We start from the raw sequence: 57,671 nt of genomic DNA, 5'->3' as shown, positions 1-57,671 counted from the left end.
GTTGGTGCCTCAGGAGTATTGATTACTTTAATGCCCTTGGCTTCAGCTACTTTAACGTCAATGTTGTCTAGTCCTACGCCTGCCCTCGCTATTATCTTTAGCTTCTCAGCTTTACTTATTACTTCAGCAGTAACTAATGGCTTACTCCTGACTAATAAGATGTCTATGTCTGTCACTAACTCACTAAGCTCTTTTTCTGAGGGATACTCTCTATACACTACTTGAATACCAGCGTCCTCAAGCAATTTTACAGCGTCTTTATGGATTGGAGCAGCAATTAGTGCCTTCATTTTCTACTCACCCACCCGAGCTCTACCAACACTTCTTTGATCACGTCTAGTACCTCTTCTATGTATTCTCTAGGCATGTAGCCCATGTGACCTATCCTGAAAGAAGTCTTCTTAAATTTCCCGTAACCAGCTGCTATCTCATAACCCCTTTCGCGAACCCTGCTGTAAACCTCGTAGCCGTCAATACCTTCAGGAGACTTGACGGAGGTTATGGTCGGCGACTCATAACCCCTCCTAGCAAAGAGCTCTAGACCCAGCCCCTTAACCCCTTCTCTAACCATCTTAGCTCTCTCAGAATACATGGAGAGCCAGACACTCTTACCGCCCATCTCATCAACTACTCTCAACATGACGTTGAGTCCTATTATCTGAGGTATTGGCGGCGTTGAAGGAGTTGACCACTCTTTCTCCTGGTAGTGCAGATACTTCAGTACGTCGAAGTACCAACCTCTATTAGGTATAGTCTCAGCCTTCTTTAAGGCTTCCTTACTGAATATCCCGATAGCAAGACCTGGAGGAACGCCGAAAGCTTTCTGACTACTCGTGAACACCACGTCGAGATCCCATGCGTCAAACTTTATCTCAGCAGCCCCCATAGCTGAGACAGCGTCTACGAAGACTAGCTTACCATGTTTCTTAGCGACTTCAGCTAATTCCTTAAGCGGGTTCAAGACACCTGTGCTAGTCTCATTATACGTTATGGTCACAGCCTCTACTTCAGGGTGTTTTCTTAAAGCTTCATCCAGCTCTTCCGGGAAGACGGGCTCACCAGCATCCTTCTCTAAAGTAATAGCCCTCCTACCATTACTCTCGACTACTTCTCTATACCTAGAACCAAACTCACCTATTATTGTAGTGAGAACACTGCCACCTAACGAAACAAAATTTCTCACACTAGCTTCCATTACTCCAGTACCACTACTAGGGAACAAGATAACAACGCCTTCATCAGCCTCAACAAACTTAGCTAACCTCTCAACAGTATCTTTGTGTAGCTCCCTATACTCTTTAGACCTGTGACTAAACATCTGAAGTTTCATGACCTCAAGAACTTCTGGAAAGCATGCGACAGGACCTGCGGTAAAAAGCTTGAGAGGTCTTGGCCAGACAATCTTCTGGACCTCGTCAATCACCTTACGGTTTAGTCTTTCTTGATTCAAAGCATACACCAATAAATTATTTTCATATATTAAGTTAATAATTATTGTTTCTACTGAACAAGTCAAAAACAGAAGACTTCATTCACTGGAAGCGAACGTAATATTTAAAGGCAGTTAGGTAAGTACTCAATTTCTATTTTTGAAGCTACACCCTTACTGAGACTTATTTCGGCTCCCTTAACTTCTAAGATGATGAAGCCTCTGTTATTATGTTTAACTAGCACTTCCTCGCCAGGCACTATCCCCATCTGATAAAGTCTTGTTGAGAGACCCCTACCCGCACATACTCTACGCACGCGCACTCTACAGCCTTCTGGCACCCCAGAAAGAAGAGATACGGACTCACTCACTACAAGACACCTCCTTAACGTATATAGTCTCTCCCTCTTGATAGGTAAACACTATCTCAGTATTAGGAGTGCTTACTGAAACCCCCTTAGAACCCAGACCCTTAACACGTATCACGCAAGGGTACCCACAATTAGATTTAGAAAGCTTATCTAAGACAGTGCTTAATTCGACGTATAAGTGTGTTATCTCGTAACACTTGTTTGCGGCAGTTTTAGTAAGTGGTATTACTTGGTTGTAATCGTCTATACTTAATTCTCTCACGAATGATATGAAGTAGCGTAGACTTGGCTTACCTAATTTGAGGTATATTGCTTCAACAACTTCATCAGGTAAGTGTTCCATCTTGTGCGCGAGGTAGTGCGCTTTAAGCTTATCAAAACCTAGGAAGTCAGTGAGGAATACTTCTATAACTGCATGCTTCCTCAATATCTTCTCAGCTACTTTCCTGCCTAACTCACTTAACTTAACCCCTCTATACCTATTCAGAACTACAAACTCGCTTTCTCGTAATTTCTTCAAAACTTTACTTACAGTACCTTCTTTCAGTCCTAATTCTCTAGCAATCTGAGAAGTCTTAGCCTTCCCATAAAGCACTTCTAGACGGTACACCGTGAGTATGTAGTCTTCTACAGACTCGCTCAAGTCTTTTGTCCTCACCCTCTGACACCAAAATAATTGTGTTAGAGGAAATAAAATTTAGACTTCTCTAAGTTTTAAGATCTCTAAAGAATTCCTTAATATATTTGATAATCATCAAGACATCGTCGTCACTCAAGCCCGGATGCATCGGGAGTGAGAGGACGTGCTTAGACGCTTCTACAGAGTTATACAGCTTCTTATTCATGATCAGATACTCTCTCAGAGCTGGCTGCATATGTATGGGATGAGGGTAGTGAACCGCTGTCTGCACTCCTCTATTCCTGAGGAACTCACTCAACTTATCTCTAACACTACTGCCGTGGACCCATACCGTGTACTGATGATAAACGTGTTTAGCGTAAGGCTTTTCTGTAGGAAGCCTCAGCATCTCAAGTCTTGAGAGTTCATCGCTGTATATCTTGGCTATAGCACGTCTCCTCTCATTCATCATATCTAGTTTAGCTAGTTGGATATACCCTAGAGCTGCTTGAAGGTCTGTTATCCTGAAGTTCCACCCGATCACTGAGTGAAGGTATTTCTCTACTTGTCCGTGATTTCTCTGAAGCTTGACATACTCAGCTATGCTGTCTTCGTTAGTTGCTACAGCACCTCCTTCACCCATAGTCAGGTTCTTAGTAGCGTAGAAGCTGAAAGCTGATACAGTGCCTAAAGACCCTGTCTTGAACCCCTTGTACTCAGCTCCGTGTGATTGTGCACAGTCCTCAATCAAGAAGATATTCTTGCCATCCAGAACATCTCTCACTGAGTCTACATCAGCTGGTTGACCATAGAGATGTACTAGTATGACGGCCTTAGTTTTCTCTGTGAGCCTCTTTTTTAAGTCGTCAGGGTCTATGTTGTAAGTCTCTAAGTCAATATCTACTGGAATCACCTTACCTCCAGCTAGCACGACCGATGACGCGGTCGCAAAGAATGTGAAGTCAGGTACTGCAACCTCATCACCGGAGCCGATGCCTAAAGCTTTAAGAGCTAAGTAGAGAGCTACTGTACCGTTACTCACCGTGAGAACGTGTCTTACCCTCAAGTACTTAGCGAAAGAATCTTCAAAAAGGCGAACATACTCTCCAGCAGCTAAGTTACCACTCCTCAAAACCTTAATAACTTCCTGCACTTCTTCATCTGTTATGTAGGGTGCGTTAACCTTAATCATCACTAAAGACACCACTTTAAAGTTTCGTAACTATAAATAAAGTCTTAGCTTGCTGAAATCCCTAACTCAGATTAGGGGAGTTTTTATTGCAGTCTTCACGTCTAGGTAGTCACAAGTACTTTGAGGATAGCATGTAGTTATTAACTTTCTGAAAATACTGGTTGACTGCCTGATGAAGTATCTGGGGAGTCCGGGTATTCCGAAGGATAGCATGAGTGCTCTTCTAGTGTTTTTGCTTACCGTGTAGAGTTTATTTCTCTTCGAGAAGAGTACGTAGACAGGTCTGTTAGCGCTGTCTGCCAAGACTAACTCATAACCTGAGAGTTCTAAGAGTGATTTAAAACCTGGAATTACTTCGTGTTTAAAGGCTTTACGAAGTATTAAAGGGAGACCTACTTTATCCCTATCTACTACGAGCGTTGGTATGAATGTCTTCAACTCTGTTATGTACCTAATCCCTTCAAGATCGTTTCTCACTCTAGCGAAGGGGTTTCTAAGGAATGTCCTAGCCAGATTCTCGGGAGAATATCCTGTCTTGCTATAGGGTGCCTTAAGATAGCTCTTCAGGAAGTCCTTGTATGTTTGAGTATAGTGAGCCAAGTCTTTCCTGAATTCTTCAGAAGTTCTTAGTAGTCTAGTTATATTAGTTAATTCTTGCTTGACGTCAGGTCTATTAAGACTCACACTAAGATCTCTGCATTCGAGAACTTCTATGTAATTACTTGACAAGTCATGGAGTAGCTTGCGATACCTCATGAACTTACGTCAACCCCACACCGTACTCACTCTAACTTATATAATCCTTACTACCATATTTAACGCTGGAGATTAAGATGAGCTTTAGGCTAGGAATGCCTAAGAAGCCGCGAGAGACAGAGACTCTAGACGTCTTAGTCGTTGGGGCGGGTCCTGCAGGACTCACGGCAGCTCTCTACTGTAAGAGACTAGGACTCAAAACCGCCTGCGTCGGTGAAGACATAGGAGGGACCTTAAACGAGGCAGGCGTAGTTGATGACTATATAGGAGTGCAAGACATTCTTGGTCCAGAACTAGCTAAAAGATTCGTAGATCACGTGAGAAAGTATGAAGTACCAATATATAAAGACTTGGTAGTAGATATTGTGAGAGAAAATAATACATTCAAAATCTTAACTAAGTCTGGAGCAGTCTTCACTACCAAGGCGGTAATCCTAGCTGTAGGTAGTAAGAGAAGAAAGCTAGGTGTTCCAGGCGAGGCAGAACTCGCTGGCAAAGGCGTTACATACTGTGCTGCTTGCGACGCCCCACTATTCAAAGAAAAAATAGTTGCTGTAGTAGGTGGTGGTAACTCAGCCCTCCAGTCAGCTCTACTAATGACTTCATACGCAAGTAAAGTCTACCTCATACACAGGAGAGATTCTTTTAGAGCGTACGACGTGTACGTTAAGTCAGTCACCAACCACCCAAAAATAGAGCTAGTGCTAAACTCTGTAGTCAGGAGTATAGGAGGAGACAAATCAGTTGAGTGGGTAGAAGTAGAAAACTTAGTTACTCACGAAATCAGGAAGATAAGAGTAGATGGTGTGTTAGTAGAGATAGGGTCAGAACCACCTAAAGACTTCTTCAATAAAATAGGTCTTAAACTAGACGAGCACGGTTACGTGATAATAGAACCAGGACAAAAAACAAACATTGAGGGCATATTTGCTGCCGGTGACTGCACGGGCGGACATTATAAAAAGAAGTTTGATCAAGTAGTCACTGCAACAGCTGAAGGCGCTTTAGCAGCCCTATCAGCGTACGAGTACTTAACTAAAATTGGGCTTGAGAAAGGAGAGCGAGGATATTAGTGATCGTTTCCCGTTCTGAAGTCTCCGCAGGCTCTTGAGACACGGCACGAGCTCACACCTGCCGAATATCAGCCGAGAGTTCAATCAATAGTGAGTAGAGGCTTTCCACACCCACCATTACGTGCTGAGGGAGTCAGATAAACCGATTTAGGTTCTTCTCAGGTATTTTATGTTTCCGTCTCTGAAGCCGATAATGATTATGTCTGCCTCATTTAGGAAGAAGCCTGTTTCTATAACTCCTGTAAGACTTTTTAATGTTTTAGCAAACTCTTCTAGCTCTATATTTGCGGGCGGAATTACATCAATTATAATGCCCCCAACGTCACTAGCTATAGGGCCTTTTTTGCCGTTACATTCTCTTGGTGAGGCTTGAGCGCCGAGCTTCCTCAGGTCTCTTAAGATCATTCTTAACGCGTTAGGTAGCACCTCAACAGGTATAGGGTGTCTTGAACCTAGCTTCTCAACTACTTTAAACTCATCAACTATAAAAACTCTTAATTCAGAGTGCTTAGCTAATAGCTTCTCCATAGTTAGAGCTGCTCCACCACCCTTCAACATCCTGCCCTCTAAGTCAACTTCATCAGCTGAGTCTACGTAAAGGTCTAGCTCCTCAACTGCTAAAGGGTTTATGTCTCTATAACCTAGCTCAGCTAAAAACATCGCTGTTTTTGCTGAGGTAGCTACTAAAGACTTACCCTTCAGCAATCCCCTCTCATGAGCTTTTTTAATAAAGAGCTCTGTAGTACTACCAGTTCCTAAGCCTATTAACTCCCGTCCCTGAAGAAACTTAATAGCTTCAGCAACTGCTGCCAAGCGAGCCCGTATTTCTTCCAAGTCTTAACCCCCAAACATATATTAATTACGATTCTAAGGATTAATATGACGTGATGGCTAAAAACACTTAGCTAGAAAATGATGAGGTCCTCGATCTCTGAGAAGTGATGTGAGTAATCCGCACTGATGCTCTTCAGTTCCTATAGTTATGAATTCCTCCTCATGCGGAAGGACTTGGCTTCTGGTCACAAAAAATTTAAAAACTCTGTAGTAGAGAATGCAGAGGGATCCTCACGGCTCTATTCGATATTAGGTGTAGAGATGTAGCTAGAATTCTCGCAGAAGGTCCTAAAACACGAAAGGAAATAGGTATTAAGTTGCGTGAGAAGTATCCTAAGCTCAGAGTACGTGGTGCTTGGATCAAGATAGTGCTACTTACTTGGAATCCTCTAGTAGTGAGGGTAGGTAATGACACGTGGGACTTAAGTGATTTAGGGAAGGCTTTAGTTAAGTTGCCCGGAGAATTAGGAGCCCCTTTAACAACTGAGGAAAAAATATTTATGCTAGGAATGATGATGCTTGACGAAAAACAAAGGAAGATTGTCAGCGAGTTAATACTCACAGGGAAATCTACACATAGTGATAAATGGCTCGTCAGCCAGACCAGGAGAGTCTTAATCCGTATGAATCTGTTAAGTTAGGTAAAGACAGCATCCTATCGTAGATTAAGCTCGCGTCAAGTCTAAGCTTTTTGAGAACTTAAAAAATTAAACAACAATCTTAAGTTAGTCATTCTTAATTTTTCATGAAGAGTAGTGAGATTATGAAGAAAACTTATAAACCTCTCCTCCTTAATATTTAAGTGAGGTGTCTCTTTAGTGAAAGCTAAGGAGGCTCTAGGCTTGGTGATGACTTTTCTAAGCCTCATAATATTTGCCTACGAAATACTCTACATAGGCTTAACAGAGGGAAGCATAGGAGTTAAGGGTGAGGTAGCTCCTGATGCTGTACTGATCTCTACAGGTTTTCTGCTGATTATCTTAGGTCCTGCGCTATGGCTCGGTGAAGTACCTACAAACCTCAAGAAATTAGTTGAGGCTAAGACAGGTAGGAAGTTGAGTTAGGGGTGTTTGTTATGGATGCTGTGCCAGTAATACTCATATTGCTTACCGTTCTGGTTGTGTATGGTTTAGCCTACGTCTTCTACGGGAAGAGACTACTCGAGAAGAAGGTTGCGAGAGCAAGCCCAGACAGAATAACCCCGGCTTACGAGAAGTTTGACGGGATTGATTACGTGCCAGCTAACAAATACGTACTCTACGGACATCACTTCGCCTCAATAGCTGGGGCAGGACCTATCATAGGCCCTGCAACGGCTATGGTGTGGGGATGGGGGCTACCGCTGATATGGGTGCTCTTCGGCAACATATTCATTGGCGCGGTACACGACTACTTATCGATTATGGCTAGCGTCAGACATGGTGGAGTGTCTGTCATGACTATAGGGGAGAACGTAATGGGAAAGAAAGCTAAGTATATATTCCTAGCGTATGTCTGGTTTGCACTCGTGTTAGTCTTAGCAGCTTTCTTAAGCGTAGCCTCATCCACTTTCGTGAGTGTTCCCACCGCGGCAACAATAACAGTAATCTTTATGCCTATAGCACTCCTATTTGGGCTTCTAGTATACAGGACCGGCGTTAGCGTTAAGGTAGGAACTCTAATAGCTGTAGTACTACTAATAGTAGCTTTCTTCTACTCATTAAGTGTCCCGACACACTTGCCATACGAGTCGTGGATAGTCGTGCTCTCACTCTACTCTATAATTGCGGCGGCACTACCAGTATGGTACTTGCTACAGCCCAGAGACTACATAAATGCTTACCTGCTCTGGACTTTCGTAGCGTTAGCAATAATAGGAGCGTTAATAATACCTGACCTCCTATTTACCGGCCCTATATTCACGAGTTTCGTAGCTAAGGGATTAGTAATAGGAGCTGTAGGAGTAGCTGCCGGCAAGGACATAGCTTACTTCTGGCCAACTGTGCCGTTAGTGATTGCGTGCGGCGCGTTATCGGGGTTCCACTCAGTAGTAGGGTCAGGAACTACTTCAAAGCAGTTAGCGAACGAGCTTGACGCGCTCCTCGTAGGTTATGGTGGCATGCTTACTGAGGGAGCTGTTTCTTCCCTCGCCGTAATTACGCCGGCGGCACTTGCCTGGAGTTTTGCGACTCTAGCAGCTAACACGGGACTCCCCGTAGCTGACGCGCTACTCAAGGCCGGAATTAACATCACTAAAACGCCTGAAATAATAGGCTTGGGAGCCGCGGAGAGATTCTACACAGGTTATGGTCTTGAGCAAGCAGTAGCTTGGTCAAGAATATTTGGTTCAGGAGTTTTCATATCTGTCTACACAACGTTTAGGACGTTTGCTGCGTGGGCTCTTGCCTCCTTCGTCATGACGACGCTAGACACGTCTAACAGGCTAGCTAGGTTCGCCTGGAGAGAATTTTTTGACTGGTTGCAACCGAGGAGCAGAGCCGCTTACGCTGTTTTAACTAATAGGTGGGTAGCTTCCATCATACCTGTAGTGCTTGGAGCTATTATGGCCTACCCGCAAATATACGTGCCGGAGCTGGACAGGAAGGTTTACGCATATTCAGTCATCTGGCCTGCTTTCGCAGGAACTAACCAGCTACTAGCAGCTCTAGCTCTGCTTACCGTAGCTTTGTGGGCGTACGCGATACAGAAAGTTAGAGGACGTACTTCACTACTAATAATGATTCCAGCACTCTTCCTCTGGATAACCGTTACGGCAGGCCTCATATGGTGGCTTTACGCTGTAGTACCGGACTTACCACCACTCTATCAAGCCGGTGCAGGAACTATAGTAGCTGTATCAGTAGTGCTCGACTTCCTGCTGATAGGACTCTTCGTAAGCGGCCTCAGGAGAGCTAGATCATAACGCGTTTTTGCATACAAGACTTTAAGCCTTAACCACTATTCTTTCTCTTTTCTCCTAGTTCTCTTAGACTGCTACTAGTTTTATCAAGATTATCCTAGGCATTAATACTACAGGAAGTGGATTAGTAACGAGGTATTCATATCGATTAAGAAAAGTTTTTAGCATTGGTATATATCAGTCGGGGATGCTAATTGAACAATAACTACGTTACTAAGTTGCGTGAGGCCAAGAACGTGGTGGTTGTTGGGGCTGGTGGTGGAGGGGACGTAATATCTGCCTTCGTCTTCTGTAAGATTCTCGAGGAGGTTGTAGGTGTTCAAGAATGTTCTCCGTTAGGGGTTTTATGGGAGAGGTGGGTTGTAGACCCTTATCCCGGACCCGTGCCTGTAGCCAGTATTAAAAATGCTAGGTTAAGTAAATGTGTTTGGGTTAGTGAGGACACATACGTAGGGCGCGGTAAGTATTTTTTCAAGCCTCACACAGCCTACGTAGCCGAGAAACTCAAGAGGGAAGTTCCTGCAGTGACTCTTGAGAGAGGCGTTAGCGGAGTTTACGAGTGCTTCAAGGAATTAATGAGAGATGGGGAGAGCGTCTTAATTGACTTAGACGTCGGTGGCGATATTCTTGCTGAGGGCTGGGAAGACAATTTGTGGTCTCCTCTAACAGACTCCATAACCCTAGCAGCTACGGCTAAGGTCGGGGGGATTGTTGGTGTGACCGCGTTAGGCGCTGACGGTGAGCTCTCTCAAGACATAGTATTGCAAAAGATAAATGAAGTGATTAGTATAGGAGGATATGTTGGCATTATAGGTTTTTGGGAACATCACGCGAGCTTCTACGAAGACTTGATGGATCGTGTTAAGACAGAAGCTAGTAGGGCGCCTTACCTAGCACTTAAAGGTTGTTTGGGGAGCAAAAAGATAAGAGGGGGTAGTAGGACTATAGACGTAAACGCCTTAACCCTCATCACATTCCTCCTCAAGAGTGAGAGCGTCATGAAGATAAACAAGTTAGCTCAAGCAATATCGGATACCGACTCGCTAGCTGAGGCGTGGAGTATATCTAAGAGGCTAAACATACCGACAGAACTAGACCTTGAGGTCGTGGCGTCAAAGATATACGGCGCGGGTCCTGAAGTAAGTCCTGAATGGGGGGTAGTCAGGTCTCTCGTCAAGAGACCACCTAATACTTAAAAACCTCGTAATTACTAATAATGAGTAGGGGGACAGAGTAGCGGGGTGGGGTAGCCAGGTTAGCCCGCGGGGCTCATATCGCCCTCAGTAGACCCGTCCCCCCACCATTTCAACTCACTTGAGGCTCAAGCAACAGACTAGATCTTCTTATAGAGTTTCTCATATTTGGTCAAGTATTTAGCTTCTTGTATCGCTACTTTCTCAATGTTTTCTCTTCGGTTCTCTTCTCATGCGTGGCGAGACATATAATCAACACTTGATTCAAGGACGAGGTTATTATTTTTAGGTAAGACTCGGAAGTACTTCCTGAGAAGACTTGTCATTGCTAGTTAAGTCGAAGGTTTATATTACTTCACGCGATTAAGAGTTAGAGGGTTAGGAAATGGCTTTCGGTCCACCAGCTCTCGGTTACGATAGAGCTATAACGGTGTTCTCACCTGACGGTAAGCTATACCAGGTTGAGTATGCTGCCGAGAACGTCAGGAAGGGTTGGACTACTGTAGCTCTCAAGACAGACGAAGTCGGTGTTTTAGTAGCTGAGAAGAGGAGGATATCAACACTTATAGACATGAACTCAATAAATAAGATATTTCTAGTTGACTCTCATATGGGGGCTTCTTTCGCTGGTTTAGCTGCTGACGGCAGGATCTTAATAGACTATGCTAGGAGAGAAGCACTCAACTACAGGTTCGTGTATGACGAGCCCGCTGACGTAGAGTATGTGGTTAAGGCTGTTTGTGATGTAAAGCAGCTCTACACACAACACGCTGGCGTCAGACCCTTCGGTGTCTCGTTAATTTTCGTGGGCAGGGATAAGAAAGGCATTCACGTTTTTAAGACTGAGATAAATGGGTATTACTTTGCTTACTTAGCTCTAGCTGTTGGGTCTGGGGAACAGCCTGCTATGGAGTATCTAGAGAAAAACTATGATAAGAAAGTGGATAAGGAAGGCGCTATCGAGTTAGCCTTAAAAGCTCTCAGAGCCTCTACCGAGGAAGGCCTCTCTCCAGACTTAATTGAGGTAGGCATAGTAACTTTAGAAGAGGGTATATTCAGGAAACTTACCTATGAAGAGACTGCTGACTTCATACATAAGACAGGTGTTAACAGGTGAGTAGTAGGGAGTACGTGATAGCCAGGCTAGAAAAGAGTGGTTCTAGGTTTGAGATATTAGTAGATCCAGACAAGGCCCTCAAGTATAGAGAAGGAAATTTAAAAGACGTGAATGAGGTCTTGGTAGGAGACATAATATATAAGGACGTTAAGAAAGGAGATAAAGCGTCTCCACAAGAACTTCAGAAAAACTTCGGCACGACAGACGTGAGAATTGTCGCTGACATAATAATAAAGAAGGGAGAACTACAACTAACTACTGAACAGAGGAGAAAACTGCTAGAGCAGAAGAAGAGGCTGATAATAAATTACATTAGTAAGTCCGTGATAGACCCTAAGACTAAGGTTCCTATCCCTCCTCAGCGCATAGAGAAAGCCATGGAGGAAGCCAGGGTCTCAATAGACCTCTACAAGACCGTAGAAGAGCAAGCATCTAAGATAATCAAAGAATTAGTTAAAGTCCTCCCAATAAAGGTAGCTAAGGCGCTAATAACTATTAAAGTACCTCCCGCAACTGCTGGGAGAGCATATAGCGAGTTAAGAAAACTAGGCGACGTCAAAAACGAGAAGTGGTTAAATGACGGCTCACTCTATATGGAGATAGAGATACCTGCTGGGATGCAGAATGATGTGATAGATTCTGTAAATAGGATAACTAAAGGTGATGTGGAGCTGAGTGTTAAGGTGATCTAAGTGAGCACTCAAGTTGAGCAGAAAGTAGAGAGAGTTTTGGTAGCGCCTGGAGATAAATTGGCTGAAGGAGATTACAGAATCTCAACACCAACTACTGCTTACAGAGTAGGGAGTTCCTACTATTCCTCCGTGGTCGGCTTACTCGAACTCAATACTCAAGAAAAGAGTCTTAAGGTAATACCGCTTAAGGGCTCTTACTACCCTAAAGTAGGTGACGTAGTGATTGGGATAGTGAGTGATGTAGGACTTACTAACTGGGAATTAGATATAAGAGCGCCATTCCCAGGAACCCTATACGCGGTTGACTATCTCGGGCGAGCAGTCAATCCTTCTAAAGAAAATCTAAAAGACTTCTTAGACGTAGGCGATGTAGTAGTGGGCAAGGTAGAAGTCTTTGACAGAACTAGAAATCCAGTAATCTCTACTAAGGGTAAGGAGTTTGGTAAAGTTGTTGATGGTGCTTTAGTAGAGATAAACCCTGTTAAGGTTCCGAGACTCATAGGTAAGAAGGGCTCGATGCAGTCATTAATTGAATCAGAAACTAACTGTAAACTAATTATCGGCAACAACGGCAGGGTGATTGTCCTCTGCGAGGATAAGCAATATGAAGACATAGTAGTCAGAGCGATCAGGAAAATTGAGGTAGAAGCACACATATCTGGGTTAACAGACCGTGTGAAGGAATTTATTCTAGTAGAGAAAGTTAAGAGAGGTTTGGTGAAAAATGAGAGGAGAGAAACCTAGGTTAGTAGATGAAGACGGAAAACGTCACGATGGGAGGAAGTTAGACGAGTTGAGACCTACTAAGATGGAAGTCGGTATTCTGAGCAACGCGAGCGGCTCAGCGTACGTAGAGTTTGGCAAGACTAGAGTCATAGCAGCAGTATACGGTCCTAGAGAACCGCCTCAACGCTACATGGTATTGCCGCACCGAGCTGTACTCAGGTGCAGGTATCATATGGCGCCATTCTCTACTGACGAGAGGAAAAACCCAGCACCCTCGAGGAGAGAGATAGAGATTTCTAAAGTGATTAGAGAAGCTTTAGAGCCTGTAGTAATGAGTGAGGCGTTTCCTAGAACATCAATAGATATTTTCATAGAAGTCATTAGTGCTGACGGGGGAACTCGGACAGCAGCTCTCAACGCAGCTTCATTAGCTCTAGCGGATGCCGGCATACCAATGAGAGACCTAGTAGCGGCAGTAGCTGTAGGTAAAGTCAGCGGGTATTTAGTTCTAGATATAGACCAAGTTGAAGATAATTATGGTGAGGCCGACATGCCGGTAGCTATGGCGCCCTCACTCAATATGATCACATTACTCCAGCTAAATGGTGTTTTAACGCCTAAAGAGTTTAATCAGGCCTTAAACCTAGCGCTTAAGGGCATTAACGAGGTGTATAGGCTCCAGAAAGAGACTTTACGTAATAAGTATTTAGTTAGGGTGGAGTAAGATGTCTGTAACTCCTACATCATCAGACTCAATAATACCTAGACTTAAGGCAGAGACTCTCTCAACACTTGTGAAGAAGGGTGTGAGAGCTGACGGGAGAGGTCTAGAAGACTTTAGAGAGTTAAAGATAATTACTGACTACTTGCCTAAAGCCGACGGTTCCGCGTTAGTGAAGCTCGGTGACACGCAAGTATTAGTTGGGGTGAAGTTAGAGCTTGGCTCGCCATATGCTGACGCCCCAGAAGAGGGTGTTTTAGTAGTTTCAGCCGAGTTTGTTCCTACGGCATCACCAGCTTTTGAGCCGGGACCTCCTGACGAGAACGCTATCGAGTTAGCTAGAGTGATTGACAGAGTTTTAAGAGAGTACGGTGTCATAGACACTAGCAAGCTGGTTGTAGTGCCTGGGAGGAAGGTCTGGGTTGTCTGGATAGACATTTACGTGCTAGATCATGGAGGAAATCTAATAGACGCTTCAGCAATAGCTACTCTAGCAGCTTTACTAACGACTAAAGTTCCTAGATATACAGTCACAGAAAATGAGTTGATACAAGTAGATAAGTCATCTTACGCTGGTCTATTACCTGTAATTAAGAAAGCACTTACAGTAACTGTGGGGAAGTTAGGTGATTCACTAATAGTTGATCCAACGATAGAAGAGGAGAAGGTAGTAACTGCTAAGCTAGTTGTGGGAGTCGGTGAGGACGGCTCTATAGCTGGATTGCAGAAGTCTGGCGACGGATACTTAACACTGCAGGAAGTTGAGAAAGCTACTGAGTTGGCTTTAAGGAAAGGTAATGAGTTGATGACGAAAGTTGCTGAGTCTCTTAAGGTACTTGAAGTAGCAAGCTCCTCTCCTGCTGAGGAGGAGAAGAGAGAATCTCCTGAGAATAAGAGTAACGCTTAAAATCTTCAAATAGTTTGTGTGAGGGGATAAAGCTATGAGTAAACTTAAAGTTACTGGCATTGCAGGGAGGTTCGGGGCCAGGTACGGCTCTTCTCTGAGGAAGAAGTGGAAGGAAATCATGGAGAAGAGATACTCTGATGTCACGTGTCCTTTCTGTAAAGCTAGAGTGACTATGAAGAGACTCTCTGTGGGAGTATGGCAATGCCCTAAGTGTGAAACTATTTTCGCTGGGGGCGCGTATACCCCCACCACAGAAGTAGGGACTCCGAAAGTCCAGGAGTAAGTGGAGCTCTTTTATGAGTAGCTTATTAATAACTACTTCTAGAGAGCCTTCAAGAAGAACTAGGAGTTTTGTTAATGACCTCGTCAGGGTAGTTCCTAACTCAATTAAGTTTAACAGGGGTAAAGCAACATATGAGGATCTTGCCGCTATTACTAAGCACTACTCCTCACACGGTGTTTTAATGGTTTTAGAAAAGAAGGGTAATCCGTCAGCACTCACATACTTAGTTCCAGGAGACACCACAAACTTAGTTAGAAAATACTTAATGCTGATGTCTTCATTAAAGCTGCTTAGAGAGATTAGAGGTCATCAAATACCTTACAATGTGAAGAAGCTCGTGCTTAACTTTAGTAGGGTTCCTCAGGGATTCCCTCAGAGAGTGTGTGAGGTACTGATAGAAATTTTTAGGCCCGCACTAATACACGAGTCTACAGAACCTACTGAAGCCATAGAACTTGAAGTGACCGGAAACGAGAATATTGCCTCCATAGCTTTCTACTGCTCTAGTACGGGGAGGGCTTGCGGACCTGCTTTCAACATAACTAAGATATTATGTTACTCTACTCTAAATAATAATCAGGAAAGCATTTAGATCGGTGTTTCGGTAAGTGTTCAGCGGTTCTGATACTGGCGAGGTTCTTGTTGAGGTATTAATTGACTTAGAAGACTGCTTACTTGCTGAAGCTTTATTAAAATCTTTAATGCCTGAAAGTAGCCTCAAGCTGAGGGGTACTTCGTTTGATGTTAGTCGCGTAAGCTGTACTCTCAAGTTAGTCTTCAGAGGTTCTGAGCCGAGAGCACTAATACCGCCTCTCTCAAACACCCTCAGGTTAGTCAGTATGATTATAGGGGTTTTAAGGAACCTCAATGAATAATCTCGAGTAGGTTAGTTGGTTGCCTATCTGAGTGAAGTTTTATAAGGTGTGTGGCGTTATCTATGTGAGGCGATGGTATGGCTCAGAAAATACCGCCCGAACTTGAGCAGATAATACTTAAGTACCAACAGATAGAGTCTCAGCTAGCGTCGGTAATAACGCAGAAGACCGTAATTTCTTCAGAGCTGAAAGATGTTGAAAGAGCTTTAAACATACTCCAGAGTGTCTCGCCAGATACAGCCGTGTATAAAAATACTGGATTCGTATTCGTGAAAGTAGACAGGGACTCTACAATAAAAGAACTTCAGGAAAAGAAAGAAGAACTTGAGGTAAGACTACAGAGTTTCGAGAAGATTGAGGAGTCGCTGAGGAAGCAGTTTGAAACCGTGAAGAAAGAACTAGAGAAGTATAGGATAGTGCCGGGCGAGGGAAAGAGTGGTTAGTAAGGATTACGTGAAGTCCTTAGGTCTTGACCTAAGTCGAATAACTCAGGAAGACTTAAGAGAGCTGACTTTTTTAATTGAGGATAAACTGAGTAGGTTTCTTAACTCTATATCTGGCCGTGTAGATGAGTATGAGACGTCAATTTCTTTAAGTCTCGACTCAGGCCAGATTAATGTGGTTATTGAGCTAGAGTATAGAGGACCTAAAAACCCGGATCCGGAGCTAGAGGTCTTATTAGATCAAATAATTGATAATGTTTTGGAGTCGTTTGAGGATGAGTTACTCAGAAGATATGGGAAGGCTAATAGAGTTAACACATAAGCTAGTGAATACCCTTAAAAACTATCCAGTAGTGTGTTTTTCTACACACAGAGACGCAGATCCTGATGCCATAGCTTCTCTTCTCGGGGTCAAGTTTATTACTGAATCAGTATCCAGCACCATTAAGTCTGGAGTCCTCATTCCTGAAGGACTTAACAGGATTGCTGCTAAGATAGTCAAGAATTTAAGACTTGAGGAAGACTTAGCCACTTCAGTAAATTCGTGTGATCTAATAGTGTGTGTCGACGCTTCAAGCAAGTCTCAAGTTCCTGCACTGGACGTTGCGACTAGCCGCAACTACGTGATTATAGATCATCACGAAACTAACGAGCTGTCTGAGAAGGCTCTAGTGTCTATTCACTTTAAAGATGCTGGGTCTACTAGTGAGTTAGTTGCTTTAATGATGGAGATACTTTCGCTAAAGCCAGAAGCTCGTTTAGCAACTCTCTTGATTACTGGAATACTATATGATACTAAGAACTTGAGATTAGCTAAGCCTTCTACTTTCCGAGCTCTCTACTACTTAATGAGCTTGTGTAGTGAGTGTTTTGAAGAAGCTTTTAATATGATGATTACTACAACAGAAATTGACAGAAGCGAAAAAATAGCTATTCTTAAAGGGATTTCAAGAGCTGGACTTTACGAGTTAAATAGAGACTTTATACTCGCTGTAACTTGTGTGGGTGCGTACGAAGCTTCAGTTCTGAAAACCCTTATTGATTCAGGAGCTGATGTGGCTATAGCTATTTCACCCAGGTCCGGCGAAACAAGAATCTATGTCAGAGCCTCTCGAAGAATAATAAACACTCTGAGAATTCCGGTAGCGTCTGACCTAATTACGTATATGGCTGAAGAGCTTAGGGGGTCGGGTGGAGGTCATGAGGGGGCGGCAGGACTTTCCTTAAATTACGAAATAGACGTTAATGAAGTGATTAAGTTGGTGAGGCGATTCTTTACCAAACTAAACGTAAGAGTTAATGTATTAGAGGAGGGTAGATGGGCTGATAAGTGCTCTTAGTAAAGAAGTAAGATCTCAAACATAATGAGACCTATAAGCTCATCGGCAGTAGGCACATACTGCGAGTCTTAACTTCCTAGATAATATCATTATTGCGTGTAGCCTGCAAGATCTTCCTATTTTTCACGAGTTCACGTAGCGCATCAATCATTAAACTTATCTCCTCTTTAGTGTTATAAATATAGTAACTTGCTCTGACTGTACCTAGTTTTGCCCCTATATACTCATGAAGGGGTTGAGCACAGTGGTACCCACTCCTCACAGCTACGTTATAGGCATCCATAAATGATGCGACTAGATTGGGATTCATATCATCAACGTTGAATGCTACAATACCGCCCCTTACTTCCAGGTTTGTTGGTCCATATATCTTAACGTATTTGCTTAATAGTTCATCGTTACTGACCTCTTTGAGCGTGTAAGCAGTGAGAGCTTTCTCGTGGAGAATTACGTTTTCCATTCCAACTTTCGAGAGATACTTAATTGCCTCACTTAAGCCTATAGCACCGGCTATGTTGGGAGTGCCTGCCTCCAGACTCCACGGCATCCTCAGAAATTTCACCTCGAGAGTACCGTTCTTAAGCGTTACGTCCTCCACCGTGCCGCCACCCGTAAAAGGCGGTTCTAAGAACTCTTGTATTTCTTTCTTAATGTAGAGAACTCCAATCCCAGTAGGACCTAGCATTTTATGTCCACTAAAAACTAGGAAATCCACGTCGAGATCTCTAACTGAGACAGGCATATGAGGCACGCTTTGCGCTCCATCTACGACTAGGAACGACTCATTTTCCCGAGCTAGCTTAGAAACAGCTCTAATGTCAACTATAGTTCCCAGCACATTACTCATGTGGCTAATAGCTATAATCTTAGTCTTCTTATCTACCAGTTCAGTCAGTTCTTCATAATTTATAACGTAGTCTTTACTTAATCTAACAACTCTGAGTTCAACTCCTCTAAGCTTGGAGATCCGTACCCAGGGTAGCATATTACTATGGTGTTCCATTATAGAGACCACGATGTTGTCTCCGGGACTCAACTTTGGAGCAAGCATGTAAGCAACTATGTTAAGGGATTGAGTAGCGCCACTCGTGAATACCACTTCCTCAAGATACTTAGCTCTTATGAAATCCTTCACTACTTCGCGAGCGTCTTCATATGCTCTACTCGCCTCCATGGAGAGACTGTAAACACCTCTATGAATGTTGCTATTAATGTTCTCATAAAAATTCCTCATTGCCTCAATTACTTGAAGAGGCTTCTGAGACGTAGCGGCGTTATCGAAGTATATGAGATTTCTCTTCATGAGGAGCGGAAAATCCTCCCTTAAAACACTTGGATCGAGCACTACGCAACACCTCCAACAATAATTTAAAGTTTTCACCGAAAATAAATTAGTTATTAGCGTAAGATAAACTCTGTTTACTTTTTGAACAGCAAATAACGCTTAATAACTCTACTATAAATTTGTTATTAGGGATGGAACATGGTTAAAGAGCTACTGAAAGAGCATGGTACGCCATCAAGAGAAGTCTACTTTGACTTAGAGAACTCAGGCTACGTACCTGATGAGGTCGTAGAAGCCATGAGGCCTTTTTTCAATAAGTATGGTTATGGACATCCAGCAATAACTCATAAGCCGGGTTGGGAAGCCCTAGACCTTCTCATAGAGACTAAGGAGCTTGTAAAGAAAACAGTCGAGGCCAGCAATACAGAGGATTTCGTATTTACGCACAGCGGCACTGAAGCTAATAACTTAGCCATACAAGGCTACGTCATAGCTAACAGAAAGAATCTGAGAGGCAAGAAGTTATTAGTTTCATCTGTTGAGCACTTGAGTGTCATATTCCCAGCTGAGTTTGTCGGAGAGCTTTTCGGATTAAAAGTAGTGAGGATTCCTGTAGATGAGGAGGGCTTCATAAACCCCGAGATCCTTAAGTACTACGTGGATAAGGATACAGCACTAGTAAGCATCCAGCTAGTTAATCACGAGATAGGGACAATACAGAGACTAAAAGAATTAATAGATATAATCAGAGATTACAGTCCTGAAGCAGTCATTCATACGGATGCTAGTGATGCTTATGGCAGAATCAAAGTAAGTGTGAGAGAATTAGACGTTGATATGATGACCTTAAGTAGTCATAAAATCCAGGGGCCTCGAGGAGTCGGATTACTTTACATTAAGGAAAATGTAAAGATCGAACCCATAATAAGAGGACAACTAAGTGTCGAGAAGTTATGGCCTGGCGTTGAGTTAATTCCCTTGATAGCCGGTTTCAAGAAAGCAATAGAGCTGGCATTCAATAAATTCGAGGAAAATGTAAGCCACATGATTAAGTTAAGAGATAAATTATTGACAGGAATCTTAAACTCTGTTAATGAGGTAGTTGTCAACGGCCCTTTAGGTGACAGAAGAGCGCCAGATAACGTAAACATATCATTCAGATATGTAGAGGGTGAGGCGCTGACCGTAGAGCTTAGCCGCCACGGGGTCTACGTCTCGAGTGGTAGTGCTTGTAGTTCGAGGTTTCTCGAGCCTAGTCACGTACTCTTAGCTATCGGGAGAGAGTATGAGCTAGCTCACGGGAGTATATTATTTAAGGTATCGAAGCACCATAAAGCAGATGACATAACGTACGTGCTTGAGGTGCTACCTAAGTCTGTTGAGAGGCTTAGGAGCCTCAGTCCACTGACTCCTAAGAAAGCTTAATAACTCTAAAATAACAATGTTATATGGAGGCAAAACAATGAGTTCACGAATTCCACTCCCCTACTCGCCGGAAGTGCTTAAGTACTTTAAGAACCCAAAGAACGCTGGACCCATCGAAAACCCGACGGTTCAGTCAGTAGCGGGCAGTCCCGCGTGTGGCGACATGATAAAACTTTATCTTAAAATAAGCAATGACGAAATCATAGAGAAGGCATCTTTTGAGAGTTACGGATGTGCCGCTAACATAGCAGCTGCAAGCATACTTACAGACTTAATAACTGGAAAGACTCTTAGAGAAGCTTGGAGCATTAAGTGGCAAGACCTCTCCGATAAGTTGGGCGGTCTACCACCAATAAAATACCACTGTAGCGTACTTGCTGTAGGAGCTCTCAAAAGAGCTGTTAGGAGCTACTACAGCATAATAGGCAAAACACCTGAGTGGCTGCCTTCAGACCTAACCGTTGAGGAGAAACAGACTATGGAAGAGGAAGAACTCATTGAGAGAATGTATGGAAGACAGCCTAAGGAGCCAACAAGTAGGTAAGGCGGATGAGTGAGGATAGAATCTTTGATCTGCGTAGTGGTAAGGTCGGTGGATGTACAAGTGATCCCGTCATTAAGTTAATGAAGTTAATCAGTGAAAAGCTTGACTATTTTGAGATAGTATTTTATAGGGATGTTCTACCTCCCGACGTGCTTAGGGTTATCTTAAAGAAGAAAGGGTATACATTAGAAGTTCTCAAAGAGTTGGAAGATAACGCTATATTAGCTAGAGTTAAGAAGAGCACAAATTCCTGAAGGTTGGGAACTCATATCCTTACAAGCTCTAACTTTTATCAATGAGAAAATACAATCACCTCAAAAACAATCTCCCTGTAAATTTCGACTCAATCCATGCAACCTCATCCTTTCCTTTAACCTTTAGCAACAATATTATCTTAAGTGTAAAGATACTAATTTAAGTGATAATTATAGCATACTATTTGGAGTTGGTCACGATATGAGAGTTTACGTTGATGAACGAGAAAAATCTTCCGAGATTCCTTATTACTTATTAAGTGCGGGATTTTCAGTTATTTTTAAGGTTTTAGATGTAGGCGATTACGTGATTAACGACTTGATTATCTTGGAGAGAAAGAGATTGGATGACTTGATTAGATCTGTTTATGAGGGTAGATTTTTTGATCAGCTGAAGAGATTAAAGAGTCTTGAAAAATTTAAAGCTATCTTAGTAGTGGAAGGTAACTTATTAGATATAGATAAATACACGGAAAACCCTAGATCTATCGAGGCTGCTTTAGTTAGTGCCGTGTTATCTTTTAGTATCCCCATACTCTACACGAGGGACTCTAGGCACACCGCCGAGCTCATAAAGTATATTGCTGAGAAAACGCAGAAATTCGGTAGAAAGACATCTGCTCCCTTACCTACTTACAGGAAGGAAAGGAAGCCTAAAACGAGTGACCTGAGAGCCTGGCAAATCTACGTGCTCTCTTCATTTCCTAAGATAGGACCCACATTAGCAGAGAGGCTACTCAACAAATTCGGTAGCTTGAAAGCAGTGATAAACGCTCAGGCGGCAGAACTTATGAGAGTTGAGGGCATGAGTGAAGATAAAGTGAAATTGTTTAAGAAAATAGTTGAGGAAGGATCTCAGAGCACTCCAGGAACTTCACTAGATAAGTTTATTAATAGAAAGTAGCGACCCTTAGTGTCTTATGTACTCACTCTCGAAATCGAGGATAGCATAAGCTTATAACTCTCTTAAGATTACTTTTGTGGGTAGTAGGTATGCCTAGATACAAGACAGTAGAACAAATCCAGAAGATAATGAGTGATTTAGAACACGTGAGAAACATAGGCATAATTGCACACGTAGATCATGGCAAGACTACCACGTCTGATGTCTTGTTAGCTGCTGCAGGCATAATTTCTGCTAAGGTTGCTGGTGAGGCTCTAGCTCTAGACTACCTTGACGTAGAACAGAAGAGAGGTGTTACAGTAAAGGCTGCTAACATAAGTCTATATCACGAGTTAGGCGGTAGAGGCTACGTCATAAACTTGATTGACACTCCTGGACACGTAGACTTCTCAGGCAAGGTCACTAGGTCTCTACGTGTTCTCGACGGCGCGATAGTAGTGGTTGACGCTGTTGAGGGAGTAATGACCCAGACTGAAACAGTACTCAGGCAATCTTTAGAAGAGAGGGTAAGACCACTCCTATTCATAAACAAAATAGACAGGTTAATAAAGGAGCTGAAGCTATCACCACAAGAGATTCAGAAGCGGTTTATAGACATAATAAAAGAAGTTAATAGGTTAATAATAGAGAATGCTGACCCAGAGTTTAGGGATAAGTGGGTTTTAGATGCCGCGAAAGGTCAGGTAATATTTGGCTCAGCAAAAGATAAGATCGGCTTGACGGTCCCGCACGCTCAGAAGAAGGGAACCAACATAATGGAGTTAATTAAAGCTTATGAGAAAGGCAGAGAAGCTGTCGAGGAGTTCCAGAAAATAGCTCCACTGCATGAAACCTTGTTAGAGTCTGTGATTACTCACGTTCCTAACCCAAGAACAGCACAAAAATACAGAATACCTAAGATATGGAAGGGAGACATAAACACAGAACTTGGGAGAGCTATGCTAGAAGCAGACCCTAACGGACCCCTGGTGTACATGATTAACGACATGAGGTTAGACCCTCATGCCGGGTTCGTAGCCACTGGGAGGGTAATGTCAGGTACTCTCAGAGCTGGTGAGGAGGTCTGGCTAGTTAACTCGAGGACGCCACAGAAAATTCTTCAAGTATCGCTCTATATGGGACCTTTCAGAGAGCAAGTAGATCAAGTTGTTGCAGGTAATATTGGTGCAGTCTTAGGTCTTGAGAGGGCTAGAGCGGGAGAGACAGCAGTTAGCACAGCATTTAAGGACATGGCCGCACCCTTCGAGAGATTAAGGTATGTCACAGAACCAGTCGTTACTATGGCAATAGAGCCTAAGAAAACCCAAGACCTAACAAAACTCATAGATTCTCTGAGAAAAATGGCTATAGAAGACCCTAACTTAATAGTTAAAATAAATGAGGAGACTGGAGAGTACTTGATAGCTGGTATGGGACCCTTACACCTAGAAATAACTCTCACACTACTTAAAGAAAATTATGGGATAGAAGTAGACACAACACCCCCGATAATCGTGTATAGAGAAACCATAAGGAGCTCTTCTCAAGTTCTTGAAGGCAAGTCTCCTAACAAGCATAACAAGTTCTACATAAGTGTTGAACCACTCAACGATGAAACAATCTCGCTCATTCAGCAAGGAGCTATAACCGAAAACATGGATCCTAGAGAAGTAGCAAGAATATTAAGAGACCAGGCTGGCTGGGACTATGATGAAGCAAAGAGGATTTGGGCAATAGACGAAGGCATAAACGTATTCGTTGATAAAACTACTGGCGTACAATACCTAAGAGAAATTAAAGATACTATTATTCAGGGCTTTAGACTAGCCATGAGTGAGGGTCCTCTCTGCATGGAGAGAGTTAGAGGAGTAAAAGTTATTCTGCACGATGCGGTAGTTCATGAAGACCCGGCGCATAGAGGTCCAGCACAAATATTCCCGGCCGTCAGGAACCCAATATATGCTGGGATGTTGTTATCTAGACCTACACTCTTAGAACCAATACAGAAGATAGACATTAGAGTGCCAGTAGACTTAATGAGCTCAGCTATTTCCGTCATAACTAGAAAGAGAGGTAAAGTTCTTGACGTAATTACCCTAAGTAGTAACGCTACTAGAGTAATAGCTGAGATACCTGTGAGCGAATCACTAGACCTAGCTAATGAACTGAGATCAGCGACTGCTGGCAGGGCCTTCTGGGGTACTGAGTTCAGTAGGTGGGCACCAGTACCGGAGTCCCTGTTAATGGATATCGTTGCTAAGATAAGGCAAAGGAAAGGTTTGAAGCCAGAACCTCCGAGGCCTGATGACTTCATATCTCCTTTCTAAGCAATTAGAACACGCAATTTTCTAAGATCTTCTCTTAACCCACTTAATAGCTTCTCTTAGAGCTTCTTTTGAAGAAAGCTTTGGCCGCCATCCTAAACTCATCAGTTTCCTGACGTCAAGCAGCATAAATTTGACGTCTCCCAACCACCCTCTACCATCCTGTGTTGCTGGCTTGAAGACGTACTCAACATTGTTAAGTCCTAGTTCCTCGACAACTAAATCAGCTATTTCCTTGACTGAGATCCAGTCAGTGTTGCCTATATTGTATACTTCGTATCTAGCGCTTGATTTTCTCAAGTGTTCTAGTGCTATATGCATGCCTTCTATTAAGTCTATCACATGAAGGTATGACTTTTTCTGTGTCCCGTCACCTAAGATCTCAAGCTTCTTAGGGTTCCTTCTTAACTTACTAATAAAGTCTACTATGACGCCATGCGTTTGTCTGGGACCTACTATATTAGCGAACCTAAGACTCAGCGCTCTTATGCCGTAAATATCGCTGTAGCCAGCAAGCAAGTTCTCAGACATTAGTTTTGAGACGCCATAAACAGATATGGGTTTAGTCGGGTGGTCTTCTGGAGTAGGAAAGACTTGCGCGTCACCGTATACTGTCGAGGAACTTGCGAAGACTACTTCTTTAACGTCGTTCAGTCTGCAGCCCTCAAGAACATTAAAAGTTACTAACACGTTCTCCTCAAAGTGTGTGCGCGGCTCTGTCATCGAAACTCTTACTTCTGGGTTGGCCGCGAAATGATATACTGTGTCTGCTTCATTAAATGCGTTCCTTAGTTCGTCATCGAAAATCTTTAAATCTTTAATTAAGAGCTTGACTTTACCGTTCTTGATTAAATGGTTAATGTTTTCTAGGCTACCTGAACTCAAGTTGTCCACGACTACTACTTCAAAACCTTTAATGACTAGGTATTCAGTTACGTGCGAGCCTATGAAGCCTGCCCCGCCAGTAACTACTGCCTTCATCTTATAATCACTGAGTCTTAAGTGATGAGGTTAATAGAGGGGTTAAGCCCGTAGCTACGGACTCAGCTATGCTTAAGACAGCATCTAGGGAACTTTTAGATGGGTCTTTAAACTTAATTAATACGTGATTACCTTTCAGCGTCACGTTAAGCTCGCTAGAGAGTTCTTTGGGGAGAGAAGATATTATGTTAACGAAACTAATTTTTCTTGAGCCAAGACATATCTTCAAGGTATGCCCTAAGTCTGTCTCAAGAACCACCATCCCAATTCCGTCTTCTTTACAGAGCTTAATTAGCACGTCATTGACTAAAGGCTTCAATAACTTATAATTATCTCGAATTAACGGTTTCTCAAAGCTACGCGATATCACGGCTACTCTGAGAGGACCATAACTTAAGAGGTTATCACTTTTTAGTAATTCATCTACTAGTCTTAAGGCCTCATCGTATTTCGCGGCTCTCTCTTCTATCTCAGGACTTAACTTGTATGACTTAGTTCGTAATACTTGTAGGAAATACGCGTAGAGACTACTCAAAAACTCTGAGGAGCTGTAGTCTATCCTGATAGCCTTAGCTAGAGCCTTGCCTACCTTGCTAGCCTCAGCAGGCTTTCCAGTAGCTATGTATGTGATGTCTTTAATTAGTTGTTCTGGAGGGTCTATCAAAGCATTTAGTGTCTGAACGTACTCTAATGCTACTTGAGTTAGAGTATGTGTTTCAGAGAGACTCATTAAAATCTCGCTTTTTCCGGTGTCGTCGTATTTAGTAACAACACCCAATCTTTTCTCTGGAATTAGGAGGAAGCCTATCGAGCTATATATGCTTACGTTCTGAGAGGGAGCGACTCCTACGGCGTAACTCTTAATTATCTTGATTGGGCTCTTGATTGTTGGGGGGACGAACTCCACGTACGCTCTAACTCCCTTACTAACCAGAGCCGTTGAGAGCACAGCGGTCGCTAGGATTTCGTCAAGCCCTATCTTGGTGTATATGGACGTATACTGAGTATTCAATCCCTCTTCATCACCTCAGCAACCATTACTAGTTATCTGAAGTCTACAGACTTCATTTATAAAACAAAATGAAGCTTTTTAAGCATTACCTCATATGTAGTATTCCGGGTGTATGATATGTATGCTGAAGTCGTGGTCTTGGGTATTTCAGTGATAGCAATAGTTTATGCTTTATTGACTTCTTATAGAATCATTAAAGAGTCTCCAGGGTCCGGCAAGATGGTAGAGATTCACGAGTACATAAAAGAAGGAGCTAGTGCTTATCTCAAGAAACAGTATACAGTTATCTTCGGTATTGCGGTCATAATAGTTGTTCTTCTGCTACTCCTCGGATGGTATAGAATGGCGGCTAGCTACGTTTTAGGAGCACTCTCTTCAATAATTGCAGGTTTTGTTGGTATGAAGATAGCTGTGAACGCTAACGTGCGAACAACTAACGTGGCTAAAGAGAAAGGTCTAAACAGAGCTCTTAGACTAGCTTTTAACGGCGGTTTAGTAATGGGTTTAATGACAGTAGGTATAGGGTTATTATTAATTGTTATTCAATACATCATTTACGGGGAGACTCCTGAAGCTATAAACGACATAATCGGTTATAGTTTCGGGGCTTCCTCAGTAGCTTTATTTGCTAGAGTAGGGGGAGGAATATACACTAAGGCAGCCGACATAGGTTCTGACTTAGTAGGTAAGGTTGAGGTAGGGATTCCTGAAGACGACCCTAGAAATCCTGGAGTGATAGCAGATAACGTGGGTGATAACGTGGGTGACGTGGCTGGGATGGGTGCTGATCTTTTTGAGTCTTACGTCGGTGCTATAATCTCTACGATGGTGATAGCGTCTACGCAACTAAGGAGTTTCAGTCTCTATTCCTGGAGTAGCTTTGCCTTAATCCCGCTCTTAGTGGCTGCTACAGGGATTCTCGCTTCAATACTGTCTTCGTTTGTCGTGCGTACAAGAGAGGGTGGAGACCCTTCAAAACCACTAACCCTAGCTACCGTGACGGCCTCCGTTCTTATAGCCCTCATGTCTTTCTTCGGGATCAACTCACTAATCAGTGGTGAATTAGGTTTTAGAGTATGGATTGTGATAGTTGCTGGTCTGATAGCTGGGGTAGCAATAGGACTAACTAGTGACTACTTCACTAACTCTAGGTACTCACCAGTAAAGAAAGTTGCTAAGATGTCTGAGGCAGGACCTGCTCTCACTCTTTTAACAGGTTTCTCGTATGGTTTCTTAAGCGCCTTCATACCTGCAGTAATGATATCTGTTGCCTCCTTAACAGCTTTCTTAGTTTTGTGGCTACCCACGCGAGAGTTCTGGCTAGGCATATACGGTGTAGCACTCTCTGCAGTGGGCATGCTGTCTTTAACAGGAGTTGTAGTGAGTGCTGACGCCTACGGACCTATAACTGACAATGCTGCAGGAATAGCTGAGCAGGCAGGCCTAGGAGAGGAAGTTAGAACTATAACTGATAAGTTAGACGCTGCAGGAAACACTATGAAGTCTGTTAGCAAGGGTTTCGCAATAGGTTCAGCGGCTCTCACAGCTCTAGCCTTCATAGGCGCTTACGCATCGATACTTCAGTACTATACCGGGGCAGACTTAAGTAGCTTATTCCAGTCACTAACAGTGTTAGACGCTAGACTAATTTCAGGGATGTTCATAGGGGTAGTGATGCCTGCTCTATTTACTTCGATAGTAATACTCGCAGTCAGTGATTCAGCTTTTGTCCTAATAGAAGAGATCAGGAGACAATTCAAAGAAAAGCCCGGAATACTAGAGTTTAAGGAGAAACCTGACTACGGGAAAGCAGTAGCTATAGTGACTTCCTACGCTATAAAGAGACTAATACTTCCTGGAGTAATAGCTATAGCGACTCCACTTGTCGTAGGCTTCATTTTAGGACCTCACGGTCTTGCAGGCATGCTACTCGCAGCAACTATCTCTGGATTGCTGTTAGGGCTTTTCCAGGGCAACGTAGGGAATACGTGGGACAACGCGAAAAAGTATATTGAGGCAGGACATCATGGAGGTAAGGGCAGTGAGGCTCATAAAGCTGCCGTAATAGGAGATACTGTTGGCGACCCAATGAAGGATGCGGCAGGACCCTCCATAAATATATTGATTAAATTGATGAGTATAGTGTCGCTGGTTTTCGCGTACTACGTGGTAAGCTACAACCTCTATAAGATGTTGATACCACCTTGAGCTAGATACGACCAATCAAATGTCTAAGCCTTCGATGTTGACAAAGCCTTTTTTATAGTAATGCTTGACTTCCTTCACCTCAGTAACTAAGTCAGCAATATCTCTCACAGTCTTCGGTACGTAGCGCCCCGTGATTATGGCATGTTTTTGAGGATTACTCACAAATTTCTTCAGAATACTGAGTACCAGTCCCTCATCAACTAGCCCTATATGAGACGCTATGCCTAGCTCATCAAAAATGACTAGCTCAGGACGCAACCTGCGCATTAGAGACGGGTAAACCTCCCTGAGGAAACCGTATATTAAAGCCATAGTCACTGAGGCTCTGTAATCACTTAAGTCTTCTGGATTAACAAATTCTTTTATACCTACGTTAACTACGTAAATCCTTTTCCTGCAGGTGTGTGGCAAGCTTCTCAGGAAGTAGACTTCACCGCTCGCACCACTTTTCATGAACTGAATTAATAGTACTCTCCAACCCCTCCCCAGAGCCCGCAAAGCCGTACCTAACGCCGCGGTAGTCTTGCCTTTTCCCTTACCGTAATAAACTAACAACATGAAAATCACTAAAGAGAAGTGTTTCTCAGTAATTCTATAGACTTTAATATAGTGTTGAAGTCTCTCTCATCAATTCTAACTCCCAACTCAGCAACCAGAGACTTTCTCAAGTCGCTGGCGACGAGCCCACAAGAAGAGTAGAGATTCGCTATAATGTAGGCTGTCGTAGCCCACGACGCTTTACTAAGAAACTTCTTCACTTCTTCACGAACCTCAGGCTCTCTAATCTTTCTAAGCAGATATTGAGGAGATGGATAGCCAGCCAATTCCCTCGCAATCTCGCAGGCTCTTCTTTCTTCATAAAGATTCTGACGGACTCTATATAAGGGTGCTGGAAGACTAAAGTATTCTGTGCCCTTCACGTAGTTTACGTAGTGATACATTTCGGAATTACTGGGTTCAAAAGTTAGTGCTGCTCTGAGTGCTGCAATCACAATTCTTAAAGAGTTAGCAGGGCTGAACTTGTCGATTGAGTCTAAATTAGTGTGATAGAATTTGTCAGGCCAGTTAGTTAATGAGACTGCAGGTATCCCGAAAACTACGTAAGAATCGTGGTCGCTCCCAGCCTCATAAGGCTTCAAATCAAACCTCAGTAAAGGTCTTCCAGTACTTGAGGTAGTTAGCCCCCAGCCGATACTCAACCTCTTGAAGATTTTGAAAGCGTGTGCCTCAAACTCGCTTAAGAGCAGTACTGGCGAACGTATAAAATTTAGTGTAGAGTTTGTTAAAGTTTGTTTCTCGCCAATCATGTCCAGATTAAGCGTTCCTAAAATCTCAACATTCTCTTCAAGTAATCTACTGACTAAAGCTAGCGACCCGTAATGCTCAGGTACCCATACAAACCTGACTTTAATACCTCGTGAATAGCGTGGTGTTTTCTCAAAGTGCTTACTGAGTAACCTGGCTACATATAATGACGTCGCCGCACCACTCACATTATCGTTAACAGTTCCTTTAGGGTGGCAATAGTGTGCTGTTATGTGTATTTCTTTTTCACCATTACCGAATTCAGCTGTAACGACCTTCAATTCTCTCGGGTCACTATATATTGACTTAACAAAGCCTTCAACAACTACTTTCTCGCCCCTGTTGAGTAGCGTCTTTATCCTTTCCGCGCTCCTTCTAGGAATGCAGACTACTGGAGCTTTCATCTTGTGGGCTTCATCAGGTGTTGGGAAAAGCCCTACATATGGTATGCCTCTTGATGGCGCGTCTCTCCTATATATTAAGACAGCGCTAGCTCCTCTCTTAACAGCTTCGAAGTACATGTCCAGGCTTCTGTTACTAGTCAGTAACACTTCAACGTCGTCTGGTATTAAATTCTCGCTTTCCGCATAACTTACTTGGCCATAGAACTCGCCTGACGGCGAGTGAGCTGCGACAGACGTGAACGCTTTCTTAACAGATGAAAGCATCTTTTTTTCTGGGTGTGTTACGCGTACTTCACCGTCGATCAAGTCCCAACCAATTATGGGGCTTAACCATCTCGGCGGATTCGCGTAATTAAAAACTCTAACGCTTACGTCCTTACTCAGTTCTTCCAAAGAAGCTCTTATGAAATCTCCCGCCTCTATCAAATCGCGCGAGCCCTGTATCCTGTGGTAAGAAGATAATCTCGTAACTAACTCTACTAACTCGTAAGGTCTTGCGTCAGACTCGACATTCTTAAGTAGTGATGAAGCACTCATACCTCAAGACCTATTCTCTTCATGAAATCAAACACAGTCAGAGAAACTACTCTGCCCTCTTTAATCCTCACAACCACGTTGTTTTCCGTCAGTAAAGCCTCATCAGCTTCCTCAACATCGTAACCGAAGTTTATGTATAGAATGTCTGTCTGCCTATCATACTCAAACCACACTTGATCAATGTCTCTAATCACTAATTCCCTCCATTTAGTCCCCGGTTCACTCATACCGACACCAAACTCTAGTATTGCGAAACTATAAAAACAATACATGCAAAAATTTATGAAAGTTTTTGAGCGTTATCCTCTCAAACTGCTATGAAGTTATCATACCCTCTCAATACCTAGAGCCCTAGCTAAGTCGTAGATGATTGGTGGCTTCCAGTAGGTCCTGCTAGCTGACTTTACTATGCCTATAACCCACAAGATAAGTAATGCAACCCATATGAGGATGCCTATAAGCCAGCCGATGAACGGTATAAAAGCTAGTATACTTGTTACGATGCCGCTAACGACGATTACTATGAAGAAGGATATGTTTAGGTAAGCCCAGTACTTAGCGTATTTATATCCTGGTCTCAAAACTAGAGCTAATATAGCCCCTATTAAGGGTATTATCCAGGCTATTATCCCCCAAGTAACCTCATCTTGCCCGATGTCCGCTTCCGTCATTTAAAATCACCTAACTAAATAACGCTTCAGAGATTTAAATGTTAGTCGCTAGTATGTAGATCGATACTGCAATCATAGTGAGAGAGCCTATCACTTTAATTGCTTTCTGCTTACTCATTAATGCCTCGTTGACTCTCTTAGTTCTGGAAAAGCCTACGAAGAACAGCAATATTAGTATTAGAGGAGTCTCAAACACGGCTACGTATAGCAAAGATAACAATAACCAAGTTAAGAAGCCGTACTCAATCATTACAATATTGAACAATATATAGAGACCTGCACTACAGGGAAGCAACGTAAAAGACGCTATAACACCTAACGTCGCTGTCGGCAGTACTTCATCTCTTGAGACTTTATCGAGTTTCAGAGTGTTGATTATTCTACACGGCAGATTATCTTCTCTGCACACGAACAATTGAGTGTCAGTTTCTTTACTCTTGAGAGTATTAACTAGCATGACTAGACCGTATGATAGTGTAGCAAGACCTAACAACCATCTAGGTAATCCCCCGGCTAGGAACCTTAGCAAAGCGCCGAAAGCTAGGTATCCGAGAAACGTCGATATTATGAAGGTAGACCCTATCTTAACTACGTGTCTAATATTCATTAAAGAAGCAGAGATCAATATGGACACGAATAAAGCAAAGATGCATGGATCTACAGAGTCTATTAAAGCCCAGTAAACAAGCATGAAAATAAGGCTAGGAAGCTCTAACAAGATACTCCCTCTTACGTGAGTCCACAAAATTGCTCGTGTTAATCATTCTTACAGACACTATGATTACTGATGAAGCAAGTTTTTAAATTTTCCGTAAAATCAGTACCTAACTCAGTCTCTAGATGCGGTACAGTATTTCATGCATGAATCTAGACATAACTCAAGCTCTTCTTCCTCCTTCAGATCACAGAACTCGCTACAAAAATCTTCACACATCATTAGAGAAGAACTTAAACCGTCCATGTCTATCACATAAAATTATGTGAGTTAAGGGATTATATAAAGTTTGATTCATTATTTGAACACTAGTTCATTAGATTCTCTGACATTATGACAGAAGTGTTTTAAGTTATTGCTCTGAAGTAAGCCATCTTCCTACTTAGCTCGTAGCATCTAATCACTTGCTCGGCAGTGTGGTGTATTCTGAAGTTTTGCTCAACGCGCTTAATACAGTTCTCTCTAACTATATGTCCTAACGACAAGTTCTTGCTAGCTAGCTTTCTTAGATTATCGTATGTTAAGTACTCAAAGCCTTCGCCTAACTCACTAACTAGCGTTAAATACGATAAGTTCTGTATAGCTTCACTTAGTTCTAACTCATTTCCTGGCTGAACCTTAAACCCACAACCATCTTCCCGGGACCTCAAGTCTTCAACTATCTCGCTTAATCCACCTACATTACTCGCCACTACCGGGGTGCCGACAGCCATCGCCTCAATAGCTACTACCCCGAAAGGCTCGTAGATCGAGGGAACTACAAACGCGTTTGCCACGTAATGCAGCAACTTATATGTGCGCGGATCTACTCTCTCCGTAATTAAGACCGCCCTGCCATCTAAGTCTCGCACTAACTGACGTATGTATTCCTCGTACCCTAAATCCCCTACTGAGATACCGAGAATAACTAGTCTTAGTCTTTCCGGCACTTTCCTAAAACTTCTGAGGAGATACTCAAAGCCTTTCTGTGGAGTTAAGCGTCCGGTACTAAGTACTAATGCGTCACCTTCAGTTAACCGACCCGTACTGCTGTACCTACTGAGTAGGTCTCTGATTAAAACCCACCTCAACTTAGCCCTGTCAAGTTCCCCGTAACTACTTAAGGCGTAGTCAGTTACTTCCTTTAAGCTCCAGTCTGTCGAGTTATATATAAAACAAGTCTTTTCTCGAATCCAGTCACCGTACCTACTAAGTAATTCGTTGATCATGCTACGACTGACTGTAGCGACCGCATCAGCTTCTACAACGGCGAACGCTTCGAGGTCGCCGTCGACGGACTTCCACAAATCGTATGTGTTTTCGAGACGGTGACAGCAGACTCTCCAGATACGGTGCGCATCTGCCGGAACACCGCACCACTCAGACGATATATAATGCCATGAAAACCTGGGAGAGCCTGGCAAGTGTATCTGATGTAAGTGGGGAAGTGCTATACCTTTTTGCTCAGCATATATTTTGAGTGCGACGGCTGCTAACGCAGAATGCCAGTCATTGCTGTGAATAATGTCTGGAAAGCCTAGGTACTCAGCTAAACACATTAGAGCTCTACACAGTAGACAAGCTTTTTCTTCAACCCTACCATACACGTAAGGATCTTCTAGGATCGTAGAAGTTCTAGAGTCAACTCCCCTAACTAATATTAGCTTGACTCTATCGCTGATGTTTAAAGAACTAAACCCTATTTTGTAGGGGTAGTGCCAGCGGTCTTCCCCAACACGTGTCCCGCTACAGACAACACCTTCTAGCGGCTGACCCAAATCAACTCCGTGTGAAGGCATAACCACAGTTACTTCGTAGCCTAGGTTGCCTAAAGCTACTGAAATGTTTTTGACTGCCTCACCCAAACCGCCGACTTTTTTAATGCCTGCATACTCGAACGTAACTATCCATATCCTCCTTATCTGAGAGGGCGCGATTATCAGAGTAGACCCCTCCTCAATACTGCTGTACGTAATGTGGCTTAACGACGTAGTTTTCTATTGATGCGTTACTTGATACTTGCTCGTGCGGCCACACCTTCACATTAACTAACCTAACGTTATCTCCTACGACAGAATTGTCTCCTACGACACTATTTATTATGATGGTGTTATTGCCTATAAGTGCGTGCCTACCAATAATTGAGTCAACTATTCTGACTCTATCTCCTGTCCTGACTCTGTCCATGACTGCCGACCTAACTATCTCGCACCTATTCCCTACGACCACATAATTATCTATCGTTGAGTCTTCTATCAAGCACCTACTACCTATAGATACGTGTCTCCCTATCAACGCCTTGCCTATAAAGATGAGGTCGTTCTCAAGTATTCTCCTACGTATAGTTTCATGCAGGTTCATAGACATCTTAGACTTGCCCATACCTAAGACACCACCGTGGATTTCTTTAGCTTCAAGGTCTTCGGCCTTCATACTATGGAGTAGGTAGATCATGGCTTTTAGGTATCTTTCGGGGGTCCCCACATCAAACCAGTAACTAGTCGTTAAGTACCCGTAGACAGGAAAGCCTAACTCTATTAGCTTAGGTATCACGTCATTCCCAAAATCCATCTTGCCTTCTTCAAGCAGTCTCTTGCCTTCCCCCTCCTTAAAAAACTCAACTATTTCTGCGTCAATCACGTAAATTCCTGTATTAGCCAACTTGCTGGGAGCCTCTTCCGGCTTCGGCTTCTCAACAAATCTCTTTATTCTTAAGTCATCACCTAACTCAGCAACCCCGAACTCCCTGACGTCCTCGACTTCCTTAAGCACGATAGTCATGAATGCTTTCTTCCTCAAATGCTCTCTAAAAACTTCCTGAACATCTAAATCAAATATGTTGTCGCCCTGAATCACAACGACAGGTTCTTTTATCTCGTAATACTCCATAATTATCCTCACAGCGTCAGCATTGCCTAAAGTGTCATACCTCGGCATATAACGAATTCTCAAATCTTCTTTGAGACCGTATCTTTCTCTAAACCAGTATCCTTCCCTGAAATAATCGAATAAGTCTCTATAATTATAGTATCCTCTAACACCTAGGTAGACCTCCTTAATACCTGACCTAGCTAATCGAAGCAAAGCTAGCTCTAAGAGAGGCTTGTTAAGAAATCTCACCATACTTTTTGAAGTCTCTATAGTGAGTGGTCTCAGCCTAACAGCCTCGCCGCCAACAGGTACTACAGCTATCTTCAACACTTCTCATAACCCCAAGAATCATTCTATGACGCACTAATTAAATGAAGCAACTCTTAAAGCTCTTGCGTTAAGAGTCCCGACAACCGAATAAGCTCTGCTCCTCGAGATGACGAAAACCCACGTAAATAAGTAGACTTTAAGTAATAATACATATTAACAACGAGAGACAGAACAACAAAACTGAACTCGCGGGCAGTTCTGGAGAGAGCCTCAACCCCCTAGAGGCAGAAAGTCAGATATGTTTATATGTGTTGATTAAGTATCCTACATTGGGTTAGAGATGACGAGGAAGCTTAGAGACGCTAAGATGCTTTGGAGTAATCTTTACAGGGACGTTAAGAATCTCTTCGTATCTTACGTTCCCTACAAAGACTCATACATATCTTACAGACTCCTAGCAACTCTTAGTAAGCACTATAACTACCTAGAAAACCTTGACAACCTAGATTTTGCTTACTACCTGAAGATTAGGTCTAGGTTCTTAGTTAGAGAGAGTGACATTTCCTCCGCGTTAGTGCCGCTCTCACTCAACATATTCTCTAAGATAGTTTCTAAGAAGAAGTATTACGGGATATTAGGGTTAGTATTAAGCGGATTTAAGAAGGCTGAGTTACTCGCAGCTTCAGTTACTTTCACAGAGGGTAAAGAAATAGAGGGGTTGAGACCTGTTGTAATCTTGGTGTCTCCTGACGAGGAGGATGATAAGATCAGGAACAGAATCATGGAGATAGTGAATAGTTGTTGGGTAAGGCTCGTAGAAGATTTGAGAAAGCAAAGAATAGATGTAGCTCCTTACGAACTACTCCAGCCAATCTCAGTGATCAGCTTGAGACCTGTTGAGCACAACGAGCTTCGAGTGATCGTGAGTGACGGAAACGAATATAGAGACATAAGAATACCTATAAGGAAGCCCTCATGGAGTTTAAGTGACTTGCCTCACAAGTTAATAGAGGAAATCAGGATTATTTTAATTAACCCTATATTCAAGGGTCTTACTTTCTCAGCTAAGGGGGCCTTCGTTACTGGACCTCCAGGTGTTGGCAAGACTGTGTTAGCTGAAGCTCTGGCTTCGGCACTCAACCTCAACATAATAGAGTTAAGGCCCCAAAACTACAGGTCTATGTGGTACGGAGCTACTGAGAAGGCTCTTAACGCGATATTTCAGCAAATATTCAAGCAAAAGAATAAAGTTGCTCTAGTGATAGATGATGCAGAGTTCATATCTTCCAGGAAGTACACGATACATGAGGCGCATGTGAGCGAGATATCAACTATCCTCTACCACCTGCAAAAACCTGACAGACCATTCACTATACTTACTGCCAACAATCCAGACTTGATAGACCCAGCACTCTTGAGGCCTGGCAGGATAGACACTACCGTAGTTTTAGGATATCCCGACCGGGAAATGAGGAGGAAAGCTATTCTTAACAACGCTAGGAGATACTTAATAAGGTTTGCTGAAGAGTCTGTGATAGACAGGATTGTAGAACTAAGTAAGTGGTTTTCTCTTGCTGAGCTAGACGCGTTTTTAAGACTCGCTGCTAGCAAAGGCGATGGGATAGTGAGAAATGATGAGGTTGAATGGGCTAAAAAGAAATTTATGATTAGCACTGAAGAGAGGAGGTCTATTCAAGAATACTTAAGGTGGTGGGCTAGGAGATTCCAGGGAATCCTAATAACTTACTTGCCATCAGAAACAGAGATTTAGGTCCTTGAGACTGATTCTCTCCCCATCTTCCTCTTCTCTAACAAGTAGATAACTCCGTCATGAGAGCTCACCTTGCTTGTACAGCCAGCCACGTAGCAGTAAGCGACTGCAGAAGCTATTAGAGCGTCCACAATATGTTTGTTGAACACCTGCAGATTGACTAATTTCACACCTATAACGTCGAAAAGTTCTTTAAAGTCTTCTACGCCAGCATACTTTAAAACACTCCTGGGATGTGTCTCAATCACTGTGAAACCTAAGTTATTAAGCTTATTCATTAACTCATAACCTCTCAGAGTAAGTTGCTTCATCCATTTAAAGTTAGGTGGGAAGACCCTTAAACCAAGCTTTATCATCAACCTATCTACTTCTCTCATTATAGGCTCGCTAGCCAGTGGCGCGTCAATAGCTACAACTGAGGGTCTCAAACTAGAGACGAAACCAATTATTTCGTTGTTTGTGTTTAAGCACTTCACTTCTACGACCTCCCTACTACGTGAGTCAATCGCCGCAACGCCTGAACACCTATCTTGCTTAGCCGCTAAGTCGAGACCCACGCCATAACGCACTTTATCAACCCAAGATCATACCTTAACCAAAATTAATCCTGTTCTCATTGTTTCCGAGCATGATGCGTAATTTCTTTAAGACGCTTAATTGTCTGCTCCATGAAAGATAGAGCTTCTTCCAGTTCTTTAATGCCTTCTTCAGTAGGCTTATAAATTCTCTCACCAGACACTAGCTCTTCTTTAATTAAGCCACTCTTTTTGAGCCTGTATATTACTGAGTAGAGGGTTATAGTCGTAGGACTAAAACCGAAGAACTCTTTAATGAGTTTCCGCACGTGATACGCGTAAGTAGGCTTAATCATTAAGGACGCGATTACGTAAATCCATAAGTTCTCTATAGTTAGCTTTCTTTTAAGTCTGATTAAAGGCTTTGACAACTCTTTAAACACCTCAGCATTATTAGTTACCTAAACTTATAAGAACAGCTAAAAATAAGTCTTAACTAGTGCTAAACTAGGATTTCTATTCCCCAATATTTGCTCAAGTTTTTCTTTAGAGTCTCTTTAACTCTTTTCTTAATGCCTGCAGGACTTACTTTAACGTCGTTAGGGTGCTTACTACATGTCAAGACACCGTTCACGTAATTAAGTAGCCCAGACACTAGCCCTTCTCCATATCCTCCTTCGACTACTGACGTCAAACCCACTACTTCATTTCTAGCTAATAACTCACCAAGATACGCGCCTAAGTTTCTATAAGTAATCTTAGTTGCCGCCAGCGAGGTTAGGGGATCGTTTATGTGTGCGTCAAAACCTGCTGAAACGACTATAGCGTCTGGCTTGAAAGCACTTACCACTTTCCTCACAACTTCCTCAAGAATCCACATGTAGGTCTCGTCCCCTGCTCCTGAAGACACGGGTATGTTAATCATTTTGCCTTCTCCAGCACCACTCCCAACTTCTGATACGTCTCCTGTTCCCGGATAAATGCCTTCTTGATGTATGTCTACGTGAACTACACGTCCGTCTTCCCAGAAGATATCTTGAGTGCCGTTGCCGTGGTGTGCGTCGAAATCAATTATCAACACTTTCTTTACTTCTTTCAGGAAAGCTACTGAAGCTATGGCTGCGTAATTAAAGATGCAGAAACCAAGTGTTGGGGCTCCTAAAGCCTTGCCAGTCCTGCCTGCATGATGTCCCCCAGGTCTGGGAACAACTAATACAGGCTCTCTCTTCTCTAGAGATTCGAGTGTTGCATAATAGGTAGTAGTAATGTATGATGCTGATATCGTGTATGTGTGTTCGTTCACGTAAGTGTCCGGGTCTATGTAGTGAAAGCCCTTAGACGATTCTCTTTTAATGTATTCTACATACTCGGCGTCGTGGATTAAGAGTAAAATCTCGTCCTCAGGCTCTCGAACACCTACAAAACTTAATTGAGTAGAGAATTCAGACTTAATTAATGCCTCAATAATCTTGAGAGCTCTAGAAGGGTTTTCAGGATGTCTAGATTGAGGATCTGTATGTAGTCTATGTCTTAAGTCATAAACTACTAACACCTGTCACACCATGGAAGCATTTCTTACGGAAAATTAAAACTAATTACTGCTCATAATATTACTCTATTAGGTGATGAAGATGCTTGAGATTAGGGGAGTCGATGTAGCAGTTAGCGGGAAAAGAATACTCTCAAATATAAACATGAATATTAAGTTTAAAGAACTACACGCAGTGGTAGGACCTAATGGCTCTGGTAAGACGTCTCTTCTCAACGCGATAATGGGTCTTAAGCCCTATGAGGTGACCAGAGGTAGCATCGTTTTTGAAGGCTCTGATATCACTCTGGAGCCCCCTCACGTTAAGGCTAGGAGGGGGATAATGGTAGCTTATCAGCTACCTCCAGTAATTAAGGGTTTGATGACTGGGAGGTTCGTAGAGGAACTTATGAAGAGATTTAATGTGGAAAGCAGTTATGCGGAGGTTCTTTCCGAGGTTTTAGAAGTCAAGGACCTTTTTAACAGATACTTATTTGACAAGATGAGTGGTGGGGAGAAGAAGAGGCTTGAGACTTTCCTGACATTACTTACTAAACCCAGGGTAGCTTTACTTGACGAGCCTGATAGCGGTGTAGACATAGAGTCTCTCAACAGGATGTCTGAAGCGCTGAAGGTGTCTCTGAGTAGGGGTATCTCAATAGTGTTAGTTACTCACTCCCTACACATGCTTAAGCTTTTACAAGAACATATTACTGCTGTTCACGTACTTTATGGAGGGACAGTCATGTATTCTGGACTTTATGACGAGATAATACCCTACATAGAGAAATATGGTTTCTCAGGAGCTCTAACCCAGTTTGCTAGGATGTGAGGTGGTTAAATGGATCGTGAGACACTTTTAAAAGCTCTTAACAAGCCCTCACCTTACGGTCCCGACGTCGATTTAGACAGGTTTAACGTAGGACCGACAGGAAGAGAACACCTTGGAGAAGAAGAGATTGATAAGATTTCGAGCAGGTTAGGTTTTGGCGGTGGTCTCTTAAGAAAAGCCGACTACCTCCAAGTTAATGAGTCCGTACTTTCGAGGTCTATGCGTGAGAAGCTAGCTGAACGTGGTGCGGTAGTCTTACCAACTAGTGAAGCTTTGAAGAAGCTTAACTGGGCCAGAGAGTACTCGTGGAAGCTAGTGAGTCCTGACACAGACAAGTATACCGCGGCTACAAGTCTTTACGGCAATGAGCTAGGGTTTTTCATCTACGTGCCGCCAAACACAAAAATTAAAGACCCTATTTATACGTGCTTATTCATAACGAAGAAAGGATTTGCTCAGTTACTCCATAATATAGTGATAGTCGATGATGGGGCTGAACTAAACTTAATTACTGGTTGTGGAGTTCCTGACCAACCCGTGGGCTCCTTACATGTTGGTATTTCAGAGTACTACGTTGGTAAGAGAGGTAAACTAACCTATACTATGATACACGCTTGGGCCCCAGACATGGTTGTAAGGCCTCGAACTGCTGTTAGGGTGGGGGAGGGTGGAGAGTACGTAAGTTATTACGTCATTTACTCGCCTGTGGAGTCTTTACAGACCTACCCGAAGGTTTATTTGAGTGAGGGTGGTAGAGCTACGCTAAATTCTATAGTTGTTAGTGAAGGTAGTGGAGTTTACGACGTGGGCTCAGCTATAGTGCTAGAGGGTAGAGACTCGGCTGGTGAGATCCTCTCAAGGAATTTAGGTAGGGGATCCTCATTCATTTACGCTAGGTCGAGGATAGAGGGTCGTGCCGGCCCCTCTAGAGGTCACATAGAGTGTTTAGGGCTAATAGAGAACAGCAGTGCTACTATAGAATCACTACCTGAAATAAGTTCTTCAAACCCTGAAGCTATCTTAACTCATGAAGCAGCCATAGGTAAGATAAGTGAAGACTTAATTAATTATCTTTTAAGTAAGGGCTTCTCTGAAGAAGAGGCTCGCACAGCAATAATAAAAGGCTTCCTCAATATCGAGGAGCCTAAATTACCTCAACAAGTAAGAGAGGTGATTAAGAGAACTATCGAATATATAGCCTCTAAAGCTACTGGTTAATAGCGGCTAGCGAGAGCGAACTTATAACCTACAAAAACATATTTTGAGGTATCGTAAAGTGCGGAGAGTACTCATAACACACACGGACCTAGATGGGGTAGCTTCAGGAGCCTTAATTATGAAGAAGTACGGTCACTTAGATAAGATATACTTTACTCAGCCACACAACCTTCACGCGAGACTAGCTGGGATACCAAACGGTAGCATAGTTCATATAACGGACATAGGCGTTAACAAAACTTCTCTAGATAGAATTAAGGAAAACATCAAGAGGATCCTGAACTCAGGTGGCGAGATATACTGGTTTGATCATCATGTTTGGGAAGAATCGTGGATCAAGGAACTTACTGAGTTAGGAGTAACTCTCTACGTGGATAGAACAACCTGCAGTGCCGGAGTAGTTAGTAAGTATCTTGAAGTCGAGAACTCTGAAGAATTAGTTAAAGCGACCTGCTCTGTTGATTTGTGGTTAATGAACGACTGGAGAGGAAACTTTCTCTCGAGGTATGTAGGCTATGCCGGAGGGGCTTCCTGGAAAGAAAAAGCTCTTAAGAAGCTAGTTAGTTTCGACGGCTCTATAGACTCAGAAGTGAGTGAAGTAGTTGAAAGAGCTGTTACTGAAGAGTTAAAGATTTATGACAAAGCCTTAAAGAAAGCTAAGATAAGAGAGTGCGGTGATCTTAAGATAGTCTACTATTTTAAAGATCAAGAAGAACACTTAACCTCGTATATTGCGAACATACTAATGTCTAGGTATGGAGCTGACGTAGCAGTAATATGTCGCAGAGGCTCTGTTAGTTTAAGGTCTAAATCTATTGATGTGAGGAAAGTGGCTCTCTCGATGGGCGGGGGAGGTCATCCAAGAGCTGCTGGAGCTGGTCTTAAGCCAGACCTAATAAGAAGAGTTATGTACTTCCTAGGTTTTAAGAAACTTTATACTGAGTGGTGTGTCAATAAAGTATTTCAACACTTGTTACTTACTCAGACCTGCTTAAATCAACCTCCACCACTTTGAGGAAATACTGCTATAGTATCGCCGTCTCTAACTACTGCTTGAAGACCTCCTAGGAACTCAACATGTCTTCCATTAACTAGAACTATAAAACCTCTTTTGAGACTATCTCGCTCTACTATCAGAGACTTTAAGTCTGGAACAGCTTCCAGAGCATCTTTTAAGGTCGTCTCTGGAGAGCTAATAATTAATTCTTTTCTAGACCAGCCAAGCTTCTCTTTAAGAGTAGTAAATACTTCTATCGTAACTCTAAACATTTTGCCACCACACCTAAGTATTACTTCTAAACTATCTTTAAAATCCTATAAATTTAGGACTTAATGCATAGCGCGTGAGTCTTTGGTGAGGTGCAAGACACGTGAGCCGCTCTTCGCCGAAGTCTGAAAACACAGCAACCTTCTAGGACCTCTTGTAGTTGTTTCGGGTTTCGTATCTGTTCATGTTGGTTGATGTAGGTGGGGACGCTTGTAAGTGTTTCTAGTGCTTCATGCGTGGGAGTAATTTGATGAGGGTTTGAGAGCCCTGTAAAGCGAGCTCTTCCCAAGCTACTCAAGATGCGGGGGTGTCTGAGGTCGCCCTGAATCCTCCCGAGCTCGATAAAAGCCCAAACAGGATGAAGGGAGAAAGAAATAAGACGATGGAGTTAACACAGGAGCTGGGCTTCGTAGACAGAAGACGGAGAAAACCTAACCTCCTTCCAGCTCTATAGAGGCGAAGCTTTCAGTTGTAGTTGGAGCGAACTTACACACGTAAACCAAACAACTGTGGCACTTGAAGTGAATATGAGTGACTACTAACTTACTAATACTTTACTTAGGTATACTATTATTGTTGGTGAATAATTTGAGTTTGTGTCCTCTCGAGTTCAGGTATGGTTCTGAAGAAATGAGGAAGATCTTCAGGAAAGAAAATATTCTGATGAGAATGATTGATGTTGAGATAATTTTGGTTAAGAGTTTAGAAGAATGTGGTCTTATCCCGAAAGGATATTCTGTGAATCTAGAGTCTTGTGCTCATTCAATCAAGCTTGATGAGGTAGACTCTTATGAGAAGTCGTTAGGTCACGAGGTCATGGCTCTGGTTGCAGCCATTGCTGACGCGTGCGGGGAGAGCGCTAGGTTTGTCCACTATGGGGCTACGAGTAATGACTTGATAGACACTGTGTGGGCTCTCTTAATTAGAGACGCGTTGCGGCTAATCAAATCTAAGCTAGTTAAGTTGATTGAGTTGCTCATAAAGCTTTCAGAGAGATATAGTGATACCTTAATGGTTGGCAGGACTCACGCCCAGCACGCCCTACCGATAACTCTAGGATTTAAATTTGCTAACTACTTATACGAGTTTACGCGAAGTCTTGAGCGGTTAATAAAGGCCGAACCTCAAGTCGTTCGTGGGAAGATGGCAGGCGCTGTAGGCACTATGGCGGGTTGGGGGAGTAAGGGACTTTGTGTAGAGTCTACATCTATGAGAGAACTCAACCTCCAGCCACACATCATAACCACGCAGGTTTCCCCCAGAGACGGTGTTGCTGAGTTAATTAGTGCCTTAGCAATCCTAGCCTCACAAGCTGAAAGGTTAGGCATAGAAGTGAGAGAGCTTATGAGACCCGAGATCATGGAATTAGCAGAGGGTGTTGAGGGCAGGGTAGGCAGTAGTACGATGCCTCATAAGGAAAACCCTGTTCTCAGCGAGAAGTTAGCAGGTCTTGCCAGGTTGATGAGGGCTTTAACCATAACTGCGTTAGAAGATATTCCTCTTTGGCATGAGAGAGACTTAAGCAATAGTAGTGCTGAGAGATTCTTGATTCCTCACTCTTTCTTAATAATAGACGAAATCTTAAACACCTTAATCAAGGTTGTTGAGAATCTCAGGGTCTATCCTGAGAAGATGATTAAGAATCTAGAGTTGAGTCGTGGCACGAACGTTAGTGAAGCTTTAGTACTCAGATTAACTGATAAGGGCATGCTAAGGCATGAAGCGTATAAACTTGTTAGAGAGTTAGTGGGTAAAGCAGTTAGCGAGAATAAAGACTTCCCAATCATAGCGTCAGAAGACTCAAGGGTGCTTAAGTATCTCAGCAAAGAAGAGATTAAAGAAGTACTAGATCATAAGAGATATCTCGGAATGCATAAAGAGCTGATTAAGCGAGCCGTAGAGTACGCTAATAACGTTTTAAAACAATACTCACTACAGAGCTAGAAGAAAACTAAAAGTTTGGGAATATGTCTCTGATCAGCTTAAAGATAGTAAAGTGCTCAATTTTTATTTTCATTGACTAAAAATTATGGAGGTCTCATTATGAGGGTTCTAGTACTGGGTTCTGGTAGTGTCGGAACTTTAGTAGCACATGACTTAAGCAAGGATTTTGAGGTTTTGGTTGTAGATAGGGATGAGTCAAAATTAAAGAGAGTTGAGGAATTTGCTAGTGTGCTTAAGCTAGACCTCTCAAGAACTGAGGTTCTCGACGACATATTCAGGGGTTTTGACGTCGTAGTAAACGCGTTGCCTGGTTTTCTCGGCTTTAAAATACTTAAGAAGGCTTTAGTCGTAGGGCGTGACCTCGTTGACGTGTCTTTTATGCCTGAAGACCCCCTACCCCTGAATAACGAAGCTAGGCAACGAGAAGTAAGAGTTGTTGTAGACGCCGGATTTGCACCAGGTCTTAGCAATGTATTATTAGGACACATATACAGTAAGCTAGGCGTGTTAGATTTGGGTGTCATAAACGTGGGTGGTTTGCCTAAGGAGCCTAGACCTCCCCTATACCATCAAGTACTTTTCTCTCCTCAAGACCTGATAGATGAGTATTTGCGTCCAGCCAGGTGCATAATAGACGGTAAACTTACGTTGAAAGACCCTCTAGAGGTTATTGAGGAAGTACGTATAAAGAATTTCACGTTTGAGAGATTCCCTACTGACGGTTTGAGAACTTTATTGAGTACTATAAGAGCTAAGAACTTGATTGAGTACACGCTTAGGTGGCCTGGCCACTTAACTAGAATGAAGTTCCTGAAGGAGCTAGGGTTCTTCAGAAGCGAGTTCATAGAATCTACAATGAAGCTAGTAATACCTGCTATGACTTACGACTCACCAGACTTTTCAGTTATGGATGTTTACGGCAAGAGCGGTGAGAAAGAAATGAGGTTTTTCATGTATGATGAGTATAGAGAAGGCTTTAGTTCTATGTCTCGCGTGACAGGTTATATGACGGCATTAATCACGCGCCTAGTACTGAAGAATTACGTAGAACCTGGAGTGAATCCTCCTGAATATTTAGGTATGAGTGACTACACATTTAACTTTATAGTGAATGAGATCATTAAAAGGAACATAGTTTTGGAAGCTTATTAATTTCTTTAAATCAATGCTTAAAAAGGTATCCCAGTTCTTAAATATGGGCTGGACCTCATGCCTGATTTAGAATGGTGGGTGATTACCTATCTCACCGCTCTCATGATTCCTTACTTCACAGCGTTTCTTCTATATATGGTCAGAATAATTAAGGGGCCTACACTACCTGATAGAGTCTTAGCCGTTGACGCGTTAGGCTACGATTTAGCGGCTTTCATGACTGTCTTAACGATCATTTTAAGATCTCCTTTACTCATAGTTTGCGGAGTTGTTTTGATTTTATGGATATTTTCTTTAGATATTTACGTAGCTAAGTATCTTGAAGCTAGAGAGTTAGGTGATTAGCAATGACTACGCTAATTGAGTGGTTCTTAGTCATAGCTGGTCAGGCTTTGATAACTGTAGGAGTCTTCTGCGACTTAGTTGCTTCAATAGCTATGATAAGATTCCCCAACTTCTACACAAGATTACACGCAGCTACTGTAGGTAGTATAGGAGGTGCCTTCCTACCCATAATAGGCGTTGCTTTAGTGGCTGCAGGAGCTGATTTCTTAGGACCTTATAGGTGGTTCTTGTGCGGTGCCTCACTAGTTGTTGCTTTTATTGAGTTGCTACTTGCTGGTGCAGGCAGTCACGCGTTAGCTAGAGCTACACATAGGGCTAAAGCTGCACCCGTGAAACCCGTCATCGTGGATCAACTAGAGGAGGATAGGAGTAAGGGTGAGGTGTGATGGATTACATCGACTTAATCTTCCTGATTATGGGTATCTCAGCTCTTTCTTCGGTCTTGTTTACTTTCCTCACTATTAGAACTAAAGACTTAATGTACGCCGTGGTTTTCTCATCTGTTCAGAGTGTGGCTTACGCACTAATTTACTTCTTGTTACTAGCTCCCGACATAGTCTTAGTATATGTGGCAGTAGCTGTAGGTATCTACCCCTTAGTAGTGATACTTCTCGTTAAGAAGGTAGGTAGGTATGAGGTGATGACATGATGCTGAGAGATCTTATCTTCGTGTCTCTACTCGTCGTGATCATACTGGCTCTCACATACCTTACTTACTCTGGCGGGTTAGGAGACCTACCGCCTCAAGACATTAGATTTATAGCGAAGAATTACTTGAATCTGACCTACAACCAGGAAATTTCCTGGTTGTGGGCTGCGTCACCCGAGGCAGTTACGGCGATAGTCTGGGACTATAGAGGTCTTGACACTCTATTTGAGACCGTGGTCTTTTACGGCGCGATACTTGCAGCCCTAACTCTATTCCGGAGTATCTCTAAAGTGCCTGAGCTTGTTAGTAGTGCTGGGTTAAGCCTAGTTGTCAAGAGAATTACCGCTATAGTTACTTTAGCAATACTGACTGTAGCCGCTTCAACAGCTCTTCACGGGCACTTAACACCGGGTGGGGGTTTCCAAGGTGGGGCGATAGCTTCAGTAGCTCCCTTGCTCCTACTAGTAGTTTTTGGTAAGCAGTTCTTCATTGACAGGAAAATAACTTACAATAAGCTACTCTCTATACGGAACATCTCCCTAGCTCTACTGGGCTTTACTTCTGTAGCTCTCTTAGTCTTGGGTTTCTTAATTGGCGTAGAAAGCTACATCTTCCAAAACCAAGCTAAGACTATATCAACTCTCTCCTACCCGACACACTTGCTAGACGTTCCTTTAGGAGGCTCACTCTTCTTCTTCAATCTTTTTGAGTTCTTAGCTGTTGCTGGCGGGTTTACTCTAGTCTTCACGATATTACTGAGTAAAGACGAAACACTGCGCAGAGAGCTTGAGGGTGAAGAACTTGGATATTGAGTTGATTAAGTTTATGTTCATGCTTACAGTAATATCTCTTTACTTCAACGTAGCTATATCACTTTATGGCGTAGTAGCTAAAGCAAACTTAGTGAAGAAACTTATAGCATTAACAATATTTCAGGACACGGTAAACATGTTTACGATTTTAGTTGGTTATAAGCTTTGGAGGCCGGGTCTCTTACTGCAGCCACCTGTCTTAACAGACTTAAGCCCTACTCCAGAAACTCTCAGAGAATTCGTAGAAAGATCTGTTGACCCACTACCACAAGCCTTCGTTCTAACAGCGATAGTCATAGGTCTAGCAGTGACTCTTTTTTTAACCACTATAGTAGTTCATGTAAGCTACCACTTCAAGACTGTGAACGTGGACGAGATAGGCAGGAGTAAGAGGGTGTACATACATGAGGAGGCTGTATAAGTCTATAGTTCCAGTACTGCTTTCGTTCATTATCTACGTAGTATATACAGGAACTTTAAGACTCTATGACATCCTCACAGGTTTTTTAGTAGCTCTCATTATAGGAGTACTTACTTCAAACTTACTCATAGAAGACTGGAGAAAGAGTTTGAGTTTAAGAAGGTTTGTTAACTTAGTCAGGTTCGCTTTTAGATATTTCTTCATAGATGAGGTCAAAGCTCACTTACTCTTGATTAAGTTAAGCCTAAGTCCTAAACTAGACTTAAGGCCTGCTATAGTTAAGATGCCTATAAAGACTAGAAACGACTACGGAATAACTCTAGTTTCTCTATCTATAACTAACACTCCAGGCACTGTAGTTGTTGACCTTAATAAAGAGAAAGGGAATATCTATGTTCACTGGATATACGCAAAGACAACGAAGCCTGAAGAGTCTTATAAAGAAGTAAGTGAGGTTTTTGATACGTACGCTTTAAAAGTTTTTGATTAGGTGAGCTGAATGAACGAACCATCAGTCGGTTTAGTCACTGTGGCGCCCGTCTTAGTTGCTTTCGTGTTGCCAGTTCTGACACTTAAGTTCAGGTCTCGTATTCTTTACGCTACCATAACTACTGCAACTACATTTTTTGTAGCGGTTCTAACCTTGGTTAACTTAGTAGAAGTAGTTAGAGGCAATGTCTTGACATACTCTTTTGGTGGGTGGCCACCACCCCTAGGCATCGTTTATGTAGTTGATTTTCTTAATGGCGTCTTGGGCTTCCTAGCAGCTACTTTATTTTTCTTCTCGTCACTCTACATGTATTGGTATTTTAGTAAGATTGAGTCTGGGTATGAGTGGCTCTCAACATTAATTCTCATACTGCTAGCCGGCGTTCTCGGCTGTCTCTATACAGGCGACCTCTTCAACTTCTTCGTAATGCTTGAGGTACTCAGCATCTCTTCTTACGCGTTAGTAGCATTCTTTAGGAGGAGGAAGTGGGCTGTTGAAGCTTCTATGGCCTACAGCTTTATAGGAGCTTTAGCTACTATGTTATTCTTTTTCGGTGTTATTTTTATCTACGCGTCTTTCGGGACAGTAAATATTGCAGACTTAGTAGTTAAGACTCACCAAGAACCTCAGTTACTCTCTGAGTACTTAGAGAGATGGTCTGGTAAGTGTGTTGGTGAGTGGTGTTACGGTAACGTATTCATAAGTTCTGCTTTAGCAGTAGCTCTGATGTTGTGGGCACTGAATTTTGAGGCTGGCTTATTCCCCAACAACTACTGGATGCCTAGCGCTTACGCAGAGTCACCAACTCCTGCCTCAGCCTTATTTGCTGGGATAGTCGATAAAGTCGGTACTTACGGCGTTATTAGGCTTTTCATAACGTTGTTTACGGCCTACGGCGCAGTACTAGCATTCCCTCTATGGGGTATTGCTTTCAGAGATTTCATCCTCATGATACTGAGTTTTCTCGGCTTAATTACAGGCTACTTAGGAGCTCTACTTATGTTTCCGCAGAAGAACGTGAAGAGATTGCTTGCTTACTCAACAATAAGTCATATCGGGATAATATTTACTTCTTTTGGCGCGTTAGTTTCTAGAATGCCCTTGAGCGCTTCAGCAGAAGCGTTAGGTGGTATCTTACTTCACATGATAACTCACGCTATTGGCGAATTCGCGCTATTTATAGGCTTAGGAACACTTTCGATAGTAGCAGGCTCCACAAGCCTGGCTGAAATGCAGGGCTTAGGTAGTAGGTACCCGCTACTCACTGCCTCCATAATATTAGGTTTTCTAAGCTTACTAGGCGTCATACCGCTAGCAGGATTCTTCAGTAAGTTCATGATTTTCACAGCATTAATGAACTCTGGCTTACCCTTACATGCCCTATCCATAGTACTAATCTCTGGAATCTCAGCTCTCGGTTACTTTAAAGTCATTTATACGTTAGTCGTGGGCAGGAGCTCTGAAGAGAGGGTGCAGCGGGACCGCTTAATTATCCCGACCCTAATACTCTTAGTCTTAGCGGCTACGTTAGTTATTTTAGGAGTTATGATTTTGCAGGGAGCTATAATCAGCGAGTTAATAAGTCACGCGGAAAGCCTATTAAGTATTGATGGCTTAAGTAAATATATTAACTCAGTAAGTGAGTTGAGTAAAGCTCTTGGGGGTGGTTAAATGAGTTTAAATAATTTGGGTAAGTCTTTATATAGGAGAGCAAATGTTTATGCATTTTTAAATAGTGAAACAAAAACATTAGTGAGGTAGTAAAAATGATAGATAAGTGGATGTATCCTTACATCATCGCTTCTATCTCATTCTTACTCTACGTCGTAGGTAACGCGGTTAAGGCTAAGTACTCGCGAACATCACTAATCATAAGGTATAGCTCTCCCATAGTAATGTTGCTTTACTCTATAGTAGTCATTAGTCAGCCGTTCGGTCTAGTTAAAGGCTTGTTTGCTTTATTAGCTTCGATAGTAGCTTTATTCATCACCCCGTACACGATACACTATGAAAACCACAAGTATCCTGGAAGAAACTTGACGCTACTGATAGACTTATTCGTTTTAAGTGTTTACCTAGTATTCATATCAGAGAATTTAACGAGCTTCGTGATGTTCTGGCTTTTCGCTGAGATAGTTGGTTTCTTCACGATAGTTTTTGAGGTGGAGAGGAGGACTTTAGTAGCCGGGCTTAGGTATTTGCTCATTTCTATGGTTCCAGCAGACGTAGCTCTCCTCACTATACTCGGGCTTACGGCTTTGAAGCTAGGATTCGCAGGAGCTTTTCAGCTACCTATCAGCGAGCTAAGCACGCATCTATTAGGCGTTAACCCACTACTACACTTAATAATAGCGGTAGGACTGCTCGCAAAAGCTGCTGTAGCGCCATTCCACTTCTGGTTGCCTGACGCGCACTCACTAGCGCCGGCTCCGGCCTCAGCAATTTTGTCTGGGGTGATGGTTAAGATGGGTATTTACGGATTCTACTTAATAGTGCCCGCTATTGAGTCTATGTACGTGTACTACGCGCTACTGGTTTTTGCGTCACTGACTGTCATCTACGGTGGTCTGCAAGCTCTCATACAAGCAGATATAAAGAGAATCTTGGCTTACAGCACAATCGAGAATACTAGCTTAATAACGATAGCGCTAGCTTCCTACGGAGCTTTCAAGATAGAACTACTCCTAATCGCAGCACTAATTTACTCAGTAGCTCACGGAATTTTCAAAGCTACGTTGTTCATGAATTCAGGCACTGTCGAGATATTAACACACACTAGAGACATAAACAAACTAGGATATTTAGCCAAGATAGTTATTAAGCCTACTATAACAGCTCTTCTTTCTGTTCTTTCTTTAATAGGTACGCCCCCAACACTAGGATTTTTAGGTAAGATACTACTCCTCGCAGGGCTAGTATCAATATATCAGGTATCAGTAACTATGGCTGTACTACTCTTAGTAGTAGCGGCTTTAGGTGCTGCACTAGCAGTTGCTTACGGCTTGAGATACGTAACTGTCTACTGGGGAGCGACCTCTTTCAGTAAACCTAAAGAACTTAAACTGAATACCGGTACTGAATCTTCAGAATTAGGGCTCTCAATACTTAACATCGCACTAACACTGCCTGTTTACTTTGTTGTAGTAGTCGCTGGCTTAGCTTCACTAGACTTACTCTACGTAGTCCCGTTGGGTTTAGCTACGGCGATGATGTCAGTACTTGTGTATTACACCTACTTCTACGTAAGAAGGGGTGCTAGAGAGGAATCTTGGTTAGGGGGTGCACTGCCTTGAGTTCTGAGTCTGCGTCAGTCATAGGTAGATTCAGCGATATACTACGTAAATACCTGAGGAGACTAGTCCCTTCAGCAGTTAAGATGAGTTTCTATTACGACGTAGGTCAGAATTTCGAAAGAGGGGAAAAATCATTCACACATCTTTTACTCGATTCTGCTAGCTACGTATACAAGGTATTCAGCGTTAGTGAAGGCTTGCTTTACAAACATTATAAGATGTTCGCTAAGGATCTGATAGACTTAACTTCAGCGATTGAAGACGCCCTATCCTTCACTTCACTATACATGAACTTATTAGTAGTTTTCGCAATGCTACTTATGGTGTTCCTAGCATGGAAGCCCTAACAATCTCATTTTCTCTTTTATTTACGTTCGTACTTTCTCTCCTACCCCCGCTACTAGACGGTATCGAGAGGAAAGTCCGCGCTAAAATACAGAGTAGGTTTGGACCACCAACTTTCCTCCAGACCTGGTACGACCTGTTTAAGTTGGGTGTTAAAGAGCTTAAGATACCTCTCAGCGGAGAGTCTGCAGTATTCTTAGTCATGCTCTCCCTGTTAGTAGCTTTAATGTCTCTCTATGCCGTAGTTTACGTAGTCCTGACGCTAACTAACATAGACCTTATAGTTCTAGCCATGTTCTTAGTTCTTGTGGTTACCTCGCATAGCTTAGGTTTGGTAGCTTCAGCCACGACTTCTAATCCTTTCGCTTTAATAGGTGGCTACAGAAGCATACTTCTGGCAGTACTTAACGAGCTTGGATTAATTGTAGGCAGTTTCTTATCTATTTTTTTAGGTCTTAAGCTAGCAACTCATTACTCGGTCTCAACACTAGCTACATACTTGTTGAGCTTAGCAATCTTGTTCGTAGCCACATACGTTAGTAGTGGTCGTTTACCATTTGATATTCACGAAGCAGAGCCTGAACTAGCTTCAGGAATACTCATCGAATTTAGTGGTAAGGTACTTGGCTTCTACATATACTCACATCTATTGATAAGGTATGTGTTGTCTCTTCTAGTAGCTGTGGCCTTGATATCTCCACTCACGCTTTTCTTCCCTTCACTCTTAGTAGCTTTTCTAATATCTCTGTTACTCTCGACACTTCTCTACATAGCCTACGGAGTAGTAGCTACTCTTCTAGGGAGGACGCGCGTGGATATAGGTGTGAGGACGCTATTCATATACTACTTGATTGTTTTAACTGTTTTGGTGATTTTTACATGGATTGGTATTTAAGTGTAAATAACATAGTAATAAGAGGATGATAGAATAATGAGTCATGATTTCAGTAAATTAATTGAAGACCTCTCTAGAGGTCCTAGAAGTCACGCAATATTATCTAGAGTACTTAGTGTTTGCGGAGACTCATTACTAGACTTAAGTAGGAGAGGTGTAACCATCAAGGTAGTGATTAAAGCTGATTGCTTACGTACGGCTCTTGAGAGTATCTATAAAGAACATGACTTGTATTTTAGAACTATGGCCGCCTCAGACGAGAGACTTAAGGAAGGTCTTACTAAACTTTACTACGTTTTCGGGATTGATAGTGAAGGAACAAATATTGTTTTCGAAGTACCCGTAATAGACGGGGTTAAGGTAGACACTATAAGTGATCTCTTCAGAGCTTCCGACTGGTACGAGTTAGAAGCGCATGACCTCGTAGGAGTAGAATTTAATGGCAGACCCTTAAGGAGGTTAGTTTTGCCTGACGACTGGCCAGAAGGTCTTTACCCTCTGAGGAAAGATATTAGTGTAGATGAGATAAAAAAGATGTATCAGCCTCAGACAGTAACTCGTGTTTCTGAGTTAGGTGTGGAAGAGGTTGTGAGGATACCTGTCGGCCCCTACCACCCAGCACTTCACGAGCCAGAGTATTTCGAGCTATACGTTAGAGGAGAGAAAGTAGTTGACGCAAGATATGTTGGCTTCATGGTTCACAGAGGTATAGAGAAACTAGCAGAAAGCATGAAATACGACCAAGTTCCTTTCTTGGCTGAACGTATTTGCGGTATCTGCGGCTTTGTTCACTCAACCAGCTATGTCCAGGCAGTAGAGGATGCGCTAGAGATAGACGTGCCTGAAAGAGCACACTTCATAAGATCCATAGTTCTTGAAGTCGAGAGACTACATAGTCATCTCCTATGGCTAGGCGTAGCTCTTCACCTGCTAGGCTACGACACAGGATTCATGCATGCTTGGAGGATTAGAGAGAAAGTCATGGTGTTAGCAGAGCTACTGACGGGTAGCAGGAAAACTTACGGCATAGACTTAGTCGGGGGCGTTAAGAAAGACATTGATAAGGATAAGATACCTAAAATCAGAGAGACACTAAACCTGCTTAAGAAAGAATTTAAAGAACTCGTAGAGGTCGCGACAAGCGTGCCGCAGGTTAGAGCAAGACTCACAGGAACAGGCATACTACCTAGAGGTGAAGCTAGGGCCTACTCCTTAGTAGGGCCTACTGTCCGAGGTTCCGGGTTAGCGAGAGACGTGAGGAAAGACTACACGTACGCAGCTTACCACTACGTTAGCTTTAAAGTGCCTGTCTACACTGAAGGCGATAACCTGGCTAGAACTCTAGTCAGGATAGATGAGGTTTTCGAGAGTATAAGTATTATTGAGCAACTCATTGATATGTTACCGGGCGGACCTATAAAAACTGATAAGTGGGAGCCTCAACCAATGAGGCTAGGTATTGGCGCTGTAGAAGCTCCTAGAGGTGAGGTAATACACGTAGTTCTAACAGACCTTTACGGACCATACAGGTGGAGAGTTAGAGCCCCGACCTACCAGAATCTCCAGGCAGTACCCATAATGCTTAAAGGAGTTGACCTAGCTGACGCACCACTAACTATAGCTAGCATAGACCCTTGCTTCTCATGTACTGACAGAGCAGTAATCATAAACTTGAAATCTGGCAATGTTAAGACATTACCTTTAGGAGTTATTTCTAGAAGAGGGAGAAAGAATGGTTAAGTTCCTTAAGATGCTTTCAATCTCTGCTCGTGAAGGGACTGCTACAAGAAAATATCCTTTTGAGTCACCGTTAGTTACGCCTGAATTTAGAGGGAAGATTGAGGTAGACCCGATTAAGTGTGTTGGGTGCGGCGCCTGCACTAAGATATGCCCTCCTAAAGCGTTAACCATGGGTTACGAAGGTAATGAAGCAACACTCAAGTATTTCGTCGGCAAGTGTATCTTCTGTGGTATGTGTGCGTACGTGTGCCCTCAGAAAGCTATATCAATCTCTAGAGAATTTGAGCTGGCTACGTGGGAGTTAGGAGATCTTTATGATGAGGTAGTCCATAATACTGTCAGGTGTAGGATTTGCGGCAAGTCTTTTACTACGGTAAAGTTTGTTAAGGAAGTTGAGAAAAGAATAGAGAATAAAGTTCCTGAAGACCTCCTCAGCGTGTGTCCCGAGTGTAGGAAGAAACTAACTGCTCGTAAGATCGGGAGCAAGGTAGTGGGTGTTAGCGGTGAGTGAAGAGGGAAGACTTGACTTGACATCCTCGTCTGGCCCTAGCGTTCTTGAGGAAGCCTTCAGCAAGCTTAAGAGGAGTATATGGGTTTTTCACCTAAATACTGGCAGCTGCAACGGGTGTGATATTGAAGTCTTAGACGTGCTAACACCTTACTTTGATGTAGAGAGATTCGGTATTAAGTTGGTGGGTTCTCCCAGACACGCAGACCTGATATTGTTGACAGGTCCTGTAACTATCAAGACTATAAACAAGGTGATTAAAGCTATTAAGGCCATGCCGAGACCCAGGCTTGTGTTGGCTCTAGGTTCTTGTGGTGTTGGGGGCGGGATATGGTTTAATACTTACGCAACTTTAGGCGGGTATACCAAGCTCGAAGAAATTCTTAAGGAAGCTGGTGTAGAGGTAGATAGAGTAGTTTACGTCCCAGGATGTCCTGTAAGGCCTGAAGCAATCATATACGGGGTTGCGGTTTTATTAGGTCTTCTCCAACCCAAATCAAAACATAAGAGGGTGGTAGCCATTGAAGGTTAGAATTTACTACTGTGTTGAACACGGTTCAGGTGCTGTGATTCCGAGACATCACGTAGCGCCGTATTCTGTTTGCGAGGACGTAGACGTGGTAGAACTAGATTACTTAAGGAACATTTTACCAGCTCAAGCACTAGACCAGCTACTCAAGAGAGGAGAAGCTAGAATCAGTAGTATAGAGATAACTGAAAAGCTCTCTGGAAAAAGAGTCGAGAACTCCTACATAAAGTTAATTATAGTTTCAGAGTAGTTTATGAGGTGATGATGAAATGAAGTTTGCTTTCATGTGCAAGAAAAGGCAAGGAGGCGGAGGTAGGGGTAAGGTAGCTGTTGTAGGCGGTGGTCCAGCGGGACTAGCAGCTACAGGCTACCTAGTATGTCAGGGATATGAAGTAGACGTTTACGAGAAATTACCTCTTGCGGGAGGCTTAATGATGTTCGGCATACCCCCCTACAGAATACCCAGAGATAGCGTTATGGAAGGGACTGAAGACCTTGAAAAGAATTTCGGTGTTAAGTTTATTTATAGGACTAAAGTCTTCTGCGGCGAGCCTAGACACGATGAGGGAGACGAATTCGTCAATAACGTGGTTGACTTAAAGAAAGTCATGGAAGAGTATGATGCCGTGTTGTTGACAACAGGCATATGGTCTTCGAGGAGGTTAGGAGTGCCTGGAGATAACGCTAAAGGAGTTTTCTCAGCTCTGGAATACGTTTATAGCTGGTGGACATACGAGTTAGGGTACTCAACACATAAGCCTCTTGTAGGCAATAAAGTGGTCGTCATTGGCGGGGGATATAGCGCGATAGACGCTGCTGAAGTAGCCTTGATGAAGGGGGCTAAGGAAGTCTACCTAACTTATAGAAGGACTATCAAGGAAGCACCGGCGGGTGAATACGAAATACGTAGAGTAGCTTCTGAGGGTGTTAAGTGGGTGGAGCTTGTTCAACCTACTAAAGTCGTTGTATCTGGTGATAGAGTAGTTGGGGTAGAGTTTGTTAAGATGAAGTTAGGCGAGCCTGACGAGACTGGAAGACCTAGGCCGATGCCCGTGCCTGGCACAGAACACGTTATAGAGGCAGACACCGTCTTAGCAGCTGTAGGAGAGATACCAACTCCGCCACTGGGTACAGAATGTGATGGTATTAAGGTAGACCCTAAGAGAAGAACAGTGATAGTCAACGAAAGAATGCAGACAGGAGTTGAGAAAGTCTTTGCGGCGGGAGACGTAGTAACGGGTCCTTCAATGGTAGGTAAAGCTATCGGGAGTGGCTTAAAGGCAGCAACACACTTAGATCATTTTTTAAGAGCTAAGAGGGTGTTATGAGATGGATTTAGAAACTTTCAGTAAGTATGGTGGCATGAGCCGAGTAATAAACTACGACGTGTGTATAGGTTGCTATACTTGTGAGGAAGTGTGTTCGTTCATACATGAAGGTAGAGGCTACATAAAGTTATACGATATAGGGGGAGGACTTAACAAGCCCATATCGTGCTTCCACTGTGCTAAGGCACCCTGCATTACGGCATGCCCCACCGGAGCCATGCATAAAGACGAGGACGGTGCTGTATTAGTGGATATTTCAAAGTGTATAGGGTGTTCCGCGTGTTTAGCCGCCTGTCCTTTCGGCATCCCCGAGATAATACCGCCTGGATTTGCGACTAAGTGTGACTTATGCAATCCGTTAAGGTCTGAGGGTTTGACGCCTGGATGTGTAGCTATGTGCCCTACTAGGGCTATAGTGTGGGGCACTACAGCTGAGGTAGCTAAAGAATTGAGAGTGAGGGCTCTGAAGAAGCTAGTCTACAAGCCATTACCTTAAGATCAGGTAATCCCCTTTATTAAAGAATATTTACTCTCTATAGCTTTGGGTTTGGCTTTCGTAATGTGCCTCACTAAGCTTGTTCAAGTAATCCTCGTTGTATCCTACCAGCAAGCACTCGATCTTGGTGATGTCTTTCAAAGTCACTGACAACGCGTTTAATCCATTGCATAGCTTGGCTTTAGCTCCGAGAGCTGAAGCTATTCTTAATGCAGCCGCCACATCGACATTTCTCAGTTTAGCTCTTGTGTCTATGAATGCTTCAGCGTTGCCGAGCCCCACATATATTATGTCTAATGCAGCACTACCTAGCGACCTTAGACTAGCTCGAGAACCTCTCTCAGCCCAGTAATACGGGATTATTTTATATGAGTCAGGTAATTCAAAATATCCTAACACGACTCCTGGAGGCTTCGGCCTTCTAGTTGCTGGGATGCCAGCAATAGTCACCCCTT

Annotated in this window: 66 protein-coding genes (2 of these 66 only partly in view); 44 read left to right on the top strand and 22 right to left on the bottom strand. The window is 42.9% G+C overall.

The genetic code is table 11. The features are described 5' to 3' along the window. The 6 genes from QXL29_02710 to QXL29_02685 form a co-directional block, all read right to left on the bottom strand. A protein-coding gene (locus QXL29_02710; GenBank protein ID MEM2283505.1) for a hydroxyacid dehydrogenase crosses the window boundary here: on the bottom strand, positions 1-290 show its 5' end (the start). It extends 637 nt beyond the left edge of the window; only the first 290 of its 927 coding nucleotides appear in the window; the start codon lies at positions 288-290; its stop codon lies beyond the left edge, outside the window. Then, on the bottom strand, positions 287-1,450 hold the full coding sequence (locus QXL29_02705; GenBank protein ID MEM2283504.1) for an alanine--glyoxylate aminotransferase family protein: 1,164 nt from the start codon (positions 1,448-1,450) through the stop codon (positions 287-289). The genes QXL29_02710 and QXL29_02705 overlap by 4 nt, the downstream gene beginning before the upstream one ends. Positions 1,451-1,554: 104 nt before the next feature. Next, positions 1,555-1,800, bottom strand: coding sequence for a FeoA family protein (locus QXL29_02700; GenBank protein MEM2283503.1), 246 nt, complete (start codon positions 1,798-1,800; stop codon positions 1,555-1,557). Then, positions 1,793-2,458: a metal-dependent transcriptional regulator gene (locus tag QXL29_02695; protein MEM2283502.1), complete on the bottom strand. Its 666-nt coding sequence runs from the start codon at positions 2,456-2,458 to the stop codon at positions 1,793-1,795. The genes QXL29_02700 and QXL29_02695 overlap by 8 nt, the downstream gene beginning before the upstream one ends. Positions 2,459-2,507: 49 nt before the next feature. Next, positions 2,508-3,611 (bottom strand): DegT/DnrJ/EryC1/StrS aminotransferase family protein, encoded by a 1,104-nt coding sequence (locus QXL29_02690; protein MEM2283501.1) that lies wholly within the window; start codon positions 3,609-3,611, stop codon positions 2,508-2,510. A gap of 66 nt (positions 3,612-3,677) precedes the next feature. Next, the gene (locus QXL29_02685) at positions 3,678-4,367 is read right to left on the bottom strand and encodes a hypothetical protein (protein ID MEM2283500.1); all 690 of its coding nucleotides are present in this window, start codon (positions 4,365-4,367) and stop codon (positions 3,678-3,680) included. 77 nt (positions 4,368-4,444) lie between these two features. Between QXL29_02685 and QXL29_02680 the strand changes: the two genes are divergently transcribed. Beyond that, complete coding sequence (locus QXL29_02680; protein ID MEM2283499.1) at positions 4,445-5,440, top strand: FAD-dependent oxidoreductase; 996 nt, start codon at positions 4,445-4,447, stop codon at positions 5,438-5,440. Positions 5,441-5,587: 147 nt separating this feature from the next. Here the strand turns inward: QXL29_02680 and rpiA are convergent, their stop codons facing one another. Next, the gene (gene rpiA / locus QXL29_02675) at positions 5,588-6,274 is read right to left on the bottom strand and encodes a ribose 5-phosphate isomerase A (GenBank protein ID MEM2283498.1); all 687 of its coding nucleotides are present in this window, start codon (positions 6,272-6,274) and stop codon (positions 5,588-5,590) included. A gap of 317 nt (positions 6,275-6,591) precedes the next feature. Between rpiA and QXL29_02670 the strand changes: the two genes are divergently transcribed. The 15 genes from QXL29_02670 (at position 6,592) to QXL29_02600 (ending at position 17,470) form a co-directional block, all read left to right on the top strand. Beyond that, a complete protein-coding gene (locus QXL29_02670) occupies positions 6,592-6,915 on the top strand; it encodes a hypothetical protein (GenBank protein ID MEM2283497.1) in 324 nt (107 codons plus the stop codon). A gap of 177 nt (positions 6,916-7,092) precedes the next feature. After that, positions 7,093-7,338, top strand: a complete 246-nt coding sequence (locus QXL29_02665; protein MEM2283496.1) for a hypothetical protein — start codon at positions 7,093-7,095, stop codon at positions 7,336-7,338. Positions 7,339-7,349: 11 nt separating this feature from the next. Continuing rightward, positions 7,350-9,176 carry a carbon starvation protein A gene (locus QXL29_02660; protein MEM2283495.1) on the top strand — a complete coding sequence of 609 codons (1,827 nt, stop codon included), beginning with the start codon at positions 7,350-7,352 and terminating at the stop codon, positions 9,174-9,176. Positions 9,177-9,367: 191 nt separating this feature from the next. Then, on the top strand, positions 9,368-10,369 hold the full coding sequence (locus tag QXL29_02655) for a DUF1152 domain-containing protein (protein ID MEM2283494.1): 1,002 nt from the start codon (positions 9,368-9,370) through the stop codon (positions 10,367-10,369). Positions 10,370-10,751: 382 nt separating this feature from the next. Next, positions 10,752-11,483: an archaeal proteasome endopeptidase complex subunit alpha gene (psmA, locus tag QXL29_02650; protein ID MEM2283493.1), complete on the top strand. Its 732-nt coding sequence runs from the start codon at positions 10,752-10,754 to the stop codon at positions 11,481-11,483. Continuing rightward, positions 11,480-12,175, top strand: coding sequence for a ribosome assembly factor SBDS (locus QXL29_02645; protein ID MEM2283492.1), 696 nt, complete (start codon positions 11,480-11,482; stop codon positions 12,173-12,175). Before psmA ends, QXL29_02645 begins: the two co-directional genes overlap by 4 nt. Further along, positions 12,176-12,919 (top strand): exosome complex RNA-binding protein Rrp4, encoded by a 744-nt coding sequence (gene rrp4 / locus QXL29_02640; GenBank protein MEM2283491.1) that lies wholly within the window; start codon positions 12,176-12,178, stop codon positions 12,917-12,919. Then, the gene (gene rrp41 / locus QXL29_02635) at positions 12,900-13,625 is read left to right on the top strand and encodes an exosome complex exonuclease Rrp41 (protein MEM2283490.1); all 726 of its coding nucleotides are present in this window, start codon (positions 12,900-12,902) and stop codon (positions 13,623-13,625) included. The genes rrp4 and rrp41 overlap by 20 nt, the downstream gene beginning before the upstream one ends. Position 13,626: 1 nt before the next feature. Next, entirely contained in the window at positions 13,627-14,529 is a 903-nt protein-coding gene (rrp42, locus tag QXL29_02630; protein ID MEM2283489.1) for an exosome complex protein Rrp42, read from the top strand. Between the two features lie 34 nt (positions 14,530-14,563). Further along, the gene (locus QXL29_02625; GenBank protein ID MEM2283488.1) at positions 14,564-14,812 is read left to right on the top strand and encodes a 50S ribosomal protein L37ae; all 249 of its coding nucleotides are present in this window, start codon (positions 14,564-14,566) and stop codon (positions 14,810-14,812) included. Positions 14,813-14,825: 13 nt separating this feature from the next. Then, entirely contained in the window at positions 14,826-15,404 is a 579-nt protein-coding gene (locus QXL29_02620) for a hypothetical protein (protein ID MEM2283487.1), read from the top strand. A 16-nt stretch (positions 15,405-15,420) separates the two neighbouring features. Then, positions 15,421-15,687, top strand: coding sequence for a hypothetical protein (locus QXL29_02615; protein ID MEM2283486.1), 267 nt, complete (start codon positions 15,421-15,423; stop codon positions 15,685-15,687). Positions 15,688-15,764: 77 nt separating this feature from the next. Then, complete coding sequence (locus tag QXL29_02610) at positions 15,765-16,130, top strand: prefoldin subunit beta (protein ID MEM2283485.1); 366 nt, start codon at positions 15,765-15,767, stop codon at positions 16,128-16,130. Then, a complete protein-coding gene (locus QXL29_02605; protein ID MEM2283484.1) occupies positions 16,123-16,452 on the top strand; it encodes a hypothetical protein in 330 nt (109 codons plus the stop codon). Before QXL29_02610 ends, QXL29_02605 begins: the two co-directional genes overlap by 8 nt. After that, on the top strand, positions 16,406-17,470 hold the full coding sequence (locus QXL29_02600; protein MEM2283483.1) for a DHH family phosphoesterase: 1,065 nt from the start codon (positions 16,406-16,408) through the stop codon (positions 17,468-17,470). The genes QXL29_02605 and QXL29_02600 overlap by 47 nt, the downstream gene beginning before the upstream one ends. Positions 17,471-17,546: 76 nt before the next feature. On the opposite strand, the gene QXL29_02595 is transcribed toward QXL29_02600, so the two are convergent. Beyond that, entirely contained in the window at positions 17,547-18,815 is a 1,269-nt protein-coding gene (locus QXL29_02595) for a cysteine desulfurase (GenBank protein MEM2283482.1), read from the bottom strand. Between the two features lie 138 nt (positions 18,816-18,953). On the opposite strand from QXL29_02595, the gene QXL29_02590 reads away from it, so the two are divergent. The 5 genes from QXL29_02590 to QXL29_02570 all read left to right on the top strand — a co-directional run bounded on the left by QXL29_02590 (position 18,954) and on the right by QXL29_02570 (position 24,188). After that, positions 18,954-20,180: a cysteine desulfurase family protein gene (locus QXL29_02590; protein ID MEM2283481.1), complete on the top strand. Its 1,227-nt coding sequence runs from the start codon at positions 18,954-18,956 to the stop codon at positions 20,178-20,180. Positions 20,181-20,217: 37 nt separating this feature from the next. Beyond that, complete coding sequence (locus QXL29_02585) at positions 20,218-20,724, top strand: iron-sulfur cluster assembly scaffold protein (protein MEM2283480.1); 507 nt, start codon at positions 20,218-20,220, stop codon at positions 20,722-20,724. 5 nt (positions 20,725-20,729) lie between these two features. Continuing rightward, complete coding sequence (locus QXL29_02580; GenBank protein MEM2283479.1) at positions 20,730-20,978, top strand: hypothetical protein; 249 nt, start codon at positions 20,730-20,732, stop codon at positions 20,976-20,978. 202 nt (positions 20,979-21,180) lie between these two features. Next, positions 21,181-21,882, top strand: coding sequence for an ERCC4 domain-containing protein (locus QXL29_02575; GenBank protein MEM2283478.1), 702 nt, complete (start codon positions 21,181-21,183; stop codon positions 21,880-21,882). A gap of 89 nt (positions 21,883-21,971) precedes the next feature. Further along, the gene (locus QXL29_02570) at positions 21,972-24,188 is read left to right on the top strand and encodes an elongation factor EF-2 (GenBank protein ID MEM2283477.1); all 2,217 of its coding nucleotides are present in this window, start codon (positions 21,972-21,974) and stop codon (positions 24,186-24,188) included. A 21-nt stretch (positions 24,189-24,209) separates the two neighbouring features. On the opposite strand, the gene QXL29_02565 is transcribed toward QXL29_02570, so the two are convergent. Both QXL29_02565 and QXL29_02560 read right to left on the bottom strand, forming a co-directional pair. Continuing rightward, a complete protein-coding gene (locus QXL29_02565; protein ID MEM2283476.1) occupies positions 24,210-25,166 on the bottom strand; it encodes a GDP-mannose 4,6-dehydratase in 957 nt (318 codons plus the stop codon). A 7-nt stretch (positions 25,167-25,173) separates the two neighbouring features. Continuing rightward, entirely contained in the window at positions 25,174-26,178 is a 1,005-nt protein-coding gene (locus QXL29_02560; GenBank protein ID MEM2283475.1) for a hypothetical protein, read from the bottom strand. A gap of 117 nt (positions 26,179-26,295) precedes the next feature. Between QXL29_02560 and QXL29_02555 the strand changes: the two genes are divergently transcribed. After that, positions 26,296-28,386 (top strand): sodium-translocating pyrophosphatase, encoded by a 2,091-nt coding sequence (locus QXL29_02555; protein ID MEM2283474.1) that lies wholly within the window; start codon positions 26,296-26,298, stop codon positions 28,384-28,386. Between the two features lie 15 nt (positions 28,387-28,401). Here QXL29_02555 and QXL29_02550 read toward each other — a convergent pair whose 3' ends face one another. From QXL29_02550 to QXL29_02520, 7 genes are all read right to left on the bottom strand, one after another. Next, a complete protein-coding gene (locus QXL29_02550; protein ID MEM2283473.1) occupies positions 28,402-28,944 on the bottom strand; it encodes a cob(I)yrinic acid a,c-diamide adenosyltransferase in 543 nt (180 codons plus the stop codon). 8 nt (positions 28,945-28,952) lie between these two features. Then, positions 28,953-30,632: a DUF4910 domain-containing protein gene (locus QXL29_02545; protein ID MEM2283472.1), complete on the bottom strand. Its 1,680-nt coding sequence runs from the start codon at positions 30,630-30,632 to the stop codon at positions 28,953-28,955. Then, complete coding sequence (locus QXL29_02540) at positions 30,629-30,859, bottom strand: DUF2283 domain-containing protein (GenBank protein MEM2283471.1); 231 nt, start codon at positions 30,857-30,859, stop codon at positions 30,629-30,631. Before QXL29_02540 ends, QXL29_02545 begins: the two co-directional genes overlap by 4 nt. A gap of 99 nt (positions 30,860-30,958) precedes the next feature. Further along, positions 30,959-31,303 (bottom strand): hypothetical protein, encoded by a 345-nt coding sequence (locus tag QXL29_02535; GenBank protein MEM2283470.1) that lies wholly within the window; start codon positions 31,301-31,303, stop codon positions 30,959-30,961. A gap of 34 nt (positions 31,304-31,337) precedes the next feature. Then, the gene (locus QXL29_02530; GenBank protein ID MEM2283469.1) at positions 31,338-32,021 is read right to left on the bottom strand and encodes a transmembrane electron transporter; all 684 of its coding nucleotides are present in this window, start codon (positions 32,019-32,021) and stop codon (positions 31,338-31,340) included. A gap of 344 nt (positions 32,022-32,365) precedes the next feature. Next, complete coding sequence (locus QXL29_02525) at positions 32,366-33,904, bottom strand: glycogen/starch synthase (protein ID MEM2283468.1); 1,539 nt, start codon at positions 33,902-33,904, stop codon at positions 32,366-32,368. Positions 33,905-33,953: 49 nt separating this feature from the next. Continuing rightward, positions 33,954-35,198: an NDP-sugar synthase gene (locus tag QXL29_02520; GenBank protein MEM2283467.1), complete on the bottom strand. Its 1,245-nt coding sequence runs from the start codon at positions 35,196-35,198 to the stop codon at positions 33,954-33,956. Between the two features lie 280 nt (positions 35,199-35,478). On the opposite strand from QXL29_02520, the gene QXL29_02515 reads away from it, so the two are divergent. After that, positions 35,479-36,909, top strand: a complete 1,431-nt coding sequence (locus tag QXL29_02515) for an ATP-binding protein (GenBank protein MEM2283466.1) — start codon at positions 35,479-35,481, stop codon at positions 36,907-36,909. On the opposite strand, the gene QXL29_02510 is transcribed toward QXL29_02515, so the two are convergent. From QXL29_02510 to QXL29_02500, 3 genes are all read right to left on the bottom strand, one after another. Next, the gene (locus QXL29_02510) at positions 36,906-37,478 is read right to left on the bottom strand and encodes a DUF429 domain-containing protein (GenBank protein MEM2283465.1); all 573 of its coding nucleotides are present in this window, start codon (positions 37,476-37,478) and stop codon (positions 36,906-36,908) included. The two genes, QXL29_02515 and QXL29_02510, sit on opposite strands and share 4 nt — an antisense overlap. A gap of 44 nt (positions 37,479-37,522) precedes the next feature. Further along, positions 37,523-37,855 carry a helix-turn-helix transcriptional regulator gene (locus tag QXL29_02505; protein ID MEM2283464.1) on the bottom strand — a complete coding sequence of 111 codons (333 nt, stop codon included), beginning with the start codon at positions 37,853-37,855 and terminating at the stop codon, positions 37,523-37,525. Positions 37,856-37,926: 71 nt separating this feature from the next. After that, positions 37,927-38,976 carry a hypothetical protein gene (locus QXL29_02500; protein ID MEM2283463.1) on the bottom strand — a complete coding sequence of 350 codons (1,050 nt, stop codon included), beginning with the start codon at positions 38,974-38,976 and terminating at the stop codon, positions 37,927-37,929. A gap of 79 nt (positions 38,977-39,055) precedes the next feature. Between QXL29_02500 and QXL29_02495 the strand changes: the two genes are divergently transcribed. The 3 genes from QXL29_02495 to QXL29_02485 are packed head-to-tail and all read left to right on the top strand — an operon-like array spanning position 39,056 to position 42,017. Further along, positions 39,056-39,784 carry an ATP-binding cassette domain-containing protein gene (locus tag QXL29_02495; GenBank protein MEM2283462.1) on the top strand — a complete coding sequence of 243 codons (729 nt, stop codon included), beginning with the start codon at positions 39,056-39,058 and terminating at the stop codon, positions 39,782-39,784. Between the two features lie 9 nt (positions 39,785-39,793). Beyond that, positions 39,794-41,002, top strand: coding sequence for a SufD family Fe-S cluster assembly protein (locus QXL29_02490; GenBank protein MEM2283461.1), 1,209 nt, complete (start codon positions 39,794-39,796; stop codon positions 41,000-41,002). 43 nt (positions 41,003-41,045) lie between these two features. After that, entirely contained in the window at positions 41,046-42,017 is a 972-nt protein-coding gene (locus QXL29_02485; GenBank protein MEM2283460.1) for a DHHA1 domain-containing protein, read from the top strand. On the opposite strand, the gene QXL29_02480 is transcribed toward QXL29_02485, so the two are convergent. After that, positions 41,999-42,271, bottom strand: a complete 273-nt coding sequence (locus tag QXL29_02480; protein ID MEM2283459.1) for a MoaD/ThiS family protein — start codon at positions 42,269-42,271, stop codon at positions 41,999-42,001. The two genes, QXL29_02485 and QXL29_02480, sit on opposite strands and share 19 nt — an antisense overlap. A 577-nt stretch (positions 42,272-42,848) precedes the next feature. Between QXL29_02480 and purB the strand changes: the two genes are divergently transcribed. From purB to QXL29_02390, 18 genes are all read left to right on the top strand, one after another. Further along, complete coding sequence (gene purB, locus QXL29_02475) at positions 42,849-44,213, top strand: adenylosuccinate lyase (protein ID MEM2283458.1); 1,365 nt, start codon at positions 42,849-42,851, stop codon at positions 44,211-44,213. Between the two features lie 99 nt (positions 44,214-44,312). Further along, positions 44,313-45,365: a saccharopine dehydrogenase C-terminal domain-containing protein gene (locus QXL29_02470; GenBank protein ID MEM2283457.1), complete on the top strand. Its 1,053-nt coding sequence runs from the start codon at positions 44,313-44,315 to the stop codon at positions 45,363-45,365. Positions 45,366-45,422: 57 nt separating this feature from the next. After that, positions 45,423-45,710: a monovalent cation/H+ antiporter complex subunit F gene (locus QXL29_02465; protein ID MEM2283456.1), complete on the top strand. Its 288-nt coding sequence runs from the start codon at positions 45,423-45,425 to the stop codon at positions 45,708-45,710. Positions 45,711-45,712: 2 nt separating this feature from the next. Further along, on the top strand, positions 45,713-46,096 hold the full coding sequence (gene mnhG, locus QXL29_02460; GenBank protein ID MEM2283455.1) for a monovalent cation/H(+) antiporter subunit G: 384 nt from the start codon (positions 45,713-45,715) through the stop codon (positions 46,094-46,096). After that, positions 46,096-46,359 (top strand): hydrogenase subunit MbhD domain-containing protein, encoded by a 264-nt coding sequence (locus tag QXL29_02455; GenBank protein ID MEM2283454.1) that lies wholly within the window; start codon positions 46,096-46,098, stop codon positions 46,357-46,359. Before mnhG ends, QXL29_02455 begins: the two co-directional genes overlap by 1 nt. After that, positions 46,359-47,171, top strand: coding sequence for an MnhB domain-containing protein (locus QXL29_02450; GenBank protein ID MEM2283453.1), 813 nt, complete (start codon positions 46,359-46,361; stop codon positions 47,169-47,171). Before QXL29_02455 ends, QXL29_02450 begins: the two co-directional genes overlap by 1 nt. Next, the gene (locus QXL29_02445) at positions 47,152-47,592 is read left to right on the top strand and encodes a sodium:proton antiporter (GenBank protein ID MEM2283452.1); all 441 of its coding nucleotides are present in this window, start codon (positions 47,152-47,154) and stop codon (positions 47,590-47,592) included. Before QXL29_02450 ends, QXL29_02445 begins: the two co-directional genes overlap by 20 nt. Continuing rightward, positions 47,576-48,082 (top strand): Na+/H+ antiporter subunit E, encoded by a 507-nt coding sequence (locus QXL29_02440; GenBank protein ID MEM2283451.1) that lies wholly within the window; start codon positions 47,576-47,578, stop codon positions 48,080-48,082. The genes QXL29_02445 and QXL29_02440 overlap by 17 nt, the downstream gene beginning before the upstream one ends. A gap of 9 nt (positions 48,083-48,091) precedes the next feature. Continuing rightward, positions 48,092-49,753, top strand: coding sequence for a proton-conducting transporter membrane subunit (locus QXL29_02435; GenBank protein MEM2283450.1), 1,662 nt, complete (start codon positions 48,092-48,094; stop codon positions 49,751-49,753). 95 nt (positions 49,754-49,848) lie between these two features. After that, positions 49,849-51,375 (top strand): complex I subunit 5 family protein, encoded by a 1,527-nt coding sequence (locus QXL29_02430; GenBank protein ID MEM2283449.1) that lies wholly within the window; start codon positions 49,849-49,851, stop codon positions 51,373-51,375. Next, complete coding sequence (locus QXL29_02425) at positions 51,372-51,722, top strand: hypothetical protein (GenBank protein ID MEM2283448.1); 351 nt, start codon at positions 51,372-51,374, stop codon at positions 51,720-51,722. Before QXL29_02430 ends, QXL29_02425 begins: the two co-directional genes overlap by 4 nt. After that, entirely contained in the window at positions 51,710-52,615 is a 906-nt protein-coding gene (locus QXL29_02420) for an NADH-quinone oxidoreductase subunit H (protein ID MEM2283447.1), read from the top strand. The genes QXL29_02425 and QXL29_02420 overlap by 13 nt, the downstream gene beginning before the upstream one ends. A gap of 36 nt (positions 52,616-52,651) precedes the next feature. After that, entirely contained in the window at positions 52,652-54,355 is a 1,704-nt protein-coding gene (locus tag QXL29_02415) for an NADH-quinone oxidoreductase subunit C (protein ID MEM2283446.1), read from the top strand. Further along, positions 54,348-54,866, top strand: coding sequence for a 4Fe-4S dicluster domain-containing protein (locus QXL29_02410; GenBank protein MEM2283445.1), 519 nt, complete (start codon positions 54,348-54,350; stop codon positions 54,864-54,866). Before QXL29_02415 ends, QXL29_02410 begins: the two co-directional genes overlap by 8 nt. Then, complete coding sequence (locus QXL29_02405; protein ID MEM2283444.1) at positions 54,859-55,395, top strand: NADH:ubiquinone oxidoreductase; 537 nt, start codon at positions 54,859-54,861, stop codon at positions 55,393-55,395. The genes QXL29_02410 and QXL29_02405 overlap by 8 nt, the downstream gene beginning before the upstream one ends. Further along, complete coding sequence (locus QXL29_02400; protein ID MEM2283443.1) at positions 55,385-55,642, top strand: hypothetical protein; 258 nt, start codon at positions 55,385-55,387, stop codon at positions 55,640-55,642. The genes QXL29_02405 and QXL29_02400 overlap by 11 nt, the downstream gene beginning before the upstream one ends. A 19-nt stretch (positions 55,643-55,661) precedes the next feature. Then, positions 55,662-56,720, top strand: coding sequence for an FAD-dependent oxidoreductase (locus tag QXL29_02395; protein MEM2283442.1), 1,059 nt, complete (start codon positions 55,662-55,664; stop codon positions 56,718-56,720). A 1-nt stretch (position 56,721) separates the two neighbouring features. After that, positions 56,722-57,216: a 4Fe-4S dicluster domain-containing protein gene (locus tag QXL29_02390; GenBank protein ID MEM2283441.1), complete on the top strand. Its 495-nt coding sequence runs from the start codon at positions 56,722-56,724 to the stop codon at positions 57,214-57,216. A 30-nt stretch (positions 57,217-57,246) separates the two neighbouring features. Here the strand turns inward: QXL29_02390 and QXL29_02385 are convergent, their stop codons facing one another. Beyond that, positions 57,247-57,671, bottom strand: the 3' portion of a protein-coding gene (locus QXL29_02385) for an inositol monophosphatase family protein (protein ID MEM2283440.1). It continues 412 nt past the right edge of the window; only the last 425 of its 837 coding nucleotides appear in the window; its start codon lies beyond the right edge, outside the window; its stop codon occupies positions 57,247-57,249.

Origin of the sequence: Zestosphaera sp. (assembly GCA_038843015.1) — an archaeon.
Classification (GTDB): Archaea; Thermoproteota; Thermoprotei_A; order Sulfolobales; family NBVN01; genus Zestomicrobium.
Note: the sequence above shows the minus strand (reverse complement) of the source record. Positions and strands in the feature narration are given on the sequence as shown.

Bases quoted from the DNA above. Each gene is read 5' to 3' on its own strand.
- QXL29_02690 (MEM2283501.1), bottom strand. From the start codon at position 3,611: ATGATTAAGGTTAACGCACCCTACATAACAGATGAAGAAGTGCAGGAA.
- QXL29_02685 (MEM2283500.1), bottom strand. From the start codon at position 4,367: ATGAGGTATCGCAAGCTACTCCATGACTTGTCAAGTAATTACATAGAA.
- QXL29_02680 (MEM2283499.1), top strand. From the start codon at position 4,445: ATGAGCTTTAGGCTAGGAATGCCTAAGAAGCCGCGAGAGACAGAGACT.
- QXL29_02660 (MEM2283495.1), top strand. From the start codon at position 7,350: ATGGATGCTGTGCCAGTAATACTCATATTGCTTACCGTTCTGGTTGTG.
- psmA (MEM2283493.1), top strand. From the start codon at position 10,752: ATGGCTTTCGGTCCACCAGCTCTCGGTTACGATAGAGCTATAACGGTG.
- rrp41 (MEM2283490.1), top strand. From the start codon at position 12,900: ATGAGAGGAGAGAAACCTAGGTTAGTAGATGAAGACGGAAAACGTCAC.
- rrp42 (MEM2283489.1), top strand. From the start codon at position 13,627: ATGTCTGTAACTCCTACATCATCAGACTCAATAATACCTAGACTTAAG.
- QXL29_02625 (MEM2283488.1), top strand. From the start codon at position 14,564: ATGAGTAAACTTAAAGTTACTGGCATTGCAGGGAGGTTCGGGGCCAGG.
- QXL29_02620 (MEM2283487.1), top strand. From the start codon at position 14,826: ATGAGTAGCTTATTAATAACTACTTCTAGAGAGCCTTCAAGAAGAACT.
- QXL29_02610 (MEM2283485.1), top strand. From the start codon at position 15,765: ATGGCTCAGAAAATACCGCCCGAACTTGAGCAGATAATACTTAAGTAC.
- QXL29_02600 (MEM2283483.1), top strand. From the start codon at position 16,406: ATGAGTTACTCAGAAGATATGGGAAGGCTAATAGAGTTAACACATAAG.
- QXL29_02590 (MEM2283481.1), top strand. From the start codon at position 18,954: ATGGTTAAAGAGCTACTGAAAGAGCATGGTACGCCATCAAGAGAAGTC.
- QXL29_02585 (MEM2283480.1), top strand. From the start codon at position 20,218: ATGAGTTCACGAATTCCACTCCCCTACTCGCCGGAAGTGCTTAAGTAC.
- QXL29_02580 (MEM2283479.1), top strand. From the start codon at position 20,730: ATGAGTGAGGATAGAATCTTTGATCTGCGTAGTGGTAAGGTCGGTGGA.
- QXL29_02575 (MEM2283478.1), top strand. From the start codon at position 21,181: ATGAGAGTTTACGTTGATGAACGAGAAAAATCTTCCGAGATTCCTTAT.
- QXL29_02570 (MEM2283477.1), top strand. From the start codon at position 21,972: ATGCCTAGATACAAGACAGTAGAACAAATCCAGAAGATAATGAGTGAT.
- QXL29_02565 (MEM2283476.1), bottom strand. From the start codon at position 25,166: ATGAAGGCAGTAGTTACTGGCGGGGCAGGCTTCATAGGCTCGCACGTA.
- QXL29_02555 (MEM2283474.1), top strand. From the start codon at position 26,296: ATGTATGCTGAAGTCGTGGTCTTGGGTATTTCAGTGATAGCAATAGTT.
- QXL29_02550 (MEM2283473.1), bottom strand. From the start codon at position 28,944: ATGTTGTTAGTTTATTACGGTAAGGGAAAAGGCAAGACTACCGCGGCG.
- QXL29_02545 (MEM2283472.1), bottom strand. From the start codon at position 30,632: ATGAGTGCTTCATCACTACTTAAGAATGTCGAGTCTGACGCAAGACCT.
- QXL29_02540 (MEM2283471.1), bottom strand. From the start codon at position 30,859: ATGAGTGAACCGGGGACTAAATGGAGGGAATTAGTGATTAGAGACATT.
- QXL29_02535 (MEM2283470.1), bottom strand. From the start codon at position 31,303: ATGACGGAAGCGGACATCGGGCAAGATGAGGTTACTTGGGGGATAATA.
- QXL29_02515 (MEM2283466.1), top strand. From the start codon at position 35,479: ATGACGAGGAAGCTTAGAGACGCTAAGATGCTTTGGAGTAATCTTTAC.
- QXL29_02495 (MEM2283462.1), top strand. From the start codon at position 39,056: ATGCTTGAGATTAGGGGAGTCGATGTAGCAGTTAGCGGGAAAAGAATA.
- QXL29_02490 (MEM2283461.1), top strand. From the start codon at position 39,794: ATGGATCGTGAGACACTTTTAAAAGCTCTTAACAAGCCCTCACCTTAC.
- QXL29_02480 (MEM2283459.1), bottom strand. From the start codon at position 42,271: ATGTTTAGAGTTACGATAGAAGTATTTACTACTCTTAAAGAGAAGCTT.
- QXL29_02470 (MEM2283457.1), top strand. From the start codon at position 44,313: ATGAGGGTTCTAGTACTGGGTTCTGGTAGTGTCGGAACTTTAGTAGCA.
- QXL29_02465 (MEM2283456.1), top strand. From the start codon at position 45,423: ATGCCTGATTTAGAATGGTGGGTGATTACCTATCTCACCGCTCTCATG.
- mnhG (MEM2283455.1), top strand. From the start codon at position 45,713: ATGACTACGCTAATTGAGTGGTTCTTAGTCATAGCTGGTCAGGCTTTG.
- QXL29_02455 (MEM2283454.1), top strand. From the start codon at position 46,096: ATGGATTACATCGACTTAATCTTCCTGATTATGGGTATCTCAGCTCTT.
- QXL29_02450 (MEM2283453.1), top strand. From the start codon at position 46,359: ATGCTGAGAGATCTTATCTTCGTGTCTCTACTCGTCGTGATCATACTG.
- QXL29_02440 (MEM2283451.1), top strand. From the start codon at position 47,576: ATGAGGAGGCTGTATAAGTCTATAGTTCCAGTACTGCTTTCGTTCATT.
- QXL29_02435 (MEM2283450.1), top strand. From the start codon at position 48,092: ATGAACGAACCATCAGTCGGTTTAGTCACTGTGGCGCCCGTCTTAGTT.
- QXL29_02430 (MEM2283449.1), top strand. From the start codon at position 49,849: ATGATAGATAAGTGGATGTATCCTTACATCATCGCTTCTATCTCATTC.
- QXL29_02420 (MEM2283447.1), top strand. From the start codon at position 51,710: ATGGAAGCCCTAACAATCTCATTTTCTCTTTTATTTACGTTCGTACTT.
- QXL29_02415 (MEM2283446.1), top strand. From the start codon at position 52,652: ATGAGTCATGATTTCAGTAAATTAATTGAAGACCTCTCTAGAGGTCCT.
- QXL29_02410 (MEM2283445.1), top strand. From the start codon at position 54,348: ATGGTTAAGTTCCTTAAGATGCTTTCAATCTCTGCTCGTGAAGGGACT.
- QXL29_02395 (MEM2283442.1), top strand. From the start codon at position 55,662: ATGAAGTTTGCTTTCATGTGCAAGAAAAGGCAAGGAGGCGGAGGTAGG.
- QXL29_02390 (MEM2283441.1), top strand. From the start codon at position 56,722: ATGGATTTAGAAACTTTCAGTAAGTATGGTGGCATGAGCCGAGTAATA.